This is a genomic window from Sulfurospirillum sp. 1612 (genome assembly GCF_036556685.1).
Taxonomy (GTDB): Bacteria; Campylobacterota; Campylobacteria; order Campylobacterales; family Sulfurospirillaceae; genus JAADIZ01.
On the sequence record NZ_CP140614.1, the window covers coordinates 1,267,394 to 1,325,064 of the forward strand.

Below are 57,671 nucleotides of genomic sequence, written 5' to 3' on the forward strand. Positions count from 1 at the left end.
ACAATAATATATATTATAATATACTTAGTATTTATATAAAACTATTCTTATTTATAAAATAGACTGTATTTTGAGTAGCCACTTTTATATCTAAATTTCCCTATGGCAACCACAATGATTTGTCAACCTTAATTCCTACGCAGAATGAAGAATTTCTTCCATGCCCAATAACGACACTTCGTGCATGAATCGTTTCAGGTGCATCAAACTCCCAAGTAAAAGTTACATCTGCTGGCATTGCTGATTGCTGTGTTTGAGTGAAGAAATCTACTTTGATTCTCTGGGTCTCTATCGTTTGCAATTGCAACAAGATGCACTGTTACCACATATTCAACAGTTTTATATTTGACAACTGTTTCTATAAACTCCATCATATTACGAATTTGAAAGAAGATTCTGACATAAGGATCTTGAGTTTATCATCTATATACTTTAGATTATACAAAGGTCTGGCTTTTACATGGCTTTGCTTTAAAATTTTTTTGAAGTGCACTCCGATGATGTCATGATGATAAAATGGCATTTTGATTAAACCTCTGAAAATTTGTTGCTTTTTCTCGCGAGTTTAAGATACAATTTTATATATCTAAAAACAATGAAAGACAATAAGGAGAGCACATGATCAGTTCACTACTGTCTCTTGCATTAGCATTAGGAGTGACCTATTATGTTTTTCTTTTATCAGAGCAACAAAAAACGTTGATGAAGTTAAAAAGTAAGAAATGAGGCATTATGGAAGTGTTTAAAGCATCGATCTTTTTGCTTCTTGCAATCGGATTGTTTTATGCATCCATACAACCAAGAAAGCGTAAGAAACAAAGCAAGCCAAAGCATTAATAAAATAGTTTGAAAACTTGAAAAAAATAAAATAAACACTAAAAGGAGTTAATGATGTCAATAGGAAGTATCGTCGCTTTAAGTATATTGGGTATTATTATAGGTGGTTTATATTTTTTTGAGAAGATGTTGCTGCGTGTTTCAATCACGAATCCAAAAAATAGCAACAATCAACACAACTCTAAAAAAGCATGTTAGCAATCATTACAGGTATTGTATTTGCCGGCGTTGCTTATTATCTTACTGAAAAAGATAATAAAGATGGCGACTTATACCAACTACTTCACAAATAATTAGAGACAGTATAGCACCTATTATTTCATTGTTTCATACACACAACACTGGTTTTGAAGCTCTGCTATGACGATATCGAGCAACTCATAATTTGCGATGCAATGCAATATTCTACCTTCTCTTTTTTGTTTTACCAGCTCTAAATTTGTGAGTTTGGAGATATGATGAGAGAGTGTCGATCCGGGGATTTTTAACGCTTCTTGTATTTCACCGACACTCAATCCGTCTTGACCTGCCTTTACTAAAAGCCTGAAAATTCTCAATCGCGTAAGATTTCCTAATTGTGCCAAGCATTTTACTAATCTTTCTTCTTCCATGATTTATCCATATTTTAGTTTTGTAGAATTATATCAAAAATAGAGATTAACCAAAAAACCACAACCAATTGCCATCGTAAAGACCGAGGCAATAAAAAATATCATGATAGGTGCTTTGAAAATCTTCTTGAGCATGATCATCTCTGGTAAACTCGCTCCGGCACCGGCTACTGTCAAGGTCAAAATAGAGCCCATCCCCACTCCTTTGGCTAACAAAGCAGGTGCAAGCCCAACCATTGATGCCGCTCGAATATAAAGAGGAATCCCCACTAATGCCGAAAGGGGAATAGCAAAGGGGTTGTCAGCTCCTGCATATTTTGCCAATAAATCATGAGGGACAAAACCATGCACAAAGGCGCCGATACCAATACCAATAGCAAGGTATGGCGAAAAGCTTAGAAATTGCCTCCATGTTTTACCCAATAGTGCGGTGTTAAATATTTTATGCATGTTACTGATTTTCCTTGTCGCAGCGGGGCCATCACAGCACTCATTTGTAGATGCAAAAATCCTGAAATTTGAAACGCGTTGAAGTTTTTGAGATGTTGCATTGAGATGACAAGTAGCAGTAGCACAAGAAGTTGGCTTATATTCTGGTTCAAAAATCTCTGTTTTAATATATTTTTCAAAGCCAAACTTCTCCAAGGTATAACCTGCAAATATTGAAGCAAAAAATGAAATCAAACCATAGACAATAGTCACATTGAGACCAAAAGCACTCCAAAATACTGCCACGATAATCGGATTCAACAAAGGTGATGTAAATAAAAATGTCATGATAGGACCAAATGACGCTTTTGCCTTCAATAGTCCTAAAGTCATAGGAATTGTTGAACAGCTACAAAAAGGTGTAATAGAACCCAATACTGCAGATATTATATACCCTCCTTTGCTTGATGATAATAGCGTCTGTACTTTTGTCGGGTTGATAAAGACATTAATAACTTCTACTAAAAAACTAACGCCGATAAACAAGACGGTCAATTCAAGAAAATTATAAATAAAAAAACTCGCTGATTCTTTAAAAAGAGACAGTGTATCTATATTCATATTATTCCTTTAAAATTATATTTCTAGAATTATAGAAATAATTAGCTTAAAATAATATTATATTTCTGGAATTATAGAATAATATAAACTGCTCAATACTCATCTATTCAATGTTTCAATTTCATATCATGATATAAAATTGGGGTATTTTTCTATCTTTTTATTTTTTGCAAGCGCCTATTTTCATATTTTTTCGATTTTTCTCCAAAAACTTTGCCCCCAACCCTTTTACTTGGATGATATCATCGACTTTTTTAAAACAGTGTTTTTCTCGGTAAGAGACGATAGCTTTTGCTTTTGAGATACCAACACCATTGAGTGTTGTCAGCTCTTTAATATTGGCATTATTGATGTCAACCGCACCAAAAACAAAACTTGCAACCATAACCAGTAAAGCTAAAAACTTCATCTTTATCCCCTTTTTTAAATTTCCTATATTCTATCAAAAAAAGTGCAAAAAATAAACTTCCACCTCAAAATCCTAGCACTACTGGGCGAGGAGTTGATACGATTTGACACGATCTTTAAAATGATAGGTCACATTGACGATCAAGACTTCATCAACATCATAAAACGCAGCAAGTTTGGCGAGTTTTTCTTGGCATTCTTTTGCTGTTCCTAATACCATCGCTTGCTTGGATTCTTCATAATATTGTCTATCAACATCTGATAAATTTTTGATAATTTTCACGAGTTCTTCGGGACTTTTTAGTGGTTCTCGCTTATACTGCGTCGCCGCTTGCAATTTCCAATACAGATGTGAACTTGCTATAAATTCTGCCTCTTCTTTGGAGTCTGCGACGATACACGCCACCGCAATCATCGCCTTGGGTGCTTCAAATGAAGTAGAAGGGATAAAGGATTTTTTGTACTCTTTGATGATTTCAGGAGTGCGTTCATGATTGCCTATAAAAAGTGCCAAAACAAATCCAGCACCCAAGACGCCTGCGAGTTGAGAGCTTCCCTCACTAGAGCCTAGCAGATACACCGGTGGGGCGTTGAGGCCTGTTGGTGTCAGCGCAACATCAAAAAATGGGTGATTTTTGTCTAAGTTTTGATTTAAATATCCAATCAAATCATACGCCTTTTGCGAATAATCAATCTCACGATTTCCGCCTAAGGCACGTGATGTCATAAAATCACTTCCCGGAGCGCGCCCTATTCCCACATCGATTCTACCGGGATGGAGTGCTTCTAGCATATTGAAAGTCTCCGCCACTTTAAACGCGCTGTAATGGTTCAGCATCACGCCCCCGCTTCCGATTCTCATATTCTGTGTCGCGGTAGCAACGGAGTTTATCATGATTTCAGGAGCACAAGAGGCATAGCCTGTGGTATTGTGATGTTCTGCTAACCAATAACGATGATACCCTAAAGTGTCGCATATCTTGGCTAATTCTATCGTATCGAGCAACCCAAATCGATCGGCTTTGCCATCATGTACTGGCGATTGGTCGAGTACGCTTAGTTTTAATTTTTTCATGTTATATTCCCTTTTTAGCATCACCTTTGAGCCTATGATTTTTCATCAAACAATTGCCTCATGATAAGTTTCCCCAAGATGAGTGAAATCGCAATATTTACAAAAATCAAAGTCAAATCTCTATCATCAAAGTAAGAAAAAATATCATTGGGTGTGGTTGATTGATAAATGTGTAAAAAAATAAAAAGATGATCGATACAAAAGTACAATGCCCACGTTATGATATTGTAAACGATAAATTTCATAATCACTCTTTGTTTGGATATTTGATGACAGTTGCTATTATAACAAGAGATTTTAAACAATAGGAAAACTGGTGCAAAGATGATGAAATAAAGAGGTACGGATACTCTCACATCGGTACACGTACCTCTATCATGATACTTATTTAAAGTATTTTTTAGAGTTCTATATTTTCAACAATTTTCAATCCAAAACCGCCGATACCGACAAAATCTTTATTTTTTGACATGGAAAGCAGTCTGATATTTTTGATTCCTAATTTATTGAGAATCTGTGCTCCAATACCGTATTCTCGAATCTCTTTGCTGTGTGAATTTTCATCATCTATGAAGACCAACAATCCACCGTGTTCTTTCAGATAAGCAATGGCGTTGAGCATACTGTGTAATTTAGTGGTATTAGCAAACAGTTCATCATCCCTAAGGATATTATGGAACTTGACCGCCATCGTTTCTTGTGGTTCACCAAACTGATAGGCGGTGTGATGGTTGCCTTCATGATCTACCATATCGACTTTTCTTGTATCAACATCCAAAAATTTGGTAGTAGAAGAAGCGACTTCACGCACCAATGATTCGCTTTTCATACGATATTCAACAATATCTGAGATATACACCATATTGATATCATTTTCTTTGCAAAAAATATCCAAATCTGGCCTTCTTGCCATCGTGCCATCATCTTTCATGACTTCACAAATCACCGCGACTTCATGTAAGCCTGCCAAACGACATAAATCCACAGAGCCTTCAGTATGTCCGGTTCTCACCAAAGTACCACCTTTTCGCGCAATCAATGGGAAGATGTGTCCTGGTCTTACTAAATCGTCCGGATTACTAAGATTATCTGCTAATACTTTAATGGTCATATCTCGCTCATACGCGGATATCCCTGTCGTACAATCTTTTGCATCTACCGTCACGGTAAAGGCTGTTTCGTGCTGTGAATTGTTGTTGAGTACCATGGGTGCTAACTCTAATTTATCCGAAATTTTCTTTGAAAGAGCCACACAAATCAAACCTTTGGCGTGTGAAGCCATAAAATTGACCATCTGAGGGGTAGAAAAAGTCCCCGCATAAACCAAATCTCCTTCATTTTCTCGATCTTCATCATCTACCATCAAAACCATTTTGCCTTGTTTGATGTCCTCTATCGCTCTTTTTACTCTCTCTTCTGACATGTAAAAGTTCCTGCCTATATTTAAATTTTTAAAATTGTACCATAATCCCTTGACAATTTAAATAAAATTGATTATAATTCCACCTCACAAATTGAGTGAAACCTACTTCATCTCAGGAGTAGTTGAAAATGTCGCGGGATAGAGCAGTTTGGTAGCTCGTCGGGCTCATAACCCGAAGGTCGGCGGTTCAAATCCGTCTCCCGCAACCAATTCTTAATATAAATATTGGGGATTCGCCAAGCGGTAAGGCATCACGTTTTGGTCGTGACATTCACAGGTTCGAATCCTGTATCCCCATCCACCTTCTTTTAAAATTATCTCATACGATTTCATCCCTTTAAAATATAGAAAGTTCTGTTTTTGTCGTAAACAGTTCGAGCGCTTTTGTCCCTGCCAAAGAATTACCTCGTGCATTTAAACGTGGTGACCAAACACATAATGACATGAGATTGGGAACGATCGCCACAATACCACCACCCACACCACTTTTACCAGGTAGTCCTACTTTGAAGGCAAAATCACCCGAAGCATCATAATGTCCGCACGTCAGCATCAACGAGCTCAGCTTTTTGGCTTGTGATGCACTAATATAGCGCTTTTGTGTTATCGGGTCAACACCATGATTGGCAAGAAACAGCATCGCGCGACTCAACTCATGTGCACTCATCGAGATGGAACATTGTTGAAAATAGACAGCCATAACATCTGCAATATCATTTTGAATATTACCGAAACTCTTCATCATGTTAATCAAAGACATATTACGATAACCATACGCCGCTTCTGAATCTGCGACTTCTTTATCATGAGATAGTGCCCTATTGTCGCTCACATTGCGGATAAAATCCACAATTCTTTCAAATGTCTTATCATGATACCCGCTCACCAACATATCCGTCACAACGATCGCACCGGCATTAATGAAGGGATTTCTTGGTATCCCCTTTTCGTATTCAAGCTGCACAAGAGAGTTAAATGGATTGCCAGAGGGCTCAATACCGACTCTTTCATGAAGTGTTTTTTCATACAAATCCAGCGCCAAGGTAAAGGTAAAAACTTTCGAGATACTTTGGATCGAAAATTTTGTATCCACATCCCCGACACCAAAAGTCGTGCCATCAAAAAGCTGCAAGCTCATCGCAAATTGGTTGGGGTTCACACGCCCAAGTGCCGGAATATAATCAGCTACTTTTCCTTGCTCCAAATAAGGCTTGATTTCCTCTTGTATTTCTTTTAATATTGCTTCATAATCCATCATGATGCTCCACTTAAAGTATTTGATAATTGTAACAAAATATTACATTTTTTCTGTTATAGTCTGTGATAGAGCAAATCAAACATGAAACTCAGTAAAATATTATTTTTCTTGGAGTATCATCAATCATGCACGGTAAAAATAGAATCAAAAGATTGTCTTCGATATTGCTAGCCCTTAGCAAAGGAAATGCCCTTTCTACCCTAAACCTTGCAAATAGGTATGGTGTTTCAACAAAAGTGATACGAACCGATTTTAGCTCTTATATTTTACCGCTCTTTTCAGATTCTAAGATTTACTACGATCATACCACGCAATCTTATCATGCAAAAAAGAACTTTTTACATGAGACGCTTCTAAGCGCAGAAGAACTCGCTATCATCGCCATACTCAAATATAAAGCCCGGGATAAATATAGCGATGAAAATCTATATGAGAAAACTACGCTCCTATTTGAAAAATTTGAAAAAACACTGGACAATAAACTCTATCAAAAATCTGCCGTTGAAAAAATCGACAACTTCAAAGAAGAGATCACGCGCATCAAAAATGCTATCAGCTCCAGGCGTATTATCACTTGTACTTACAACAACAAAACAAGAGAGATATATCCGCTCAAGATTTTAAATTTTGAAGGATACTGGTACTTGGTTATTTACGAACCAAAGGATACAAAAATCAAAACATTTCACCTCAATAGTATCAAAAATATTGAAATCCATGATACGCAATATGTATTTGACTTTGATCAGATCAAAAGCTTTGAGAATGCCATCAATGCCTTTCATGTGCTCAACCAAGAGCCATTGTTTATAGAGCTGTATGTAGATGCCAAAGTGGCAAAATATTTTCTAAGAAAACCGTTGTCTCCATCGCAAAGAATATTAAATGAGTGTGAAGATGGTGCTCTTGAGCTTGAAATCATGGTGAGTGACTTCAGAGAGATCATCCCAACAATACAGCGATATATACCTCATATTAAAGTCATCGAACCCGAAGCACTAAGGAGCCAAATCAATAAAAATATACAACAATACATAGATGACCAAACTAGGTAACTAGCTCGTAGTATAATTTTGTAAATGAAACATCAAAAAGGGAGAATATGAGATATTTTGAACTGATATGCACCGCATACATGAAAAAAGAGCTGGCTTTTGAGAGAAGTTTTGAACAAATCTCAAAGTATATAAGCTTTTCGATGGCACAAAGTGATTTGGCAGATTTTCATAAAAAAGATGGATATAAATATTATGTTTTCGGTGGATTCTTGCCGATAGAAAAAGACAAAATATATAAAACGGGAAATACTTACAAATTTACCCTTCGATCCCTTGACGAACATTTTATCGATACGCTTGCCAAGGCACTCAGAGCCAATATAAACAATAGTGACTTTCTAGTCGTCCAAACCACCAAAAAAATAATAAAGCAGTTTTTCATATCAGAACTTTACAGCGCCACTCCCGTCATCGTCACAACTGAAAATGGAAAATTTTGGACGATGCAAGAAAATGGCAACATCCTACAACTCCAAAAACAACTCCATGACAACCTGGAGAAAAAATACAACAGCTTCTTTAAAGAAAAACTACAAGTAGAACAAAATTTTATCCAACTGCTTGAGATCAAAAATAGAGTACCCCAAAATATCCGCATCGAAAAAGACAGCCATAAAATCATCTTTTTTGGGAACAAATTTAAAATAATCCCCAATGAAGATGAAGTTTCTCAAAAGTTAGCGTTTACAGCACTTGCATGTGGACTTGGGGAGAAAAATAGTTATGGAGGTGGGTTTTTGTTGGGGAGGGGAATGCGATTATGATTAAAGAGATTGTGGAGTTTATGGATGCTAATGAGGGGATTGAGGATTATTTTATTCAAAACGAAGTAAGTAACTCTTATCTTCATTATTATATAAAAATTCAAAACAATATGGTATGTAAAGATTTATTGGATATTGATAATTTAGATAATGAATTAAAAGAAACTTTAAAGTACATGACATATTATCAAAAAGGAATGCATAATAAATATCTTGATAAAAACAAAGGTTTGGGAGGAAGTTCTCCATATATTTTGACAGTAAAAATTCTTTTTAATAAGTTAAATGAGAATGAAACTGTTAAGACAAATCTCAACAATAAAGCAAATAGAATTAAAATTCAATATGAGAGTGCTTTAGCCTATTTAGATAATGATGAAGAGAAAAATAAATTGATAGATATTCAAAAATATCTTGAAAAAAATCTTGAAAAATCATTACTTTCACAAGAGCATATTATAAATGAGCTAAAACAAAAATATGATAATCTAAAAAAGAATAAAAAAGAAGTTTCCATAGAAATAAGAGTTTATATCGATGTTGGATTAAATAAAGTTAAATCTTTTTATGAGAAGTTTGTAGAAAAAAGGGCATTTTTAGATACAAAAAAGGCAGGGCTTTATAAAGGTAACTGCGCTATTTGTAATCAAGTATCAGATGAATTATCTTTACCATATGTGTTATCTACATTGGGCGATGATTGTGGTATGAAACTTACAATGCCTCTTCAATTAACAAATCATATCTGTAAGACTTGTACTCTAAAACTTCATAAATTTAAAGTTATGACAGATAATCAACAACTCACAAAACCATTTCCACTTTTTATTGATAAAAAAAATCTTTTTGGAGAGCAAAAAAGTATACTCAAAGACAATGAAAAAAAGAAAAGTTATAGAGAAATTATTAAATCTATTTATTATACAAATCCCAAAGATTTAAAGAATTTTTATCTTTTAAATTACTATTCAAAAAGTGATAATGGCTGGAAATTACAAATCAAAGATTTAGACTATATAGAAAATTTTCAATACATGACATCTATAAAAATTAAAAATTTTTTAGACATCAAAAATAGTTATAAACTTAATGATTTTTATGACAGAGAATTAAGTGTATTTCAATTGGAAAAGATATTTAATGAACTTGTTTTTGATAAAAAATTACAAAATAATTATTTTAATGATTACAAAGAATTGAAAATTACCTATTGGAAAATTGATTCTAGTAATTCAAATAATATGCTTAAAAATTACCTTATTAAGTATCGACAAAATTTTTATGATTTTATTTATAAATCTCATCAAAGTGCTTTCGCTTTGATAGATTTTAGAGAGATGTTGCTAGATATTATTGTAGATGATATTCGACATGATGATAAAAATAAAGAGGGATATTCTATATATGAAAATGAAATCAAAGAGAAGCTAAATTTATTATTTAGTTTAAAAAAACAAGAGGAGAAGAAAGTGGATAATGGTGAATTTATAGAATTAAAAAAGAAAATGAAAAACTCTTTAGGGTATTGGCGAGATGTAAAAGATGAAGAGGGTAATTTGATTTTAAAGGCTGATAAAAAACCTAAAAAAGAGTTTGTTTTTGGTGTTGATTTTATTGAAAATAATGATAATTTTTTTGCTTTTTTATGTGGACAGTTGGCAAGGTTCTTAATAGAAAAAAGTAAAGCTAAAAAAGAGAATAAATCTCATGCTGATTTTTCAGGATTTACGGAGTGGCAGAAAAGTAAATTACTCAAAGAGTATATGTGGGAAACGCATCGTAAATATGCACATGAATTAAAGTTTGATAAAAAATATGATAATGCCATGAGTATAGTTATGACTTATAGAGATGATTTAGAGATGGAGAGTGTCATGGAATACATGATAGCGGGCTATTTTTCCGACAATCAAATCAAATACCAAAATAATACAACAGAGGAGAGTGAAGATGAGTAGTACAGAATTTAAAAACAGAGTGTATGGATGTGTAGTGGTAAAAGCGATTAATGCAAATTATAATGCAGATTTCAGTGGGTTGCCTAGAAGATTGAAAAGTGATGGTAGTTTTTATGCTACGGACAAATCTTTTAAGTGGTTGGTTAGAAACTATATTAAGAAAAATTATAGTCATGAAAAAGTGCTTTTTACAAAAGTTTTTGATGATAAATTAAACACAATGAAATTAAAAGAGGCTTTTGAAAGTTTGAGTGATGAGAAAATCAATAAAGACAATATGAAAGATACTCTTTTTCCAAAACTTTTAAATTTTATCGATATAAGACTTTTTGGTGCAGTATTCTCTCCAGAAGGAAAAAAAGACAATAATATATCAATACATGGCAATGTTCAAATTAATCATGCAACAGATTTGTATAAAAAAGGGCGTGTGTATACTGATGAAATATTAGCACCATTTACAGCAATCGGTAGTATGAGCAAAGCTACAGAGGCTCACTATATCCACAACTTTTCAGTCAATCCAAAAAATTTATCAAGTTGGAAAAATATTTTTAAGAAAGATGCAGAAACTTCAAAACAGGAAACTTTGCTTGATGATGATGTGAAAAATGATACATTCAAGCTTTTATCACAAAATGATATTGCAATCCTAAAAAACTCGTTTAATAATGCTGCAACATTTTATGATTCTCACTCAAAAGCTGGTGTAGAAAATGAGCTCTCAATTTATGTAACATTAAAAGAAACATCAACCTTAACCTTGCCAAGTTTAGCTCAATTTATAGCATTTGAAAAAGGAAAAGAGAACGAAAATAATTCATTTGATATAACTAAACTTATCAATTATTTATCTAAATATGAGGAGCAAATAAAGTCTATAGATATTTATTACATCGATGAGCTTTTAAATGTTATAAATAGTAGTAATGAATTATCAGCTATCATACATAAACATGATTTATTAGAAGTCTTAGAAGTGAATGAAAATGAAAAAACTTATTAGTTTTACAATCAAAGCAGAATTTGGATTTTTTAAAAAGCCAGATATAAACGATAAAATTTTTATCTCTTACAATATGATTCATAAGCCCTCACTTTTAGGAATATTAGGTGCAATCATGGGTTATGATGGTTATGCTCAAAGTAAAGATAAAGCACAACTCCCAGAATATTATCAAAAGTTAAAAGATATAAGAGTGGCTATTGCCCCAAGCTCAGAAAATGGTGGAATTTTTAAAAAAGAGTTTATTTTATTTAACAATACCACCAATGGACAAACAGCAAATATTACAGAACAAACGCTAGTGAATCCCGCTTATAGAATTTATCTTGAACTTGATGATGCAAATGAAGAGCATACTAAATTAATAGATAGTTTGAAAAATCATAGAGCAGTTTATCTTCCATATATGGGCAAAAATGAATTTTCTTTGTGGTGGGATAATTTTCATGAACATGGAAGATGTAACGAGCTTCAAGAAAAAGAAAAATTTGAAATAAAAACGATAATTGTAAAAGATGAAAATTTTGTGCTAAAAAACAGTGGATATAAAGAGCGAACTACAAATTATTTTTATCTTTTTGAGAGATTGCCTATTGGATTTGATAAGCAACTCAAGCAATATAGTTATCAAGATTTTTTATACACGAATGCAGTATTTAAATCAAATGAATTTGGAAAATTATGCCTTATTAATCTTTATGAATGTGATGAGGGTGTGATATGTCTATTTTAAAATTTAGTGAGTTAGATATCAAGCTAACAATAGATGATAAATATAAAGCACACAAAAGATGTATCGACAACAAAGTCATTAATGATAAAAATGTATGTGTTAAATTTGCAAAAGAGAGCCTCAAAGAACATATAGACTTGGTTTATGACTATTTTTTATTCTTAGTAGAGCAAAATGGTTTAGAAAATTATCTTGATAAACTTTTTGAACAGAGTATTAATCTCTTGGAAGATATAAAAGAGAAAATAGAGTTTGGTGATTTTGTAAAATATCTATTTGCAAAGGCTATCTATTGGCATGATATGGGGAAAATAAATCCTAATTTTCAAGTCGATAAGATGGGTAATGATAAATTTAAAAATATTGAACTATCAGAGAGTAGTAATCATTCGCCATTAGGGGCTTATCTGTTTATAAATCACTCTTTAGAAGAACTTTATGGTAAAAACTGGGATGAAGATGAGATAGAGATAATTGAAAGCATTGTCTATCTCTTTGGATATTTTATCTCTAAGCATCATGGCTCTCTTTATAAAAGTAGTGATTTTGAGTTCAGCGATGATTTAGAAGAGTTTTTAAAACTATTTGACATTGATAAAAATCTCATAAAAGTACACAAAGATGAAAAGAGAGTCTTTTCAAATATTTTTGATTATATTGAAGATAATAAAGATACGCTATTTTTGTTGTCAAAATCTCTCTTCTCACTCCTCATCATATCGGACTACTACGCCACAGCTCAATTTATGAATTATGGCAATCAAAAAGAACTTGCGTATAAAGATTTTGGCTTAATAGATGCATTGTTTCGTGAAAAAGTTTATACGGAATTTTATACTGATAAACTTGATGAAAATAATAAAAAGATAACATTTAATCAAGATTTAAAAGATATTACAGATATAGAAATTGGTTTTAATAAATTGGAAGAAAAATCAAATATAAATCTAAATATTTTAAGAAATAAACTTTTTTTAGAAGTGAGAGAAAACCTAAGAGCAGAACTCAAAAAAGAGAAGAAACAAAACCTCTTTTACATCGAAGCTCCGACAGGTGCAGGAAAAACGAACCTTTCTGTCATGAGTGCCGTTGAGATTTTAAAAGAAGATGAGTCTATCAATAAGATATTTTATGTATTTCCATTTACTACACTTATCACCCAAACTTATGAGGCTATAAAAAATGTTTTAAATTTGGATAACTCACAGATGGTACAACTTCATTCAAAGGCAAAATACAACCAAAAAGAGGAAAGTAAAAAAGATGGTGTTTATGGTGATGAAAAAACAAACTTTTTAGATAATCAGTTTATGAATTATCCTATAACACTCTTAAGTCATGTGAAGTTTTTCAATGTTTTAACAGGTGTTTCAAAAGATGATAACTATATCTTCCATCGTTTGGCTAATTCTATTGTAATTATAGATGAGATACAGACTTATAATCCTAATCTTTGGTCAAGTATAGTTTATTTGCTTGATAGTTTTGCAGATAAATTTAATATGAAGTTTATTGTCATGAGTGCTACTTTACCAAAGATAGGCGATATTTTAAATGAGCCAAATCATAAGTTTATAAAGTTAGTCACCCATAAAAAAGAGTATTTTTCAAATCCTAATTTTGGAGAGAGAGTTAAAATTTTTACAGAAGATAAAAAGATAAAAGAACCAAAAGATATTTATAAAAGGCTCCTTGAAGAGAGTAAAAATTATCAAAAACTAGAGAGTAATAAAACAGACAAAGTAAGAACTATCATAGAGTTTATTACCAAAAAAGGTGCTGATGAGTTTTATCAACATGCGAAAGACCACAACAAGCTTTTTGATGAGATATTTATCTTAAGTGGTACAATTTTAGAGCCTAGACGAAAAGAGATTATAAACTTTCTTAAAAACACTAATGATAAAAACATTTTGTTAGTGACGACACAAGTGGTAGAAGCTGGTGTGGATATAGATATGGATATAGGCTTTAAAGAAAAATCCCTCATAGATAGTGATGAACAGTTGGCAGGGCGTATCAATCGCAATAGTTCCAAAGAGGGAAATAAACTGTTTTTGTTTGAGATGACAAACGCAAAGGCGAAATTTGTTTACAAAGGCGATAAGAGATTAAATATATCAGTAGATGAAAATGTATTGGAAACTAAGGATTTTGACGCTTATTACAATCAAGTGATTGCGAAGATAAAAACATCAAACGACACGCCGTTTATCGAGGGATTAAAGAGCTATGTTGATCATATTAAAAATCTTAGATTTTCTGAATCTCATGTAAAAATTATAGATATGGAATCGCTGTCTGTTTTTGTACCGCATTGTGACGAAGCGGTTGAGATATGGGAAGAGTATGTCCAAACAATTAAAAATCAAGATGAAGATTATACTTCAAGACAAATAAAGCTACAAAATTTAGCTTCTAAAATATCTCAATATACTTTTTCTTTGGCTGATTATAAAAATAGCGGAATTAACTACTTAAAGAATTATGGAGAAGAAAAATATGGATATTTATATCTAAAAGAATGGGATACAGACTGTGACGGTAAAAAGCTTTATAGTTACAAAGACGGTTTGGATACAAGTGTGTTAAGAGGTGAATTTGTATCGATGATCATATGAAAATTTTCTATAAATTAAAATACATGATATAATACTAATAGATTAATATATAAGGATTAAAAGATGACTACTTATGGTGTAACAACAATCCAAAATAAACCATCCCTATTAAAGGAGATGGATGTAGCCCAAATCATAGATAAAAGAGCTCACAAAAGTGTAGGATATTTTATATCTGCAAAATATGAAAAATTTATCAGATCAGCGATTGAAGAAATAGAAAAAGCAAATAAAATAGAGAAGCTAAAAAAATTAAGAGCTCATCATGATTTAGAATTTTTAGAGCTTGGAGTTGATGATGGACTATAAAAAAGGAGATATTGTCACTATAAATTTCAATCCTAAAAAAGGTGATGAGGTGGGCAAGACAAGACCTGCTTTGATTATCTCAGGAGATGAAGAGAATAAAATTTTAGATACTATCATCGTTATGCCTTTATCTACCCAGCTTTTAAATGATGTGGAACCTTTTAGATTAAGAATTATTAAAAGAGATGGCTTAAGGGAAGATTCGGATCTACTCGTAAATCATATAAGAACTATTTCAAAGAAAAGAGTTGGTATCAAAATAGCTGCTATTAGTGAAGAAGAGTACCAAAGTGTGATAACAAATCTATGCAAAAACTTTCAATGAATATCACCGGAACGCTTATTAACTACTATTTCCATTGCAAAACGCAATGCTGGCTTCACGCCAATCGCTTAAATCTTGAAGACAATAGCGAAGATGTGCGCATCGGCAAAGTCTTACATGAGATCAATGAAGAAAAGAGCAAAAAAACTGAAATCAAGATCGATAACATCAAGATAGACAAAATCACAAAAGACTACTTGAGTGAGTTCAAAAAATCCGATTCCGATCCTGAAGCGGTAAAGTGGCAAGTGTTACTCTATCTGTATAAACTGAAGCAAAAAGGCGTGATACGCAAAGGCAAAGTCGAATATCATGAAAAAAATCACAATACAAAAACAGAGATATTTGAGTTAGATGAGCAAAATGAACAAGCGCTCCTCGATGTCCTTGCTCAGATCAATACACTCATCGACCTCCCAGCTCCGCCCACACCACAGTTCGAAAATAAATGTAAAAAATGTGCTTATTATGAATACTGTTATATCTAAGGAAAACTATGGCAAAAAATCACACTAGATACATATTTTCTATGGGAGAGCTTAGACGCAAAGATAATTCCATAGCTTTTAGCAATGAAAAAGGGCATTTTTATATCCCAATCGAAGACACACGAGAGCTCTATTGTCTCAATGAAGTGAGTTTTAATACCAAGTTTTTAGACTTTATCTCGCGCGCGGGCATTGCCTTGCATCTGTTTAATTATCATGGAAATTATAGCGGTACTTTTTACCCAAAAGATTCGCTCATCAGCGGGGATTTGACCATAAAACAGTCCTATGCATATATGGAAGATCGTTTTGCAGTCGCTAAAAATATCGTACAAGCAATCGCAAACAACATACATGAGACACTTTATCACTACTATCGTCATGATAAAAAAGAGCTCAAACCTTATCTGGATTGGCTCAAAAGAGATGTCACAAGATTTCTCGCAAAAGAACTTAGCATAGAGCAAACCATGTTTGTAGAAGGACAAATTTGGATGAGATTTTATGACAGTTTCAAGTATTTTTTGCCAGAAGACTTCATCATGAACAAACGCGTCAAAAGACCACCAGACAATCCAATCAATGCGCTCATAAGCTTTGGCAATACCCTACTCTATACGAAGACCATATCGCAAATCTACAATACACATCTCAACCAAGCCATCAGCTTTTTGCACTCTCCAAGAGAAGGACGCTTTAGCCTGAGTTTAGATCTCAGTGAAGCTTTTAAGCCTATCATTGTATTTAAAACGATTTTTGATCTCGTCGGGAGAAAGCAGCTCCAAGTCACGAAGCATTTTGACAAAAGCCTAAACTATGCCCTACTCAATGAAGATGGAAAAAAGATTTTTATCAATGCTTTTGAAGAGAGACTCAATGAAACATTTATACATCCCAAGCTCAGACGAAAAGTCTCATACAAGCACTGCATCAAACTTGATGGCTACAAGCTGATAAAACACATCTTAGAAGGACGAGATTTTATGCCATTCCTACTTAGAGACAAACAATGAAAAGCGCAAATACACATTACAATTATGTATTTTTGTTTTATGATATCGCAGATGAGTTCAGTGAAGTCGGAAAATATCGAGTAGCAAAAGTATTTAAAATATGTAAAAAATATCTGAAGCATCACCAAAAGTCGATATTTCGTGGCAATATTACCTCCGCAAATCAAATCAAACTACAAAATGAACTCAAAAAAGTCATTGACCATAAGATGGATTTTATCACGATTATCAAAGTTTTAAATAGCGGAAGTTTTGCAGAAGAAACAATAGGTTTGGATCCAAAACAAAGCGAATCTATGTTTATTTGAACTATAATTTTCCAACCGTTTTTGAAGTATGCCATCATAGATGTGCTAAAATACGGTATTAAAATGTGTTATTTAGCTTATCATTGTCAATTCATATTTGTGATTGGAAAAAATCACAATGTCCACTGTATTTAGGAAGTTTTGATTTAGAATAAAAATGTTAGAATGCGCAAACGATTTACTCGAACCGAAACATATGATGTATTTAAATCTGAAACAGCTTTTGCATCAAGAGGAAGTTGCCCTCTCGAACCGAAACATATGATGTATTTAAATTTTACTGCGCCTTGGGTTAATGGTACTGTTATTGAGCTCGAACCGAAACATATGATGTATTTAAATTTTTTGCTTTGATCTCTATTCCTTTTTATTATTTCCTCGAACCGAAACATATGATGTATTTAAATATTCTTAAATCACGTATTTTTGTTTCTTCTACTCCTCGAACCGAAACATATGATGTATTTAAATTAAATCTTCTTATACTTCTTTTCCATCAAATAACGTCTCGAACCGAAACATATGATGTATTTAAATAGCAACTTGTGAAAGCTCTCCAACATTTGTCAAAACTCGAACCGAAACATATGATGTATTTAAATAATAAAGTCAGCTCACAATCTAACCCAGACCAGGAACTCGAACCGAAACATATGATGTATTTAAATCCGTCTAAAGATCCACAAGTACCGCATGTAATATTTCTCGAACCGAAACATATGATGTATTTAAATTCATCAAGAAAATTTGTATAGTATAGATGCGGTATCTCGAACCGAAACATATGATGTATTTAAATGTTGATTTTTAATTGCTTCAGCAGCATCTGCACTACTCGAACCGAAACATATGATGTATTTAAATAAATGCCCTACAATGATTTTTTTATATATATTTGAGCTCGAACCGAAACATATGATGTATTTAAATTTACTTAACATGTAAACTCTTGTTATACTATTATCCTCGAACCGAAACATATGATGTATTTAAATTTTTATATATGCAGCACCTTTTATCTATTTAATGAGCTCGAACCGAAACATATGATGTATTTAAATTATGTCTGTTATTTTCAGCACTCCCACATTATTGAACTCGAACCGAAACATATGATGTATTTAAATAACATTGAAGGGAACATCACGATATCACAAGTTAACTCGAACCGAAACATATGATGTATTTAAATCTTTTTGAAGCTCTGCCACACGAGTAAATTTATCTCTCGAACCGAAACATATGATGTATTTAAATATTCTTTTGCATAGTCGATGTGTTTTTGCAACATCTCGAACCGAAACATATGATGTATTTAAATCAAAAATTTAATTCTTGTAGTGAAAGTGTACATAACTCGAACCGAAACATATGATGTATTTAAATCATCAAAAGTGATAGATTATAGCGAAAAAGAAATAGCTCGAACCGAAACATATGATGTATTTAAATGCCATTGGAGATTTGCTTAAGTGGCTAGGCTTCACTCGAACCGAAACATATGATGTATTTAAATATTTTTGAGAGATAAAAAAGTTTTACAATCAAATAACTCGAACCGAAACATATGATGTATTTAAATCTTAATCCTGAAAGTGTAATTGTAGGCACTTCTTCTCGAACCGAAACATATGATGTATTTAAATGAAGATTAACCTCTAACGGTGCCACCCTGCAAAGGCTCGAACCGAAACATATGATGTATTTAAATAATTTTCTGCCTCTGTCCCAGTTTGGAAGCGTTATGCTCGAACCGAAACATATGATGTATTTAAATGGGCGCCGATAGCCACGGGGACAGCGAAGTCGATACCTCGAACCGAAACATATGATGTATTTAAATGGATTAGCTGATTTAGTTTCTACACTAATAAAACCTCTCGAACCGAAACATATGATGTATTTAAATATCGAGGACGGATACGCAACATTGACATTGGCAACTCGAACCGAAACATATGATGTATTTAAATCCACGTCTAATATCCCACCCCTGAGACTGCATCCGTCTCGAACCGAAACATATGATGTATTTAAATTTAAGTTTTTGAGATTTAGATTCATTGGCGCGTACGCTCGAACCGAAACATATGATGTATTTAAATAACTATAATACTGAATTCGAAAGAAGAACGGTAGTGCTCGAACCGAAACATATGATGTATTTAAATTGGAGAAATTCCGAGAATGTACATGCTGCAAATTCAACTCGAACCGAAACATATGATGTATTTAAATTTTTCATAATCGATGTTTGATAGTACTCGAATATAACTCGAACCGAAACATATGATGTATTTAAATTGTTATTCTCCTATATCATCGATGTCTGCTGCGCCTCTCGAACCGAAACATATGATGTATTTAAATAGTCCATTCAACCGTTTCTTGCACGGAGCAGTATCTCGAACCGAAACATATGATGTATTTAAATTCTTCGCAACGACAATGGCGACAATTCCCGATACTGCTCGAACCGAAACATATGATGTATTTAAATACGCTAAAGTTGTATGTGCTTTTTTCTCCAGTTTCGCTCGAACCGAAACATATGATGTATTTAAATAGTCTTATTTTCCCCCCGATTTGACACCAGACCAAACTCGAACCGAAACATATGATGTATTTAAATATAGAATGTTGAATGCAATGACTACCGATATGGCACCTCGAACCGAAACATATGATGTATTTAAATAGGACATCAGCAACCGAAACAGCAATATAACCAACCCTCGAACCGAAACATATGATGTATTTAAATCGTTTTCTTTTCCGTATGTTCTATACTCCACTATACTCGAACCGAAACATATGATGTATTTAAATTCAGCTTTGTGGTATAATACTTTTTGGTTTTAAACTCTCGAACCGAAACATATGATGTATTTAAATTTTTGAACAATACCAAAATGTTTCAAATCAAGAGCTCGAACCGAAACATATGATGTATTTAAATAGAGCAAACAACACTGAGGTGGTAGAACAAGAAGATACTCGAACCGAAACATATGATGTATTTAAATGAAAACTTTTTTGGGAAATATTGTTGTGCTTCATCAACTCGAACCGAAACATATGATGTATTTAAATTCGGGGATAGAGTTTCTATCGCCCTCCTCTGCAAAAGGCTCGAACCGAAACATATGATGTATTTAAATATGGCCAATGTGCTTCTGTTTGTTCTTACGGTTATCTCGAACCGAAACATATGATGTATTTAAATATTATCACAGACCCCCCTTATGGGATGGACTTAACTCTCGAACCGAAACATATGATGTATTTAAATGTTGCCTTTAGTGACTAACAATTAAATTTAAGAGCTCGAACCGAAACATATGATGTATTTAAATTTAATTATTACACTTTTGAATCTTATGACGAGGTAACTCGAACCGAAACATATGATGTATTTAAATTCTCTTATGGATGTTAAAATGCCTTTTGGAGTTACTCTCGAACCGAAACATATGATGTATTTAAATTCTGATATATTAGTTAATGTTCCAGCTGGGCATGCTCGAACCGAAACATATGATGTATTTAAATCCTATTCAGCGCCTTCAAAATTGGCTACCTGGTTTCCTCGAACCGAAACATATGATGTATTTAAATTTGACATAAATATTTTGAGCTCTGGCGTCCGTGCCTACTCGAACCGAAACATATGATGTATTTAAATCTTTTAGCCATAATGTTATAATTACAAATAGAGTGACTCGAACCGAAACATATGATGTATTTAAATCAACTTGCGACATATTAGTTTTTTCTATATTGTTAACTCGAACCGAAACATATGATGTATTTAAATTGATTTTAAATTCTAGGCGATAAAATTATACGCAGCTCGAACCGAAACATATGATGTATTTAAATCGATGGACGTCGTGACGGGCTCCTTTAAGAACTTCTCGAACCGAAACATATGATGTATTTAAATAATCGATAAGCCTTTAAAAGTATTAGACGGAAATTCTCGAACCGAAACATATGATGTATTTAAATTCTACACCCAACCATAAACCGAAGTTATTTACAGCACTCGAACCGAAACATATGATGTATTTAAATATGAAGCCGCACTCTATATATGTATGTGTAGACGCTCGAACCGAAACATATGATGTATTTAAATTATGTAGAATAGTTGCCCTCTCTTGGGACATCTGCTCGAACCGAAACATATGATGTATTTAAATATTATTAGTAGGTGTAACGGATAGAATACATAAAACTCGAACCGAAACATATGATGTATTTAAATTTTGTTTCTGTTATATACTCTCTGTCTTTTAGCATCTCGAACCGAAACATATGATGTATTTAAATACATCAGCAAAAGAAAAAGAAATTATAAGAGTTAACTCGAACCGAAACATATGATGTATTTAAATCCTAGTGCTTATCTTTTTAATCAACCAGATGCAGACTCGAACCGAAACATATGATGTATTTAAATTACACTTGACATTGTATCTCAAGCTGTTTTCTGATGCTCGAACCGAAACATATGATGTATTTAAATAACAACATATACAGACATGGCGGTAGCGGTTAAGCTCGAACCGAAACATATGATGTATTTAAATTAGTCAATATCATACTCTTGTGCAAAAATTATCTCTCTCGAACCGAAACATATGATGTATTTAAATGGCTAAAGTTTCGGAGCAACACAAAAACGTAGCGGCTCGAACCGAAACATATGATGTATTTAAATCACCATAGGTTATAGTGTTACACACCATAGGTTTTCTCGAACCGAAACATATGATGTATTTAAATCCGTCTAAAGATCCACATGTACCGCATGTAATATCTCGAACCGAAACATATGATGTATTTAAATGCAGCTACCCACTCACCAAACTGATTTTTATATTCTCGAACCGAAACATATGATGTATTTAAATTAATATGGTCGTCGAGTAGGAAACAATTCCCACCCCTCGAACCGAAACATATGATGTATTTAAATAAGCTTATTTATAGCTATTTAAATGCCCTACAAGACTCGAACCGAAACATATGATGTATTTAAATGGCTCAGGATTTGTGACAGTAGGCGGAACACAAACTCGAACCGAAACATATGATGTATTTAAATTGTTACAAAAGATCCTTCGGGTGCTGTAACAAATACTCGAACCGAAACATATGATGTATTTAAATGCTACAACTGCCGCATCTGCTGATTTATCTTTTTTACTCGAACCGAAACATATGATGTATTTAAATTACAAATCAATATCTAAAGTTTCTTTAGCCATAGCTCGAACCGAAACATATGATGTATTTAAATACTCTGGCCTGCAAAAAGTCTATACCTCGAACAATCTCGAACCGAAACATATGATGTATTTAAATTTTTAAATCCTAACAATGTATATACTCGGTGTGGCTCGAACCGAAACATATGATGTATTTAAATGTATGTATTAAATCATCATCTATTTTCTCACTCTCTCGAACCGAAACATATGATGTATTTAAATAGTAAAGAAGAAACACCCCTATTTTTTAACCTTTTCTCGAACCGAAACATATGATGTATTTAAATTAGATAGGAAGTGTTTTCGCTTTAGATTTTCTAAACTCGAACCGAAACATATGATGTATTTAAATATTTAAGCTATTTACTTATCGATTTTGGATTCGACTCGAACCGAAACATATGATGTATTTAAATATTATAATAATAACAGCAGTAAGACCAAACTTTTTACTCGAACCGAAACATATGATGTATTTAAATCAAAAGTAGTGGGTGCAAATGGCGATGTAGTCCGCAGCTCGAACCGAAACATATGATGTATTTAAATTCTGTGGGGAATGGTTAAAAAATGATTTGTTAAAACTCTCGAACCGAAACATATGATGTATTTAAATAAAAGTATGTATAACGATATTAAGCAAAAAAAAAGGCTCGAACCGAAACATATGATGTATTTAAATTTTTAAATCCTAACAATGTATATACTCGGTGTGGCTCGAACCGAAACATATGATGTATTTAAATTTAATAGAATTTGTTGCATTAATTTCTTGTGTTACTCGAACCGAAACATATGATGTATTTAAATCAATATTTGTGGATAGCTTTATTTTGTGTTAATGTCTCGAACCGAAACATATGATGTATTTAAATTTAGCAAGTTTGTCGTTATTTATTAATTTATTGTCTCGAACCGAAACATATGATGTATTTAAATTCTTTTACTCTTTTTATTTATTTTTTCATAATCCCTCGAACCGAAACATATGATGTATTTAAATTCATTTATATTGAATTTTAAATACATAGAATCAGCTCGAACCGAAACATATGATGTATTTAAATCAGTACTGGAAAGATACGGAACATTTTTCACACTAGCTCGAACCGAAACATATGATGTATTTAAATGAGACTTTTTCTAAATCAACTATATACATCTTCACTCGAACCGAAACATATGATGTATTTAAATTTATTATTAATATTACTAATCGGAGCTGAAGTATTCCTCGAACCGAAACATATGATGTATTTAAATACTACGGGTATTAGTGCAAAATTTTCTGATGGTAACTCGAACCGAAACATATGATGTATTTAAATATCCTTCTGCTATTTTAAGCGGTGATGGTTCTAAACTCGAACCGAAACATATGATGTATTTAAATTCGAATCCCAAATCGATAAGCAAATAGCTTAACTGTCTCGAACCGAAACATATGATGTATTTAAATACTTCTTGAAGGGGGATGAGTTTATCGACCCCTTCTCTCGAACCGAAACATATGATGTATTTAAATAGAAACACCGTATCCATTTTATTGAGAAGAGTCAATACTCGAACCGAAACATATGATGTATTTAAATGTCAAAGTCTCATCATTTGATGATAATTCAACTCTTCTCGAACCGAAACATATGATGTATTTAAATACTGTGAGCGGCAAAAAGATAATATCTCAAAATGATACTCGAACCGAAACATATGATGTATTTAAATCGGGGGATGGCTTTGACGTTCCTTACGAGGTGTAACTCGAACCGAAACATATGATGTATTTAAATGACCATCGCAATTTTTTGGATAAACTCTTCCGAACCCTCGAACCGAAACATATGATGTATTTAAATATCCCTAATATACCTTTTAGTTATAGAGCTACATGCTCGAACCGAAACATATGATGTATTTAAATTATATAAAAGGCTTGTCATTTTCAAGAATTAATCTCTCGAACCGAAACATATGATGTATTTAAATATATTACAGAAAAGTTAAAAAGAGTGTAACAAATAACTCGAACCGAAACATATGATGTATTTAAATTTTGCACGGCTTTATTCGAATTTTTAGGACTCATAGCTCAAACCGAAACATATGATGTATTTAAATTACCAATCAACTCCGACCGCAGTCATTCTTCTTTTACTCGAACCGAAACATATGATGTATTTCAGTCAAATATTTAACTTTTAATTTTTACATCATGATACATTACTTACATAAAGTAACGTAAGGTGTAATTAAGTAGATAGGGTATATAATTCTCACTAAATTAACTTTAAAGGTAACGCATGAATGATTTCACCTATTACAATCCAACAAAAATAGAATTTGGCAAGGGCAAAGAAAACAATATTGGTGCTTATATCAAAGCATCAGGGATTCAAAAAATACTTCTAGTTTACGGTGGAGGTAGTATCAAAAAAACAGGTCTTTATGAGAGAATCATCACCTCTTTAAAAAAGAGTAATATAGAATTTGAAGAACTCTCAGGAGTAGTAAGCAATCCATTGTTAAGCAAAGTAAATGAAGGGATTGCACTCGCAAAAAATCACGGTATCCAAGCTGTCTTAGGTGTCGGTGGTGGTTCTGTGGCAGATAGTGCCAAATCAATCGCAGCGGGCGCTAAATATGATGGTGATGTCTGGGACTTTTTCATCAACAAAGCTAAAATAGCCGATGCATTGCCCGTATTTACGGTCATGACACTCTCAGCAACAGCCAGTGAGATGAATGGCAATGCAGTCATCATCAATGATGAAACCAAACAAAAATACTCTATCGCTTCAGTATTGGTCAATCCAAAGATATCCATCATCAATCCAGAGCTCATGGCCACCGTCAGCCAAGATTATCTCGCATATTCGGCGGTCGATATCATCGCACATTCTATCGAAGTTTATTTCACCGCGACAGTACATCCACATTTTAATTCAAGAATTGTCGAATCCATCATCAAAACCGTCATGGAAACAACAGAAATATTGATAAAAAATCCAGCAGATTATGACGCACGAGCTGAATTTGCATGGACAGCGATACAAGCACTCAATGGCCTCACTCCAGCAGGTACCGGTGGTGGAAGCTTTCCAAATCATATGATTGAGCATGCCCTATCAGCACTCTACAATGTCCCTCATGGTGCTGGATTGGCAGTGGTAATCCCCGCATGGATGAAATGGTACAAAGCAAACAACATCGCCCAATTTCAACGCTTTGCCAAAGAAATCTTCAACACGCAAGATGCTGATGAAGGCATCATAAAACTTGAAAATTGGTTTGCAAAAATTGGAGCACCCGTCACTTTGGCACAACTTAATATCCCAAGAGAAGGAATCACAGCACTTGCCACCAACGCCAATGCTCTAGCAAGCGTTTGGGGTTTGGGTGATTTTTATACCCAAGAAGTTATCGCTGAAATATTAAAAAAAGCCTGATATTTCATCTCACAAAGGTATCATACTCATCAGGAGAAATTTTATATTTTTCCTGATTTTCTCTTCTTTAGTACTAGTATTTATAAAATATTAATCAATAAATCACTTTATTGTACAATCTCACAAAAAATCGGCCGATTTTTATGCTACAATCTTATACATGAAAAAAAATATTATTTTCTTACTTTTGCTAATCATGCATCTTTTTGCTGACGCTCCTTTGACACCTCTTAGTATACAACTTGATTGGAAATACCAATTTCAACATGCTGGTATCATTATGGCAAAAGAAAGGGGATATTATAAAGACGTCGGACTCGATATCACCATCAAAGAATACAAAAAAGGCATCAATATAACCGAGGATATTCTATCGGGAAAATCGACATTTGGACTCATCAATACCTCATTGATTTATGACAATGATGGCAACCTTCAACCCGCCGTGCTTTTGGCCACATACTTACAAAAATCACCCTTGGTATTTATCACACAGCCGACACTTACCAAACCATCAATGCTTCGCAATAAAAAGATCATGATTACCGCATACGAGGCAGAAAATAGCTCACTCTCACTCCTGCTCAATCATTTTTCTATACCCTACACCTATCTACCGCACTCTTACAATATCAATGCATTTAAAAATAAAAAAGTAGATGCCATCAGCGCTTTTGTCTCAAATGAGCTTTATGATCTAAAAAAAGAGAAAATACCCTACAATATCATTGATCCTGCAGACTATGGATTTGTCACCAATGCGATGAATCTCTTCACCTCAGATACCTTTGCAAAACAGCATCCAAAATTGGTAGAGAAGTTTTTGATGGCGACGAAACAAGGGTGGGAATACGCACTAGAACATCCAAAGAAAACCGCAATGATTATACATGAGAAGTATCGTCCATCTGCAGATATCAAAAAACTCACGTATGAAGCGACAGTGATAAAAAATTTAATGCTTACAGATCTTTTCGATATTGGTGAGACCAATAAAGATCTCATGCGTAGAATTTACAAGCAACTGGTAAGAAGTGGAAAACTAAAACCAGGGCAAGAGGCTAAAATTTTGACTTTTGATGATATTTTGAATACCATCAACAATCAACCCATCATATTTAATAAAAAAGAGCAACAATTTCTCGCAAAAAAAGGCGTCATAAAGGTCTGTGGAAATCCCGATATTATGCCCTTTGAAGGTATCATCAACGGCAAACATACCGGTATTATTGGAGATATGATAACCTTAATCAAAGACAAGACCAATATGAATATTGTCCTCTATCCCACCAAAGACTGGGGCGCATGTCTTAATGCAATCAAAGAAAAAAAATGTGATTTTGCCGCCTCCATTACCAATACAAAACAAAGAAGAAAATATATCAATTTTACCGATAATTACCTCCATTTTCCTATTGTCATTGCTACAAAAAATGACAAACCTTTTATCGAAGATATCGATAAAATCAAAGAAAAAAAACTCGGTGTTACCAAAGATTTGGCCATCATAGAAATTCTCAAACAAAGAACCAACAATACTATCAATCTCGTAGAAGTCGAAAATGATATGGATGGCCTAAAAAAAGTCGAAAATGGAACGCTCTATGGATATATCAACGACCTCACTGTCATCGCACCAAAGATACAACAACACTTCGCAGGCTCACTCAGAATTTCAGGTAGATTAAAAGAAAATGATGACATTAGCATCGGTGTACGAAATGATGAGCCCATATTAAGAGATATCTTTCAAAAAACACTCACCCATATTACTCCAGCAGAAAAACAGAAAATCTTCAATCGATGGATTTCAGTACAACAAGTAGTCAGCACCGACAAACGTCTCATCGTAGAGATTCTCACCGCTTCACTACTCATATTTGCAGGACTTTTTCTCTATCTGATGCAATTAAAAAAACACAACAGAGAACTGTTGCATATCGCAAGAATCGATGAGCTAACACAAATAGCAAATCGACTCAAAATTGACGAAATTTTAAATCAACAACAAGAACTCATCGATCGATATGGCCTCCAATGCTCTTTTGCAATTTTTGATGTCGATGATTTTAAAAAGGTCAATGACACCTATGGGCATCTTGCCGGAGATAAAATACTCCAAGACATCTCACACCTCATAAGTACCTCTATCCGAAGTACCGATACGATTGGAAGATGGGGAGGAGAAGAGTTTATGTTGATATGTCCCAATACGGCCGTCAATGATATTTACAACTTGGTACAAGAGATACAAAAGGATATCAAACAAACGATTATTTGTGGAGAAAGGCACATCACTTTAAGCGTGGGCGTAAGATTTTTAATCCAAGGAAGACCTATAGATATCGCACTAAAATTAACAGATGATGCCCTCTATAAGGCCAAAAATAGTGGTAAAAATCGTGCTGAGATGATGGACATCCAAGATATATTAAATGGAAAAGAAACATGATTTTAGATATAATTCAAAAAATTTTTAGAAGGAATACTATGAGTTTAAAACAATACGATTTTTCACAAGAAGAATTAGCAAAATGCCAATGGGCCGTCATTACTACAAAAAACGGCGATATGAATATCAAGCTTTATGCCAATGAAGCACCTAATACTGTGGCAAATTTTGCGACATTAGCACGAGATGGGTTTTATAATGGTTTGAATTTTCACAGAGTGATCCCAGGATTTGTTGCCCAAGGAGGTTGCCCAAATAAAACAGGTACCGGCGGTCCGGGATGGAATATCGCGTGTGAATGTGATCAAAATACCAGTAAACACGAAAAAGGCAAACTCTCTATGGCTCATGCTGGTCCCAATACCGGTGGTAGTCAATTTTTTATCTGCTATGATAATTTACCACATCTTGATGGTTTGCACACCATATTCGGTGGTATCGAAGCCGATGATGATGCCAGCATGAAAGTATTAGATAGTATCAAACAAGGGGATGATATCTTAAAAGTCGAGATTAAAGACGCCCTATAAACCGCTAAAAAGAGTGATTATTTCACTCTTTTTCTCGTCGCCATCTTCATATAAAACCACAACAATCCCAACAATACCGCAATAATCAATGGTGCAATCCAAGGATGTGCTGAGATATAGGTGCTCGCTTTTACCAGTGTTTCACCCGCTTTATAACTCGCTATTCCGATAATCAAACTCCACAGTAGTGCGGATATGGCATTGAGGATGTTAAATTTCATCGCGGGATATTTCGTGAAGCCAATCACAATAGGAATCAAGGTTTTAATACCATAGATAAATTTTTGTATAAAGATAATCTTATCACCATATTTTTTCATAAGCACATGGCTGAGTGCCAATTTTCTCCTATGTTTTTTGAGATAAGGCATCATTTGTGCTTTATTGTATCTGCTGACATACAATAGTATTGAGTCTCCCAAAGCATTGCTGACAAATGCCACTAAGATTGACGTAGTCAAATCCATATGTCCACCATAAGAGAGAACACCAGCAGCTATCAACGCGACCATACCGCCTCCTAGAGAGTATAAAAACAGGACAATATAACCGTAAGTCGATAGAGAATGAAGTATATCTTGCAAAGTGTTCCTTTTATAATAAATTTAAAGCAGCTCGAAATTCTCTGATAGCAAACGAGTCTTCTTTGATAGGCATCATGACAATATCTGAAGCTTTCATACCATTGCCATAATATTCCACGTCTTGGCTGCTATCATGACGAATAACCGCCCCTTTGAGCGATAGGCCGATAAATAATCCTTTGGCTTTTCGATAGGAGAAAATTTCTGCGCTGAGGTCTATTTTACTATTTTTCTCAAAACTTTGGCTCAATGGACCTGCTGAGATCGAAGCATCTGCTCCCATGGTCATACTATTTTCAAGCAATGAATTTGCACTACTTTGTGTATTAAAAATCAACAATATCGAGTTCATCTCAAATCCAAATTGCCATCCCAGACTTCCACTTTCTAGTGTTACGAAAAATGGATTTCCCCAGCTACCGTCACTTTTTTTAATCACCGCAACGCCATGTCCAAATTCTCCACCTAAAAAAAATCCAATTTTTTTAGCATCAGGGAATACAACTACCGCACGAGCCTTAGTTAGTACCGTGCTAGGTATCATATCACTACTGCGTGCCATCTCTTTTATAATATTGGCAGAATCCAATAGCTGCTCTCGTGGTCCTGCCACCGCAAGTGTCGCACATAAAGCACTAAATATTAATACTAACAGATATTTTTTCATTTTATCCCCCTTTCGTATATCCATAAAAAACTCCTTCCAAACTCATCAATTTATCATGAGTCCCCTCTTCTGCAATGACACCATTATCTAATACATAGATATAGTCTGCTTTGCGAATGGTACTCAAGCGATGCGCGATGATGATAGTCGTCTTCTCTTGTAAAAAATCACTCAAATCATCAAACAACTTACTCTCAGTATGGACATCAAGTGCCGAAGTTGATTCATCTAAAATCACAATATTAGCATCTTGAATAATCATCCGTGCAATCGAGAGTCTTTGTCTTTGCCCTCCTGAGAGTTTGATTCCATTGCGCCCCACATGGGTATCAAGCTTTTCATCCAAGCCTTCAATGAAATCTTTCAATTGGGCAATTTCTAGCGCATTATACAACTTTTCATCACTTATTTCCACACCAAAAGTCAGGTTTTCTCGAATTGTATTATTGAACAATTGAGGATTTTGCAAGACCAGATAGACATGATCTCTCACAACATCCAAACCAATCTCTTTGATAGAGCGTCCATCGTACAATATATCACCCTCTTCAAAAGCATACAAGCCGACCAAAAGATTTGCCAGCGTCGTTTTACCACTGCCACTAGCACCTACAATAGCAACATTGCTACCTTTTTCTATCGTCATATTGATATGATTGAGTATTTTTTTGGAATTATGATATGCGAAGCTAAGATCCCGCACTTCAATCTTGTTGGTATGCGCTCCCTTAAAGGGGTCAAAATGATGCTCATATAGAGGTTCACATTTTAGTGCAAAAATCGTATTGATACGCTCCAGTGCTTTTTGGGCATTGTGATAAGTGTATTGGATGTTGAGAATATCTTGTATCGGTGTCATCATGACCCACAAATAACCAAAGATTCCAAACATCAAACCAATACTCAAATCCGAATACGCCACCACCAAAATACTCGTCGCACGAAATACTTCAAATCCTGATAAAAAAACTAAAAACGAGAGACGACTCGCCCCATCACTTTTATAAGTAAATTCGATGGATTTCTCTTTAATCTCTTTGGCGTTGTGAATCACGCGTGAAAAAAAGTTTTTATCTTGGTTTGCCGCTCGAATTTGGACAAAAAGCTCCAAAGTCTCACTCAAGGCCTCTTGAAAGATTTCAAAACTCAAATTTTGCTTTTTCTTTAAGACCGAAACCTTTTTGGCAATCTTCGTCGTCAAAACAACCACGACAGGATTGAGTATCAAGATAAAAAGTGCCAGCTGCCAATAGATCATGAGCAAGACAACACCCACGCCAATCATCGTCAAAATAGAGATAATCAAACGACTCACAAAACTGCCCAGAAAGTTTTCAATCGTCTCGATATCCACAACCATCAATGAAGCACTTTTGCCTGAACCAAAATACTCTAACTCATTGATGGCGACTTTACTGAGATGATTTAATAAATCCTGCCTAATTTTGAACGAGATATTTTTTGATACGATTGTAAAAAGCTTGGTTTGAAAAAAGTTAAAAACAAAAAAGAAAGCTCGAAGCACAATCACCAAACTTAGCATCATGAGCACATACACATAAGCCGGTGACGTGTGACCAAAAATCTTGTCAATCGTATGTACGACGACACCAGGCTTGTGAAGTAGCACTTCATCAACTAAAACAGGCATGATAAGTGGGGTGGGAGTGCTAACAAGAACAGCCAAAAGAGCTAATATATTAGCATATATCAACTCTTTCTTATACTTTTTAGCTTCTGTTAAAAAGGTTTTAAAACTATACATTTAGATGCAATAGAAGGATATGGCTATCTAGCAAAATCCACCGAACGAACCTCTCGAATGACATTGACTTTTATTTCGCCAGGATATTGTACACGCTCTTCAATCTCTTTGGCAATTTCTTTAGCCAACAAGACCGCTTCATCATCATTGATTAATTTGGCATTAGCAATCACGCGGATCTCTCGCCCTGCATTAATCGCATAAGCATGCTTGATACCATCTTTGCTTGTGGCAATCTCTTCGATATCTTGCACTCTTTTCAAAAATGCCTCAAGGACTTCACGTCTCGCACCCGGCCTTGCAGCCGAAAGCGTATCAGCAGCACATACCGCTGCTGATTCTACAGAGAGTGGTTCTTCATGTCCATGATGAGCATAAATGGCATTGATAACAACAGGATGCTCTTTATATCTTTTACAAATATCTGCACCCAAATCGACATGACTTCCTGGAAAATCATGCGTCAAAGCTTTTCCAATATCATGTAATATTCCCGCACGACGTGCTAGGATTTCATCACCACCGGTTTCTGCGGCTATGATACCCGCAAGATGTGCCACCTCCAAAGAGTGTCCGAGTGCATTTTGTCCATAACTCGCACGGAATTTTAATCTTCCGATTAATTTAATGATTTCAGGATGAACACGACTCAAACCTAAATCCATCACGATGTTTTGTCCCTCTTCGATCAAGCCTTGGTCAAAGTCTTCTTTCACTTTTTCATAAATCGCTTCAATACGTGCAGGCTGAATTCTGCCATCTTCGACTAACAGTTCTATCACTTTGGTAGCCACAGCACGTCTGTAGAGGTTAAAACTACTTAAAATAATCGCATTAGGTGTATCATCGATGATAATATCTACGCCCAATAGCATTTCAAGCGTTTTAATATTGCGTCCTTCTTTACCAATAATACGCCCTTTGAGTTCATCATTTTTGATATTCACGACATTGATAAGACGCTCTGCTGCAAATTCCCCAGCAAAACGACTCGTTGCTTGTGCCAAGATATAGTCTGCTTTTCTTTTGCCGTCTTGTTTGGCTTCTTCTTCATATTTTCGTACAATATGTGCAATCTCATCACGAGATTGTTCTTCCACTTTTTTAAGGACAATTTCTTTGGCCTCTTCTTGTGTTAAGCCCGATGATTTTTCCAAAACCAATAAGGCTTCTTTGACTTTTGAAGCATACTCTTCTTTTAAGCTAGCTCCTTCAGCATAGAGCTCTTTGGCCTCTTTTTGTAGATTGCCCAATTCACTTTTATCTTTATTTATCTTCTTCAACTCTTCTTTATAATGATCTTCTTTTTTATCAAGTTCTAGCATTTTCTCTGAGAGATCTTTTTTGAACGAGATGAGTTTATCTTCATACTGCTCGCGTGCTTCAAGTTCCGCTTCGCGAACTTTTATTTTGCTATTTTTCAATACCAATTCTGCTTCGTGTTCAATCGCTTTTGCTTTTGCTTTTGCCTGCTCTACTCGCACCTCATGATTGGCCGCTTCCATTTTTTTGGAGATTAAAAATCCAAAGCCTGCACCGATTAAAGCACTGGCTCCAACTACTGTTGATTCTAATATCATTTTTCCCTCTTCTTAATTGTATTATAAGGGGTAATATAAATATCTGCTTGTATGTCGTGTTTTTCGCTTACTGTTGATGTAGTATGACAATCCACTAACTCTACAAATGCTATGTGTGGCGTGTAAGGTAATGACTCAAAAAATCTGTCATACATACCTTTTCCAAACCCAACGCGTCTAAATGCTCCGTCTACCCCAAGCACCGGAACAATTGCTAAATCAATTTTTTTACATTTCGCAAAAGAATTATTTGGCTCTTTTATATTAAATTTTTTACCTTTTAAAGGCAATCTAAATTTTACCATTTTAAAACTGACACCTTCCATAAATGGTACATAAATATTACAATCAGGTCGGCATCTAGCGCGATATAGTAACTTTCTGACATCAACTTCTCGCTTGAGGGGCCAATAAAAAAGGATATTTTTGGCGTGAATCTCATCGATTAATTGTAGCAACTTTTTTTGCACCAATGCGTTTCTTTTCAAAAGATTTTGACGCGATATTTTTTGGAGTTTTCCCTTGCAATGCGTTCTAAAATCCTGCTTTGTATCAAATGTTAGTTTTTCCATTATCTTCACTTTAAGGAGCTTTTTTCTATAATATTATCCTTATTTTTATAAAAAAGGTTTTTAATATGAGAAAATATTTGTATGTTTTATTGATTTTGCTACCCTTTCTGTTTTCTGCTTGTTCAAGTGACAAAAAAGAAACAGATGCCTCAAAGCAAAATACGACACAACAAGAAACAAAAACACAAAATAATCCCAATGAAATATTATTAAAAGATATCAATGGACAAACTATCACCGTCACGAAAACAGACAAAGGATTTTTATTTTCTAATGCAAAAGATAAAGTGGTCTTGTTAGCATTTTTTGCTACGTGGTGTCCTCCTTGTAAAGCGGAAATCCCACATCTTGTCGATTTACAAGAAAAATACAAAGGAAAACTCGAAATAATTGGAGTGTTGCTTGAAAAAAATAAAGATATTGACGAAATCAAAAATTTCATCAACTATCACGCCATCAACTACACGGTCACAAATGGTGATGGCAATTATAAAATGACAGACTTGGTTGGCGGAGTCAAAAACATCCCTTTTATGATTATGTATGACAAACATGGCGATTATGCGACTCATTATCTCGGTGTCATTCCTGAAGAGATGATAGATTCTGATATTGAAAACACCCTAAAACAATGATAGGTTTCATTAAAAAAGGGCTCGGCAAAACCCTACATGCCATTCATGAGATATTGCCTGAAAAAGTTGAGAAGATAGATAAATCCACCTTGGAAGATATTTTGTTGGAATCTGATGTTCCTTATGAACTGGTCGAGGAGATTATATACTACTTGCCTCCGCAAGAAAAAATTGAAGAAAAAGACCTCAAAAGAGTCTTGAAATCCTATTTTATTTATGACGAGCCAACAGCAGAGATCATCAAAACACAACCTTTTGTAGATCTTATCATTGGCGTCAATGGTGCGGGAAAAACAACGACAATTGCCAAACTCGCCAATCATTATAAACAAGAAGGCAAAAGTGTTATGTTAGGCGCATCTGATACCTTCAGAGCTGCTGCGATAGAACAATTGAGTCGATGGGCAACCAAACTCAACATCCCTATCATCGCCACAAAACAAGGTCATGATCCCTCCGCAGTCGCCTATGATGCAATCCGCTCTGCCATCGCCAAAAAAATCGATCATGTGATTATTGATACCGCCGGTAGATTACACAATCAAACCAATCTCTCCAATGAATTGAAAAAGATTGTGCGTATTTGTGATAAAGCCAAAGAGGGCGCACCCCAACGCAAAATTTTGATTTTAGATGGTACCCAAGGCAATTCTGCCATCAATCAAGCCAAAGCCTTTCATGATCTCGTCAATGTTGATGCAATCATCATCACAAAATTAGACGGCACGGCCAAAGGAGGCGCCCTGTTTGCTATCGCCAAAGAGTTGCAATTACCAATCCTTTATATTGGTGTTGGCGAAGGAGAAAATGATTTGATTCCTTTTGATGCAGATGAATATGTAGAGACCATATTAGATTCTATATTTGTGCGTAACCATGGCAAAAACTAAATCTTTATTTGAGTGTCAAGCGTGTGGACATCAAACTTCAAAATGGATGGGAAAATGTCCAAATTGCGGCGCTTGGGACCAATTTCTTGAATTAAATGCAAAACAGATAGAAGCACTCAAAGAGATGGGTTCAAGCAGCAGTATGGGCAACCATACAAACACTTATGTAGGGGCTTTGCCTATCACAGAAATCGAACATGAAATTGTCGATAGAGAATCTTCAGGAAGTGAAGAGCTTGACTTGGTACTCGGTGGGGGTATCGTCAATGGTAGCTTAATTTTAGTAGGAGGAAGCCCTGGTGTAGGAAAGTCCACACTACTGCTTAAAATCGCTGGGAATATCGCCAAAGAGCATAAAAAAGTCCTCTATGTCAGCGCTGAGGAATCCACCAGCCAAATCAAGCTCCGCTCAGATCGTCTTGGCAGTAATGAAGATGACCTCTTTCTTCTATCAGAAATCCGACTTGATATCATTTTTGATGAATTAAAAAAACAAGATTTCAAACTTCTCATTATCGATTCAATCCAGACTATTTATAGTGACAAACTCACAGCAGCGCCGGGTAGTGTCTCCCAAGTACGCGAAATTACCTTTGATTTGATGCGCTATGCAAAAGAGAGTAATACGGCGATTTTCATCATTGGACACATCACCAAAGAAGGCTCCATAGCAGGCCCTCGCGTACTCGAACACATGGTTGATACAGTTTTATATTTTGAAGGAGACTCTTCAAAAGAGTTACGACTGTTAAGAGGTTTTAAAAACCGTTTTGGTCCGACTAGTGAAGTCGGTATCTTTGAGATGACCAAACAAGGACTTCTCAGTGCCAAAGATATTTCCAAGAAATTTTTCACACGAGGAAATCCACAATCAGGATCTGCGACCACAGTCGTCATGGAGGGTTCTCGTCCTATTATTTTGGAGGTGCAAGCTTTGGTGAGCGAAAGTGGCTATTCCAATCCAAAAAGAAGTGCGACGGGATATGAGTTAAACCGCTTGACGATGCTTTTAGCACTGCTAGAGAGGAAGCTCGATTTGCCCTTTAATCAATACGATGTCTTTATAAATATTGCCGGAGGTATAAAGATAAATGAAACAGCTGCCGATTTAGCTATCATAGCGGCCATCATCAGCAGTTATCGAGACCGTCCCATCAGCAAAGACACCATCTTTTTAGGTGAAGTTAGTTTGATAGGAGATATCCGTGATGTGTTTAGTATGGATGTGAGGCTCAAAGAAGCCAAATCTCAACATTTCAAAAAGGCCATCGTGCCATCATTACCGATGAGCGAAGTCTCCGGATTGAAGTGCTATAACATCGATGAAGTCCCAAAACTCATAGAATGGATGTGAGTGAAAATCAAGACAGATTTATCAGTTTTTTGATAAAATCATTCTGTTTTTGAATATTAAAAATAAAAAGGAACCCAAATGGCAAAAGAAAAAGCAGTAGATCAAGATACAGAAGTCCAAAAGAAATCCGGTGGTAATTTAGTCCTCATCATCGTCATCGTACTACTTCTTTTATTGCTCATAGGCGGGGGATTGCTCACATATTTTCTACTGAGTGGTAGTGATGAAAATACTGCAGCTAATACACAAAATACTATGCAACAATCAAAACAAATGAGAACAAACCCAAAACGCTCTACAAACTATATGACCGTCGGTCCTATGTATCCAATGAGCGCCTTTGTTGTCAATCTACTGAGTGAAAATGGAAGTCGATTTTTGAAAACTACCATCGATTTGGAGATGGATAAATCAGAATTATCAGCAGAACTCGATAAGAAAAAGCCATTAATCCGTGATATTATTATACGGGTACTCTCATCAAAAACATTTGAAGAAGTCAGCACGATGAAAGGCAAAGATAAACTCAAAGATGAGATTGTCAATAAAATCAACGATGTCCTTGCTGATGGACATATTAAAAATATTTTCTTTACTGATTTTGTCGTTCAATGATTGGCATCGATTGTGTTAATATTGACAGAATCAAAAAATTTCAAGAGCGTTTTGGAAATAAGGCTCTTGAAAAATTTTTAGATCATGATGAGATTAAATTCGCCAAATCAATCGAGACAATTGCTGGCTTTTGGGCTGCTAAAGAAGCAATTTCCAAGGCCTTGGGCGTCGGCATTTCTAAAGAGTGCGGTTTTTTTGATATCAAACTCTACAAAAACGAAAAAAACAAGCCATCATTTTTGCTCTCACGACGTTTAATCCAAACCTACGCCATCACAGATGTCGATCTCTCTATCACTCATGATAAAGGCTTTGCCATAGCCGTAGCCATCATACAAAGTGAACAACAACAAGAAAAAAAGCTTGCTTTTTAAATGCTTGTTACTTTCGAAAACACACCATCTTGAAGCGCTCACCCATAAAGGCGGGGTCTATGAGTGTTTTGACTTTGTTGATCTCTTGTTTGTAGATCTTCTCATCACCTTTTTCTTGTAAAATTTCCAATAATTCACTCAAGCCAAAAGATATCAAAGCCGCCGCTTGTGAGAGGTAGTGTTCCAGTTTCGCCCCACTTTTTTCATAGGCTTTTATCAAATAATCAAAATTGACATCATAAGTCAAATCACTGTTTCCAAAACATTCAAAATAGAGTAAATCCTCTTTTGAGTCTGGGACAAAAGAGGTGAGAGCAAAAAAGGGATAAACGTGATGATTTTTATAAACGCGAAGCGAAAAATCTTCTCTTGCAAATCGATCACCATAATCAAACGTCACAAATTCATAGCGTTTGGCTGCGGCAAACATATCAGCAGCAAAGGCTTCATAACCCGTTGCAATTTCACCTTTTGTAATGTTGTATCGCTGGGATAATATTCGTGTCTTCTCATCCATCGGGACGAACGTCAAAACGCCCTCTTCATACGCAAGCATCGTCCCCTCTTTCACGACTTCGCAGGCAAATGCATCAAAGATTTCATTAGCAACAAAAAAGGCATCCTCACAGTGTAGTGATTTTAAATCTTTGACATGATGTAATGTTATCTTTGCGCCAAAAGAGTCCTCAAAATAGGCGCGCTGTGCTTTTTGATTCTCACTAAAAGGCTCCACAATGACAAATTCTAAACTCTCGAGCAGTTCTGGCTTTAGTGTGTAGATAAATTGGATAATATCTGCCAAAAGATAACCCTTGTGTGCCCCGATTTCTACGACGCTACAATGCGCACTTAAATGCCCACTCTCAATCGTCGCCATCAATCGTTTAGCAATACAACCCCCAAAAAACATACTGCTACTCACAGCGGTAAAGAAATCACCCCTTTTGCCAATCTCAATATGGGATCTATAATAGCCCTCTTCACCATAGAGCCACTCTTGCATATAAGCGCTAAATTTCACCGTTCATCTTTGCATAAAGATCTAAGAGTGCCAATTGAATCTCTGTATCAAATATCTTGGCATCAATCTCCATCGTCTTTTTAGTGTTTTCTAGAGTTTGGACATCGTAAATCGTCTTTTCTCCGGCTTTATAAGAGTCTTGCGTAGAGGCAAGCAATGAATCATAGAGTTTCACATCTTCATGGGCTAAAGTGATTTTTTGTTGCAGTAGTTTGATGTTATGAATGGCCAAATTATAATTCTCTTTTTCATCTCGTTTCGTATCCGCGAGTTTGAGTTTGGATTTGAGATAATCCAATCGAGCCAGTTCGATGGTACGTCCACGATTGGCATCAAAAAGTGGCATGCTAAGCGTCAAGCCCAATGTACGGTACTCATTCTTTCCATAATCTCGTACATGATAATAACCGGCATTGAATGAAATCGTCGGTAAATAGCTCGATATAGTCATCTTTTTGAGATAGTCATTGCGCATAATATCACTGTCTTTTTCTTTAATATTCAAAGATTTTTGCAAAAATTTTGATTGATCCACAAGTGTAAATCGTGGTAATACGACATCATGATAATCCACATCACTATAAGCTTTCAATGTCTTTATCATACTGTATTGACTTGATTTTAGATCCATCAATGCACGATCGAGTGCTGTTTTGGTCAAGATGGCTTGATTAAGATAACTGCTGTCTAAAAAGCCACTATCATATTGCTCTTTTTTCCTCAAAATATCGATTTTCGCATTGTCAATCAAATACTTCTCTTTTTCTATTTGCAATGCAATCTTTTTGATATTGTACAAAGCAGACAAGACGGTTTTGATTTGGCTTTGTTCGCTATTTTTTGTCATGATGCGCAGATAATTGCGGTTTGCCTTGGCATATTCAATCGCATAATAGATACCACCACTTTTAAAAATCGGTTGATTCATTGTCACCGATAGTGTGTTTTGATCCTCTTTAGTGTTCGTCACATCACTATTGTTATGGCTCAAATTCCCCGTGATGGCATTAATCCAACTGTATTGCAAATTATCGCTATTGAGCTCGTTTTGCTGTTTTTCAGTCTTAAGAATATCTTGTTTGATTTTAGACAATAAGTAACTATTATCTTGGGCAAAAAGACCCGTTGTGAGTATCAATCCCAGACTAAGAGAGCTTATCAAACGCACGAATCATCCTTTTAAAACCCTCATCTACCTCTTCTTTACTGATAGTAATCGGAGGGAGTAATCGAAGCGTATTTTTACCTGCTTTTAGCACGAGTAACCCCTCATCAAATGCCGATTGAATCGCATGAGAGAGTATTTCAGCACTATGACATCGCAAACCTCGCATCAGGCCCAATCCTACTGAATCTACAAAAAGATTAGGATATTTTTGGGCAATTTCTGATAAGTTTTTTTCAAAATACATCAACATTTCATCTAATTTGCCACTATTTTTGTAACCTTCTAAAATTTCTAAGACTTCAAGTCCGGCTCGGGTACTCAGATAATTTCCACCAAAAGTACTGCCATGATCACCAGGTTCAAAAATATCTTTGTGTTTTGTCATCACCGCGCCAATAGGAACACCTCCGGCTAAGCCCTTGGCTAAGGTAATGATATCTGGCTCAATTTCATAAAGATTTGTCGCTAAAAATTCACCACTTCGATAGATACCTGTTTGCACTTCATCAACAATCAGCAACAAACCTTTTTCTTTCAAAAAAGCGGCGAGTTTTTGAATCTCTTTTTTATCAAAAGGCTGTACACCCCCCTCGCCTTGCACCAATTCTATCATGACCGCCACGGTCTCATCATCAATGACATCGTAAATTTTCTGGATATTTTCATTGAATGAAAACCCTTCGGGATAGGGACTAAAATAAGGTTTGTGGAAACTTGTCTGTCCGGTAGCCTTGACCGTTGTAATCGTTCTTCCGTGAAATGAATTTTCTAAAGTAATAATTTTATATTTTTTATTTTTAAACATTTTTTCGCCATATTCTCGGGCAATCTTTATAGCACCTTCATTGGCCTCAGCACCAGAATTACCAAAAAATACAGCCATATCAAAACCACTTAATGTTACGATTTTTTTCGCTAACTTCGCTTGTGGTTCTATCAAATAAAGATTAGAAATATGAGTGATATTTTTCACTTGTTCGCAAATGGCATCTGCTACTCTTGCATTGCCATGCCCTACACTCACTACTCCAATCCCGGAAGTAAAATCGATATAATCCTTCCCCTTATCGTCATAAAGTGTTGCATTAATACCTTGTTTAAAATTTACATAATTTCTAGCATAAGTGTGCAATACAAAATCTTTGTCCATTTTTTCAAACATATCTGTTTCCTTTGAAATCTATAATAGAATTTTTAAGAATTATACCCAAAATTCTATTTGAGTTGTGGTAAATGCCACCCTTTATTATAAGCTATTAATCTTAACAGCAATGCTAAAATGAACACTATTGTTAATGAAAAGATATTAACATAATGGATAAGATTCAATCCATAAATAACAAATCCCACCAAAATAGAGACCGTGCCATAGAGTTCACTTGTCAATACAAAAGGGATTTTATTGAGTAACATATCCCGCATGACACCACCGCCGGTTGCCGTAATAACGCTCAATAGTGCAATTCCAAAGATATTAAAATCAGCATGAATGCCAACCAATGATCCAGAAATAGAAAACGAAATCAATCCAATAGAATCGCTCAAGATAAAATATTTACTTTTTTCAATTTGGTTTTTTTTATGAAGTTTCAATGCTATGCTCAAAGCAAGCACAATCAAAACAATAGTAAGAGGATAATAATTCACAAATACAAACGGCACTTTTGATGCAATCACATCCCGAATGACGCCACCACCGAGTGCAGTCAAAAAAGCGGCGATAAAAATACCCAGCAAATCAAGTCGATCACGAGTCGCAACATAAAAGCCACTCAGCGCGAAGGAAATCATCCCTATAAAATCAGCAAAATCTAGCAAAAATGTGTTGGTTATCATGATGGCATTTTACTATATTATTTATTAACACATTATTATGGGGATTTTTATGCAAAAAGGCAAGAGAAGCGTATGAGATGATACTTTTTTGTATCACCTCATATATCGTTTAGAAACTGATGTTGTTATAATCAGCGTTGATTAATTTTTTGGCTACCAATGGTGGTTTTGCAATGGTGATACCTGGGAGTAAAACCGATGCATCTTTACCTGCATTTGGGAGATATAAAGGACATAGTGCCACATGAGCACCTGCTTTAATCAAACCTTTTAGCGCCATTTTTGGGGAGACTGCTTTAGCACCGCCAGGTCGTTTGACCAGCGCACTCTTTTCCCCTTTTACGGCCAAAGCACCAGCAGGTCCACATAAAGTGATAGTAACCTCTTTTTGATGCTTTTTCAATGTCATTGTCGCCAAAACCATACCCATCATTTGGGTTTGAGCATCGGGAGATGTCATGATAATATTTAAACCTTTGAGGTTTTGAGCATTTAACAGTGCTGGAATCGCCAAAGCGACAACAACAAAACTTTTCATCAACAATTGTTTCATAGTGACTCCTTATATAATAATTCACTATTATAACAAATATATTCTTAAATAATTAAATAGCCACGATTTTATCATTTTATAGTTTTTGCACTAACTGGGCAACAGCGTGATATGGGTGATTTCTGCACTCGCTCCCAAACGCATCGGAGGACCCCAAAAACCCGTCCCTTTGTTCACATAAATCTGCAACCTTTCATCATGCTGATGCAATCCACTGATATAAGGCTGTGCCAATGCTACCAAATATTTAAAAGGATAAATCTGTCCGCCATGCGTGTGACCACTGAGCATCAAATCAACCCCTTTTTTGACTTCAGAAATATATTTTGGTTGGTGTGCTAAAAGCACTGTTGGTGCTTGTTTTACATTTTGAAGTGCTTTGTTTAAATCAGGCTCATGATGCCCCACGCGATAACCAAAAAGGTCATAAACACCTGCTAGATTAAACCCTGCTCCTCTCGCTCCTATATAAATATTTTCATTTTCTAAAACCTTGATGCCAAGAGATCTCACCGCACTTAATATCTCAGAAACACCATGAAAATATTCATGATTTCCCACGATATAATAGGTGCCAAATCGCGATTTTAACTTTGTCAGCTCCAGCAAAACTGTTTTTGAAAATGAGACTTTGGTATCCAGTAAGTCTCCTGTGATGACGACTAAATCCGCATCAATTTTATTGACGTTATTGACGATATTCTTCACAAAATGCCCATCAATCAACCCACCGATATGCAAATCACTGATTTGGGCTATTGTATAGGGTTGTTTAAGATTTTTGATCTTAATATCTACTTGCTCTGTCGTGATTACTTTCGCATTATACATCGCACGGGCACTCAAACCACTGGCTAAAAATACCGAAGAGAGATCCAATGATTTTTTAAAAAAACTCCTTCTTGAATCTGAAAGTGGCACGCGTGACAAGAGCAATCTAGACCCATCATAAATCACCGTAGTACAAAACATCAAAAACAATACCCCAATAGGCAAAGACAACAAAAAGTAAAGCCAACTGGGAATACTGACAAAATAACGCGCGATGATATAACCAAAAATTCCAAGTAAATTGAACAACAAAAAGAGCTTTAAATAGCGCTTTGTACTATTTTTAAAATCCAATTTACAAATCAGGCGCCTATAAATATAAATATTCAATAAAACAAATACTGCCAAAAAAATTACAACAAAAAATTTCATTTTAGACCTTTAGACGTGATTATATCTCATTTGTATTAATAATTTTTTTTAAACCGCATATTATCTACATGACATTTAATTATTCTATATATTATATTTATATTAATTAAAATAGATAATTATAGTTTTTATTATATAGAAAGTACGATAGCGCTAATCTTTTATCAAGAAAATGAAAGTTGGAGTACCTATGTTAAATATTTTGATTTTGCTCATAGCGTTATCGCTATTGTTGGCATTGATTCGGTTTTTAAAAGGTCCGACCCTCGTAGATCGTGTGGTGGCTTTTGATTCTATGAGTGTCATCACCGCCGCAATGCTGGTGGTTTTGTCCTTTTATTTCAAGAAAAGTTTGTACCTAGACGTTGCCTTTGTTTTTGGTTTGATTGGCTTTGTGGGTACGGTAGTCTTTGCTAAATTTTTAGATAAGGAGATTTGATGCTTAGTATTATAGGTTATATCCTCGGCTCTCTTGGCGTCATTTTGTTTTTTATTAGTGGTATTGGATTACTTCGCATGCCAGATACCTTAACGAGAATGCAAGCAGCAACAAAAGCATCGACCTTGGGTTCTCTTTTAGTTATTTTGTGTATTGCTTGTTTGATGCCGCAATGGGCATTTAAACTGATAGTTCTTGCGATATTTATCATGATAACCAATCCCATATCCTCTTCCCTACTCGCACGTACTACTTATAGAAGATTTTACAAGGACCTCTACAACACCAGTGGTGTTGATGCCCTAAAAGGAGAAGAAAAATGATAGGAATATTGATTACTTTTGTATTTTTATCCATTATTTCAGTTGCTTTGTATGCAATTTTAAGCCAAGATATCACGCAATCTGTGATGTTGTTTATGGCGGTAGGTTTGGGTTGTGTTGTGTTATTTTTCATCTTTCAAGCACCCGATGTCGCACTCACAGAAGCGGTTATTGGAACCGGTCTTAGTACCGCAGTATTATTGCTTGGCATCAGGCATACTTCTACCAATGAACAAGAAGGTGAATCATGAATATCAAAAAAGAGTTTAAACTCAAACATATCGTGCTCTCCTTGCTCTCTTCTGCTTTGATGCTCTCCATTGTTGGATTATTGATGCACATCAAACCCAATAGCCACAAAAGTGTCGGAGAAATCATCTTATCACTAAACCTTCAAACCGCCACAGCAAACGCCGTCACTTCAGTCGTGACCTTTTTTAGGGGTGTGGATACATTAGGAGAAGTCACGGTACTTTTCTTGGCGACTACGGGTATTGCTTTGATGCTCTCTTCTTCGCAAAGAGTTCATGAAAAAGTACTCACACAACATAATTTTATATTGAGTACGGGCAGTAAGTTACTACTCAATGTCATCGTATTATTTGGCGTCTATGTCATCATCCACGGACATCTCAGTCCCGGAGGTGGATTTCAAGGCGGGGTGATCATAGCCACAGCATTTTTGTTGCTATTTCTTGCCAATCCAAACATGCACCTCAAACACTCCATCCTCACTTTTGGTGAATCTATCAGTGGGGTGGCCTATGTTTTAGTGGCACTGTATTCACTGTTTAAAATCAATATCCTTTTGGGAAATTTTCTTCCCCATCCAATCGATCAGATAGGCACCCTCTTTAGTGGTGGTATTATCCCTATCATTTACATCATCGTCGGGATTAAAGTCGGCAGTGAGATGAGTGTGATTGTCGAATATTTCATAAAAGAAGAAACACAATACGAGGTGCCACATGCTTGATTTTTTTAATTCAAATGAAACGATTCATTTCATTATCACCATAGGGTCTATGGCCTTGTTTGCGATTGGTTTGTATGGTGTTTTCACACAAAAAAACTTGGTCAAAGTGCTCATATCCTTTGACATCATGGAGAGCGCACTTTTTATCTTTTTCATCGGGTTGCACTATGATTTTGGAAAAGTAGCTCCGATTGTCGATGGCAATCTCAAAACCTTTACCAATATGGTCGACCCCGTACCCCAAGCGATGATTCTTACGACCATCGTCATCGGTTTGGCCATTTTAGCGCTTGGATTATCATTTGGTATTCAGTACTTTAGATTAACCGGTATCAATGATATATCAAAAATGAATGAATTGAGGGATTAACATGAGTTTAGGTTATTATTTTTTATTACCGGTAATTTTTTCATTTCTTGTTCCATTTTTCAAGAAATTTGGATCTTTTAGCCTGAGGAGCAGTGCCATTGTCTTGCATGTGATACTCTTTGTTCAAACACTGTTTTACATGAAGACAACACTACCGCAAATATCACAATTTTCTGTGGCTCCTCCTATCGGTATCGCTTTTATTTTAGATAATTTTTCGCTTTTATTTTTACTCATCTTTACCTTTTCAGGTGTGATTGTGTCCCTTTATATGTTTTCATATTTCAAGACACATGAAAGTAAAAATGAGACCCGATTTTATGTCTTTTTCAATATGCTCATAGCCGGAAGTATCGGTTTGATACTGAGCTGTGATATTTTTAATGTTTACATTTTCTTTGAGATCACGGGTATCAGCTCTTATGCCCTAGCTGCTTACAATAAAGACAAAAAAGGCTTGGAAGGTGGCATCAAATACCTCATCATTGGCTCCATTGCTTCAGTATTTATCGTGTTTGCCATCATGCTGATTTATCTACAAATCGGTACGGTAAATATCGGCTTGATTGCACAAAGATACACAGAAATCAATCCACAGATTGCCATGCTCATTGCCTTGATGCTTTTTATTGGTTTTGGAACCAAAGCTGAACTTTTTCCGATGAACTTTTGGGCTCCGGATATCTATCAGGGAAGTAGTTCTCATGTCAATGCGCTTTTTAGTTCTGTGGTAGCCAAAGCTTATATGTTTGTCTTTTTCCATCTCTTTTATCTGTTGGGATTGAACAGCAAATATACGATTTTTGTCATGGCTATCGGAGCGGTGACCTTTTTCATATCCGAATTCACAGCACTCAATCAAAAAGATATCAAAAGACTCTTAGCCTATTCAACACTAGGACAAATTGGTATTTTATTTTTTGCATTGGCATCACATTCGAGTGAGACGATATCTGGAGCCTTGTTTCAGCTCACCAGTCACTCCCTATCAAAATTGATGATATTTTTAGCATTGGGAATTATCATAAGCAAATTAAAAAATTCAAAAATCACAATAGTCGGTGATTTTAAATCATCATTTTTAGCTTTGATTCTGATTATTGGATTTTTATCAATTCTAGGCATCCCACCATTTAGTGGTTTTGTGGGCAAGATACTCATCCTTAAAGGTTTCGCGCTAGCACATAATTATATTGCCATTGCCTTCATCCTACTTGTCTCTTTGGTTGAAGCGGTCTATTTTTTCCGATTGATTGCGTTGATGTTAGATAAAAAAAGAACGAAAACAACCGTGCCGATTGGATTTTTAAATTATGCCATCTTGTCATTTTGCGCTTTTCTCATCATCCTTTTTGGGATAGCGCCTTCGTTATTAATCCATTATACAGATTTAGCCACCCATGCACTCTTGCATGCGGGTAGCTACTTACATTATGCACTAGGAGTGGGGCTATGAATCCTATATTTTTACTCTTAAATTTACTTCCAATACTGTTTTTATACCAATTAGGTGGCGATTTTCATATGAGCGTGCCACTCAGCCAAGAGTTTACACTCAGCTTGGTACAAACCCATATAGGTACCTTTTTTGCATATTTAAGTTTGGGTTCTTTTCTTTTGGTCACCATTGCTCAAAAAACAAAACATTTATCTTGGAGTTATTATGTGCTTCAATTTGTGCTTTCAATCGCGATGTTCGTCATCGTCTTTGCTGGTGATTTTATCACCTTTTTTATTGGCTGGGAAGTGATGACATGGAGTAGTTATTTTCTCATATCAAAATCCTTGAATGCCGATATGAAATCATTGCAAAAATACATACTCTTCTCTCTGGGCTCTGCATTTTTCTTGATTGCCGGTATGGTCATCACTTACGCCTTTACCAACACTTTTGATTTTGCAACCATAGCAAGCACATTTCAATTTATCCCTTTTTCTATCAAAGTCACCCTTGTCGTGCTTTTTTCACTGAGCTTTTTTATCAAAGCAGGTGTTATTGGCTTGCATTATTGGGTTGTCGATACGTATTCAAAAGCGCCGGATTTATTTAGTGCTATTTTATCAGCGGTCATGTCCAAGATGGGAATTTATGGGTTGTTTTTGATTTATGGCAATATCGTAGGATTTTATGAATTAAAAGAGATGTTTGGAAGTGTACTTCATGGCAGTAGCTTTGGTTATGTTCTGGCTTGGATTGGGGTCATCACCTCTATCATCGCAACATTCAAAGCCATCACACAAGATGAGGTCAAAAGACTCTTGGCTTACTCTTCCATCGCACAACTGGGCTATATCGTCGCGGTGATTGGATTGGGGACCTCATTTGGTGTCGCGGGGGCCTTGTATCACACGGTAATACATACTATTATCAAATTGTTACTCTTCATCAATGTTGCCGCTATTGTAGCACAAAGTGGAAAAAATAAATTTAGCGAATTGGGTGGATTGATTTATAAAACTCCCCTCTCCTTTGTGATGCTACTAATCGGTATCATTTCACTAGCAGGAATGCCACCACTGGGTGGATTTGCTTCCAAATTTATGATGTATAATGCATTAATCGACACAAAATTTGCGCTCGTTTTAGTCGCCATGTTATTCTCCGGAGCCGCATCATTTTTGTATTGCTACAAATTGGTTTACGGTATTTATCTCGGACATCCCAATTCTAAAAATTTAGAAAAACAAAAAGAAGTGCCTCTGACGTATCTTATCCCACAAATCATCTTGGCACTCGCACTAATCGGACTGGGTGCCTTTCCTGGAGCTTTTGTTACTGTCATCAATCCGATATTAAAAGAGTTATTACTAGCCCCAATCCCATACAGTGGTCTGGGTGTGATGCAAAGTGTGGTAGGAAACTTCAACGGCTTCTTTGTTATCAGTGCTTTTGTCATCATTTTTTTAGTTATCTTACTCTTGATGTTTCGCATCAAATCAAAAGCAAAAAACAATCTCAACCGCTTTGATATCAGCTATTGTGGTGAGGTGCCGGATAAAAATACATCCTTGCATTACGGATATGGGATGGGCAGTGAGTTGCATCGCATCAAATTTGTCAATGCCATACTCAAAAGAAGCACCTCTAATTTTTATGAGTCCTTAGCCCAACAGACAAAAAAAGCATCCCAACTCACTAGTAGGATGTATTATGGTAATATCCACAATACGGCCATCATCATCTTACTATTTTTTAGTGCATTATATTTTATAGGAGTCAACTCATGATTTTACAAATATTAGAACTTATCGTGATCGCCTATGTGGTCGGCTTTATATATTTTGGTACCTATAGGAATATTACCGCAAGAATACAAGGTAGATACGGTCCGACCATTTATCAATCTTTCTTTGACAGTATCAAACTTTTTTCAAAAAAAAGCTCGGCTTCGTTTGGCTGGATGTTTTATCTCGGACCTATTATCATGGCAACAGGAGCGGTAATGACATTGATGTTTATACCTCTTTTTAATGATAGTGATTTTCTCAGAAGTGTCACCGTACAGGGAAATCTATTTTTACTCTTGTATTTGATGGTACTGGGACCTTTGGGAAATGCACTGGCTGTTGGCACCGGAGGCAATCCGTTTGGTGTGATGGGCGTAACTCGAGGTTTGAGCCGTCTTTTTGGCTTGGAGTTGCCTTTTTATATCGCCATCGTGGGACTGATTATTGCTTCAAATAGTGCTGATATTGTGCATATCATGGATTTGCAAAAAATCAATGGCTTAAATATTTGGAATCATCCATTTTTATTTATAGCTGCGATGATTTCGATGGTCGGTTTTTTTGGAGAGTCTCCTTTTGATATACCAGGAGCCCCCCAAGAGGTCTATTCAGGGCCAAGAACAGAATTTAGCGGCAAGTTTCTAGCGCTACTCATGAGTCAAGGTTCCTTATTTGCATTCGCAAAATTGGTACTGGTTACTGACCTATTTTTAGGAGGTGCCGATTCTCTTGGAATGTTACTACTCAAAACATTTGCGATTTTTATAACGCTCATATTTATCGGTATCGTATATGGGAGATATAAAGTCTCACAAGCGGTTGATTTTTTGATGAAGATACCTACACTAATCGGGCTAATAGGCCTTGTTAGAATCATTTGGTTTGGATAAAGGAGATAAGATGGAAATAGGATTTCATGGTCATGAATTTGATAAAGCAGAGAGAAACACCCAAACATTGATAGAAAAAACCATCAATTGGTTCCGAAGTAAGAGTATTTTTGTTGTAGCCTATGGTACGGGTTGTGGTGCGATTGAAATGCCACCCACTTTTACCAGCCGATATGATGCAGAACGTGGTGGTGTCGTCGGTGTTGCCACGCCAAGACAAGCCGATGTGATTATCGTATCGGGTTACCTTGCTTATAAAACACTCCGAAGGGTCATCCGAACCTATGAACAAATGCAAAGTCCTAAATATGTTATTGGTTTAGGCAGTTGTGCCATCAATGGCGGGATGTACTGGGATTCGTATAACACGATTAAAAAATTAGATGATTATATCCCTGTTGATATGCTTGTCAATGGTTGTATGCCTCGCCCTGAAGCACTTTTGGAGGGATTTGCCAAATTGCAAGAGCGCATCAGAAACGGCGAACAAGGGGGCTGGGAAAAATATGAAAAAAATCTTGAATTTTATAAAAAAAATCAGAAAAAAGTACTCGGTGAGAATATTGACCCCTCCTATGAAGCAGACTGGTATATGTTGAAACAAGGGGCAACGCTATGAGTGATATCTTGACAAAATTGCAAGGTCTTTCTATGGAGGTCACTCAAAAAAATGAAAGACTTTATAAACTCATGGTGGATGCTCATGATATCATGAGCACTTTATTGAAACTCTTAAATGAATATGACTATATAACCCTTGATTCTATCAATTGCAGGGATGATTTAGAAGAAGGATATTTTACAATCACATATTGTCTCCTCAAAAAGACAAGAGATCACGTTCTCATGGTCCAAACCAGCATCAATAGAGAGAACGCTTCCTTGCCTACCTTACATAAAATTTGGCCACAAGCTGAGATATTGGAGCGAGAACTTCATGAATTTTTTGGCATCGATTTTCCCGGACACCCAACTCTCATCGATTTTGCATTGGAGGGGTGGAATCAACTGCCACCGCTTAGAAGAGATTTCGATACCTTGGAATTTGTCAATTCGCTTGATCCATTTCGTGGACAAAGAGATGATAATCTTGATGTCAAAGTAGAGATGAAAAAAAGACGTGAAGAGAAAAAGGCACAAAAATTAAAAGAAGCACAAGAAGCTGCTAAAAACGAAGAGGTACCCTCACATGAGTCTTGATAAACAAAAAATTATTACTATTTTTCATGGACCTCAACATCCTGGTATCACAGGAAATATGAGTGTTGAACTTGATTTAATTGGAGAAACCATACAAAGAGCACAAACCCATGTCGGCTATCTTCACAGAGGGTTTGAAAAATTGGTCGAGCGCCGCACTATCGTACAAGGCTTTACGATTGTCTGTCGTATCTGTGTTCCCGAACCCGATCCCAATGAAGAAAACTACGCACGAGCGGTAGAGGGATTGAGTGGACTAGAAATCAGTGATAAGGCCGCATGGATTAGAACCATGGTCTTAGAGATGGCAAGATTGGCTAACTTTTTCCTATGGATGGGAGGACAAGCTGGGTCAATCGGACTGGGTCTAATACCGCAATGGTCGGTCTGTGACAGAGACTATATGTTAGATTTATTTGAAGAATTAACCGGTGGTAGAGTCTATCATATGTATGCATTCCCCGGTGGTGTCAGAAGAGACTTGCCTGCGGGATTTCTAGAAAAACTAGAAGCGCTATTACGGTATTATGAAGAGCGAATCGAAGTTTATAATAATACATTTTTTGATAATGTCATGTTTAAAACTCGCGCCATCGGTGTGGGAATTGTCACCAAAGAAGACGTGCTAAAAAATGCCTATGTCGGTCAAGTCATGAGAGGCTGTGGCATCAAACGAGATGTGAGAAAAGATATGCCCTACTTGATGTATGACCAATTGGATTTTGATATACCAACACAAAGTGATGGTGATGTCTACGCACGGGCATTGGTACGTCGCGATGAAGCACTGCAATCTATCAAAATTTTGAGACAAATCATCCAACAAATGCCAAAAGAAGGCGAGATTTTACAAAAAATTCCAAAACATCGAAAATTTGTCTTACCCAAAGATGATATTTATGTACAAACCGAGACCTCACGAGGTGCCATGTCATATTATATGGCCGGAGATGGTACTGAAAAGATTCGAAGAATGCAAGTACGGGGTCCCTCTTTGATTCATGGGTTTACACTACTTGAAAAATTACTCGTCGGCTCAGAATTATCTGATGTCGCGATGACGATGAACTCGTTGGGCATTTGTCCTCCAGAGATTGAACGATAAGGAGAAAAAAATGGCAATTGATATTAAAGGGGTTTTATCACCACTTAGCGCGATTGGCACACTGTTTAAACACCCCAATACCCTCACCTATCCTGAAACAAAAAGAGAGATTCCAAAAGGATACAGAGGTTTTCATATTAATGATTTAGAGGCATGTATTGGTTGTGCAAACTGTCAAGATGTTTGTATGAATGAAGCCATTGATATGATTCATGATGACAATCCTCACAATCCCAAAAATACAAGTGGATGTATTCCAAGGATTGATTATGGACGATGTTGTTGGTGCTCACTGTGTACTGATGTTTGCCCGCCCCATTCGCTAAAACTCGACAATGAGTGTATCTATGCAGATGCTGATCCGGACAACTTTCTTTTTATGCCAAAGAACAAAAAGGATATATCATGAGACTCATTTTTTGGACCGTGTTTTTATTTATCATTTGGGTAGCACTCACGATGAGTTTCAGCAATCAAGAACTCATCACAGGGTTTGTGGTATCCTTCATCCTGGCTTTACTGTATGTTAGAAATTATAAAAGCCTAGATACCTTTAGATTTCAACCGATTATGTACCTCTCTTATCTGGTTGTTTTTCTCAAAAATCTTGTCTTATCCAACATTGATGTCGCAAGACGGGTTATTGACCCAAAGCTTCCTATCAATCCGGGTATTGTCGCGATTAAAACGGCACTGCAAGAGGATTATAAAAAACTCATCTTAGCCAATAGCATCACCCTCACACCCGGCACCATCACACTCGATGTCCAAGAAGATACTCTCTATATTCATTGGATTGATGTCCGTACTGCGGATATGAAAGAAGCCGGCGAAATCATCGCAGGAGATTTTGAGCACATTCTTCTCAAATAATACTGTCAAACACGCAGAGGCCTTAGTGCTTCTGCCCTTGTTCTTTATTCATGCGCTGTATCAATGAGAGACTCAGATTATTTTTAAAAATCTCACCATATTGGGTTTGCTGATCAATCATCACATAAGCTTGAAGTAAATCATGATCTAATTGTATCGCCCGTCTTAGTATTTGGAGGATTTCTGTCGCATCACTCGGATGCACATGAGCAGGGGCCTCTTTGCCATCGGTAAAATGTCGATGGATGCGTTCTACTAATTTTTTATTGCTTACTTCAATAATCACAGATTCTAACGGCGCTTTGAAAAAGATAACCCCATTTTTGATATTGATAGAAGTATAAATGGTATCCAAACCATAAACTTTTCTCGAAAAGGAGTCAAAAAAGTAGAGTTTTTTATTATAATTTTCATGAAAATTGTTATACATCAGATCTAAAATCAAAATCTTTTGCTCTTTTGTATAAAAATTACCAATGGGAGAAAAACAAAAAGAGAGTAAGGCTTTGATACTATACCATTCTACGGTCTGAAAAGAGTAAGAGAGCATCCGCTCCACTCTTTCTTGCTTAAAAACCTCAATTTCAGTGCTACTTTGTGTGCGATAGACTCGAGGGACGGTTGTATCCCGATACATAGGTCCTGGAAATTGTGAATGAATCACAAAGCGCTCTTTATCTTCATATTTGATGATATATTTCAATCCCCCCAAATATCCCTCATCGATGATTTTCACCTCTTCTTTGGGTACTTTTGTAAGCAAATCAAGAAAATCATCTCCTTGACAATCATCATCCCAGATGCTATTGGGATATCTAAAAAAGCTCGATATTCGTTCCAAAATCTCTTCATTGGGGCTTTTATGTGATAACTTATCAATCCAGGATGTCACGGTCCTTCTATCCTTGCCGACAATCACAGCAAACTTCGATATGCTAAGCTCTGACCTATTGTAAATATCGATAATTTTATCAATAACATTTTTTTTCATCGCACATACTCCATCATAAAAGTACTATGATTTATTTATTTGTATTATATTGTACAACTTTTGTACAAAAAATACAAATTATGACAATTATTGTAAATATGTCAAAATTATGTATTTCAAAATAGAAAACTGTACACGTCATTGCTTTTCTTTATGAGTATAATATAAATCTACAATTCAAAGAATCAAAAATAAGGAGAACTTATATGGGAAAAATTTATGATGACGTGTACCAGCACTCTATAAAAGACCCAGAGGACTTTTGGGCAGAGGCCGCTACAAAAGTTCACTGGTATCACCAATGGGATAAAGTTTTAGATGTCGTTGAGGGTCATTATAGATGGTTTGTCGGCGGATGTATGAACAGTTGCTACAATGCTCTGGATTTGCATATCCATAATGGAAGAGCCGATCAGCTTGCCCTTGTATTTGACTCTCCTGTCACCGATACGAAAAAGACCTATACTTATCGACAACTTAGAGATAGAGTGGCTAAGGTGGCAGGTATGCTTGTCAACAAAGGTGTCTACAAAGGCGACCGCGTCGTCATTTATATGCCGATGATTCCAGAAGCGGCCATCGCAATGTTGGCATGTGCTAGAATCGGAGCCATACACTCGGTTGTATTTGGCGGATTTGCCGCTCATGAGCTGGCTACCCGAATCGAAGATGCCAAACCTAAAGTTATCATGAGCGCGAGTTGTGGTATCGAAGTAAGTAAAATTATCAAATACAAACCCCTCCTAGATGAAGCCATCAAACAATCCAGCCACAAACCCAACGCCTGCCTTATCTGGCAAAGACCGCAAGAGCGTTGCAATCTTCTCCCCTGGAGAGATGTAGATTGGGCTGAAGAAGAAGAGAAAACCTCCCCAGTAGATTGTGTTCCTGTTGATGCTATTGATCCGCTTTATATCCTCTATACTTCAGGAACAACTGGCAAGCCAAAAGGTGTCATTCGTAGCAATGGTGGGCATTCGGTTGCACTAAAATGGTCTATGGATAATGTTTATAATGCAAAGCCTGGGGATGTTTTTTGGGCTGCTAGTGATGTGGGTTGGGTCGTCGGACACTCTTACATCGTCTATGCACCCCTCATGAATGGATGTACTACAATCATCTATGAAGGAAAACCGGTTAGAACTCCAAACCCTGGTGCTTTTTGGAGAGTTTGTGAAGAATACAAAGTCAATGTTCTCTTCTCAGCGCCAACCGCATTTAGAGCCATAAGGAAAGAAGACCCTGATGGTAAATGGGCTAAAAAATATGATTTAAAACATCTCAGAACGATTTTTATGGCAGGAGAGCGATGTGACTCTTCAACGCTTGAGTGGACTCAAAAAGTCACCGGCAAACCGGTAATCGATCACTGGTGGCAAACAGAGACAGGCTGGTCAATCGCGGCCAATCCAATAGGACTCGATCCGATGGAAGTCAAAGCCGGTTCTCCCACCAAAGCGATGCCAGGCTACAATCTTAAAGTGCTCGATGCCGATGGCAAAGAGTGCAAAGCAGGAAAACTCGGTAATCTTGTCATCAAATTACCACTGCCACCAAGTTGTCTCATGGGTATTTGGAATGATGATGTGCGTTATCAAAAATCCTATCTTGATTTTTACAAAGGATACTATCTCACGGGAGATTCAGGTTATATTGATAAAGATGGCTATGTCTGGGTCATGGGACGGATGGATGGCGTCATCAATGTCGCAGGACACCGACTCTCAACCGGAGAGATGGAAGAAGTCGTAGGAAAACATCCTGATGTGGCAGAGTGTGCTGTGATTGGAATCGATGATGAACTCAAAGGGGAAGTACCTATGGGCTTTGTCGTCTTAAAAGAAGGAATTGAGCGCGATCCTGAATCCCTGATAGATGGCGTCGTACAGCTCGTAAGAGAAGAGATTGGTGCGGTTGCCAGTTTTAAAATCGCGACCATTGTCAATAAATTGCCCAAAACAAGAAGTGGCAAAATTTTACGTGGCACCATGCGCAGTATGGCAGATGGCAAAGCGTGGAATATGCCCTCAACCATAGAAGACCAAAGTGTATTACCAGAGATAGAAGAAGCTATAAAAAAATTGGGCTATCCCAAAAAATAAACAATAAAAATTCTTCGCAAGGCGAAAGCTTTAGTGAGAGGAATTTTTTGTGGGCTGTGCCCGTAAAAAAGGAGAAAATAAATGAAGAGTGCAGGAAAAATATTTAGAGAAGAAATCGCAAAACAGAGCCCCTTACAGATACTAGGCGTCATCAATGCATATAGCGCAATCCAAGCTCAAAGAGTCGGTGCAAAAGCGCTGTATCTCTCCGGTGCCGGTGTTGCCAATGCAAGTTATGGCTTACCAGATCTTGGGATGACGGGTCTCGAAGATGTTTGCATTGATATTAGACGAATTACAACACGATGTGACCTCCCCTTGCTTGTGGATGCGGATACTGGATTTGGTGGTGCTTTTAATATCGCAAGAACCATCAAAGAGATGACAAGAGCGGGCGCGGCAGCTTGCCATATCGAAGATCAAGTAGCCCAAAAGCGCTGTGGACACAGACCTAACAAAGCTTTAGTCACCACAGAAGAGATGTGCGACAGATTAAAAGCCGCTGTTGATGCCAAAATAGACCCAGATTTTGTGGTCATGGCACGTACTGATTCACATGCGAGCGAAGGACAAAGTGCCGCACTAGATCGTGCTAGTGCTTATGTTGAAGCCGGTGCTGATATGATTTTTGCTGAGGCAATTCATTCATTAAAAGAGTATGAAGAATTTGTCAATGAAATCAAGGTACCGGTTTTGGCTAATCTGACAGAATTTGGGGCGACTCCATTTTTCACCGTTGATGAATTAGCCAGTGTCGGAATCTCTATGATTTTATATCCACTTTCTGGATTTCGTGCGATGAACAAGGCAGCCCTTGATGTCTTTAAAACCATCATAGACGAAGGGACACAAAGCTCTGTGATTGACATCATGCAAACCAGAATGGAACTTTATGACATGTTGGACTATCACGCTTATGAAGAAAAATTAGATCAATTATTTAGTAAGGATAAAAAATGAGTGATAAAAAAACGGGCGGTTTGGCCGGTGTGATAGCAGGTGAGAGTGCTATTTGTACGGTCGGGCAAGGCAGTGGATTAAATTACAGAGGTTATAGCATTGAAGATTTAGCAGCGCATGCTACCTTTGAAGAGGTAGCTTATCTTCTTCAATATGGGGAACTCCCAAATCTCGCAACATTAAATACTTACAAAAAGAAGCTGATTGCCGCAAGAAGTTTACCAGAAAAATTAAAAACCATTTTAGAAAACATTCCCAAAACGGCTCATCCGATGGATGTCATGAGAACGGGTTGCTCCGCATTAGGAACATTAGAGCCTGAGGATGATTTTACAACCGAACAAGATCGTGTGATTGTCAGATTATTGGGAATTTTTCCTTCTATATTGCTCTATTGGCACCATTTCCACAACGCAGGAGTGAGAATTGACACACACAGTGAGCA

Annotated in this window: 55 protein-coding genes, 2 tRNA genes, 1 pseudogene and 1 CRISPR repeat array (1 of these 59 cut by a window edge); of the genes and pseudogenes, 38 read left to right on the forward strand and 20 right to left on the reverse strand. The window is 36.0% G+C overall.

Annotation, left to right across the window (positions count from 1 at the left end; genetic code table 11):
- Positions 1-203: 203 nt before the first annotated feature.
- Positions 204-401: pseudogene (locus SFB89_RS11945) on the reverse strand (hypothetical protein); the annotation flags it as partial.
- Between the two features lie 490 nt (positions 402-891).
- On the opposite strand from SFB89_RS11945, the gene SFB89_RS06330 reads away from it, so the two are divergent.
- Entirely contained in the window at positions 892-1,035 is a 144-nt protein-coding gene (locus SFB89_RS06330) for a hypothetical protein (RefSeq protein WP_331773844.1), read from the forward strand.
- Between the two features lie 116 nt (positions 1,036-1,151).
- Here the strand turns inward: SFB89_RS06330 and SFB89_RS06335 are convergent, their stop codons facing one another.
- The 6 genes from SFB89_RS06335 to SFB89_RS06360 all read right to left on the reverse strand — a co-directional run bounded on the left by SFB89_RS06335 (position 1,152) and on the right by SFB89_RS06360 (position 5,404).
- On the reverse strand, positions 1,152-1,448 hold the full coding sequence (locus SFB89_RS06335) for an ArsR/SmtB family transcription factor (RefSeq protein ID WP_331773845.1): 297 nt from the start codon (positions 1,446-1,448) through the stop codon (positions 1,152-1,154).
- A gap of 33 nt (positions 1,449-1,481) precedes the next feature.
- Positions 1,482-2,498, reverse strand: coding sequence for a permease (locus SFB89_RS06340; RefSeq protein ID WP_331773846.1), 1,017 nt, complete (start codon positions 2,496-2,498; stop codon positions 1,482-1,484).
- A gap of 160 nt (positions 2,499-2,658) precedes the next feature.
- Positions 2,659-2,907, reverse strand: a complete 249-nt coding sequence (locus SFB89_RS06345; RefSeq protein WP_331773847.1) for a ComEA family DNA-binding protein — start codon at positions 2,905-2,907, stop codon at positions 2,659-2,661.
- A 78-nt stretch (positions 2,908-2,985) separates the two neighbouring features.
- Complete coding sequence (locus SFB89_RS06350; RefSeq protein ID WP_331773848.1) at positions 2,986-3,981, reverse strand: LLM class flavin-dependent oxidoreductase; 996 nt, start codon at positions 3,979-3,981, stop codon at positions 2,986-2,988.
- A gap of 32 nt (positions 3,982-4,013) precedes the next feature.
- Entirely contained in the window at positions 4,014-4,226 is a 213-nt protein-coding gene (locus SFB89_RS06355) for a hypothetical protein (RefSeq protein ID WP_331773849.1), read from the reverse strand.
- Between the two features lie 155 nt (positions 4,227-4,381).
- On the reverse strand, positions 4,382-5,404 hold the full coding sequence (locus SFB89_RS06360; protein WP_331773850.1) for a bifunctional 3,4-dihydroxy-2-butanone 4-phosphate synthase/GTP cyclohydrolase II: 1,023 nt from the start codon (positions 5,402-5,404) through the stop codon (positions 4,382-4,384).
- Positions 5,405-5,536: 132 nt separating this feature from the next.
- Here SFB89_RS06360 and SFB89_RS06365 point away from each other — a divergent pair.
- Positions 5,537-5,613 (forward strand) — tRNA-Met (locus tag SFB89_RS06365).
- Positions 5,614-5,630: 17 nt separating this feature from the next.
- Positions 5,631-5,705 (forward strand) — tRNA-Gln (locus tag SFB89_RS06370).
- 36 nt (positions 5,706-5,741) lie between these two features.
- Here SFB89_RS06370 and SFB89_RS06375 read toward each other — a convergent pair.
- Positions 5,742-6,659 (reverse strand): glutaminase, encoded by a 918-nt coding sequence (locus tag SFB89_RS06375; protein WP_331776062.1) that lies wholly within the window; start codon positions 6,657-6,659, stop codon positions 5,742-5,744.
- 128 nt (positions 6,660-6,787) lie between these two features.
- Here SFB89_RS06375 and SFB89_RS06380 point away from each other — a divergent pair, with 128 nt between their 5' ends.
- The 14 genes from SFB89_RS06380 to SFB89_RS06445 all read left to right on the forward strand — a co-directional run bounded on the left by SFB89_RS06380 (position 6,788) and on the right by SFB89_RS06445 (position 28,952).
- Entirely contained in the window at positions 6,788-7,717 is a 930-nt protein-coding gene (locus SFB89_RS06380) for a helix-turn-helix transcriptional regulator (protein ID WP_331773851.1), read from the forward strand.
- Positions 7,718-7,764: 47 nt separating this feature from the next.
- Positions 7,765-8,484, forward strand: a complete 720-nt coding sequence (gene cas6 / locus SFB89_RS06385; protein WP_331773852.1) for a CRISPR-associated endoribonuclease Cas6 — start codon at positions 7,765-7,767, stop codon at positions 8,482-8,484.
- On the forward strand, positions 8,481-10,442 hold the full coding sequence (locus SFB89_RS06390) for a hypothetical protein (RefSeq protein ID WP_331773853.1): 1,962 nt from the start codon (positions 8,481-8,483) through the stop codon (positions 10,440-10,442). The genes cas6 and SFB89_RS06390 overlap by 4 nt, the downstream gene beginning before the upstream one ends.
- A complete protein-coding gene (locus SFB89_RS06395; RefSeq protein WP_331773854.1) occupies positions 10,435-11,448 on the forward strand; it encodes a type I CRISPR-associated protein Cas7 in 1,014 nt (337 codons plus the stop codon). The genes SFB89_RS06390 and SFB89_RS06395 overlap by 8 nt, the downstream gene beginning before the upstream one ends.
- Positions 11,432-12,181, forward strand: a complete 750-nt coding sequence (gene cas5b, locus SFB89_RS06400; RefSeq protein ID WP_331773855.1) for a type I-B CRISPR-associated protein Cas5b — start codon at positions 11,432-11,434, stop codon at positions 12,179-12,181. Before SFB89_RS06395 ends, cas5b begins: the two co-directional genes overlap by 17 nt.
- Positions 12,169-14,802, forward strand: a complete 2,634-nt coding sequence (gene cas3 / locus SFB89_RS06405; RefSeq protein ID WP_331773856.1) for a CRISPR-associated helicase Cas3' — start codon at positions 12,169-12,171, stop codon at positions 14,800-14,802. The genes cas5b and cas3 overlap by 13 nt, the downstream gene beginning before the upstream one ends.
- 63 nt (positions 14,803-14,865) lie before the next feature.
- Positions 14,866-15,111, forward strand: a complete 246-nt coding sequence (locus SFB89_RS06410; RefSeq protein WP_331773857.1) for a hypothetical protein — start codon at positions 14,866-14,868, stop codon at positions 15,109-15,111.
- Positions 15,101-15,436 carry a type II toxin-antitoxin system PemK/MazF family toxin gene (locus tag SFB89_RS06415; protein WP_331773858.1) on the forward strand — a complete coding sequence of 112 codons (336 nt, stop codon included), beginning with the start codon at positions 15,101-15,103 and terminating at the stop codon, positions 15,434-15,436. Before SFB89_RS06410 ends, SFB89_RS06415 begins: the two co-directional genes overlap by 11 nt.
- A complete protein-coding gene (locus SFB89_RS06420) occupies positions 15,418-15,924 on the forward strand; it encodes a CRISPR-associated protein Cas4 (protein ID WP_331773859.1) in 507 nt (168 codons plus the stop codon). Before SFB89_RS06415 ends, SFB89_RS06420 begins: the two co-directional genes overlap by 19 nt.
- An 8-nt stretch (positions 15,925-15,932) precedes the next feature.
- A complete protein-coding gene (cas1b, locus tag SFB89_RS06425) occupies positions 15,933-16,937 on the forward strand; it encodes a type I-B CRISPR-associated endonuclease Cas1b (RefSeq protein WP_331773860.1) in 1,005 nt (334 codons plus the stop codon).
- Positions 16,934-17,245: a CRISPR-associated endonuclease Cas2 gene (gene cas2 / locus SFB89_RS06430; RefSeq protein ID WP_331773861.1), complete on the forward strand. Its 312-nt coding sequence runs from the start codon at positions 16,934-16,936 to the stop codon at positions 17,243-17,245. The genes cas1b and cas2 overlap by 4 nt, the downstream gene beginning before the upstream one ends.
- Before the next feature lie 181 nt (positions 17,246-17,426).
- Positions 17,427-24,708: a CRISPR direct-repeat array (repeat unit 30 nt; unit sequence CTCGAACCGAAACATATGATGTATTTAAAT).
- 116 nt (positions 24,709-24,824) lie between these two features.
- Positions 24,825-25,970 (forward strand): iron-containing alcohol dehydrogenase, encoded by a 1,146-nt coding sequence (locus SFB89_RS06435; RefSeq protein ID WP_331773862.1) that lies wholly within the window; start codon positions 24,825-24,827, stop codon positions 25,968-25,970.
- A 196-nt stretch (positions 25,971-26,166) separates the two neighbouring features.
- Positions 26,167-28,422, forward strand: a complete 2,256-nt coding sequence (locus tag SFB89_RS06440) for a diguanylate cyclase (RefSeq protein WP_331776063.1) — start codon at positions 26,167-26,169, stop codon at positions 28,420-28,422.
- Positions 28,423-28,460: 38 nt separating this feature from the next.
- Positions 28,461-28,952, forward strand: a complete 492-nt coding sequence (locus SFB89_RS06445) for a peptidylprolyl isomerase (RefSeq protein WP_331773863.1) — start codon at positions 28,461-28,463, stop codon at positions 28,950-28,952.
- Positions 28,953-28,969: 17 nt separating this feature from the next.
- On the opposite strand, the gene SFB89_RS06450 is transcribed toward SFB89_RS06445, so the two are convergent.
- Genes SFB89_RS06450 through SFB89_RS06470 form a run of 5 tightly spaced genes read right to left on the reverse strand, consistent with a single transcriptional unit; the run spans position 28,970 to position 34,120 of the window.
- Positions 28,970-29,536, reverse strand: a complete 567-nt coding sequence (locus SFB89_RS06450; protein WP_331773864.1) for a DedA family protein — start codon at positions 29,534-29,536, stop codon at positions 28,970-28,972.
- 10 nt (positions 29,537-29,546) lie between these two features.
- Entirely contained in the window at positions 29,547-30,203 is a 657-nt protein-coding gene (locus tag SFB89_RS06455; protein ID WP_331773865.1) for a lipid-binding SYLF domain-containing protein, read from the reverse strand.
- 1 nt (position 30,204) lies between these two features.
- A complete protein-coding gene (locus tag SFB89_RS06460; RefSeq protein ID WP_331773866.1) occupies positions 30,205-31,968 on the reverse strand; it encodes an ABC transporter ATP-binding protein in 1,764 nt (587 codons plus the stop codon).
- A gap of 23 nt (positions 31,969-31,991) precedes the next feature.
- The gene (gene rny / locus SFB89_RS06465) at positions 31,992-33,545 is read right to left on the reverse strand and encodes a ribonuclease Y (RefSeq protein WP_331776064.1); all 1,554 of its coding nucleotides are present in this window, start codon (positions 33,543-33,545) and stop codon (positions 31,992-31,994) included.
- On the reverse strand, positions 33,545-34,120 hold the full coding sequence (locus tag SFB89_RS06470; protein WP_331773867.1) for a 5-formyltetrahydrofolate cyclo-ligase: 576 nt from the start codon (positions 34,118-34,120) through the stop codon (positions 33,545-33,547). The genes rny and SFB89_RS06470 overlap by 1 nt, the downstream gene beginning before the upstream one ends.
- A 65-nt stretch (positions 34,121-34,185) precedes the next feature.
- Here SFB89_RS06470 and SFB89_RS06475 point away from each other — a divergent pair, with 65 nt between their 5' ends.
- The 5 genes from SFB89_RS06475 (at position 34,186) to acpS (ending at position 37,988) form a co-directional block, all read left to right on the forward strand.
- Positions 34,186-34,755, forward strand: coding sequence for a TlpA family protein disulfide reductase (locus SFB89_RS06475; protein ID WP_331773868.1), 570 nt, complete (start codon positions 34,186-34,188; stop codon positions 34,753-34,755).
- Positions 34,752-35,645, forward strand: coding sequence for a signal recognition particle-docking protein FtsY (gene ftsY, locus SFB89_RS06480; protein WP_331773869.1), 894 nt, complete (start codon positions 34,752-34,754; stop codon positions 35,643-35,645). The genes SFB89_RS06475 and ftsY overlap by 4 nt, the downstream gene beginning before the upstream one ends.
- Positions 35,632-36,999 carry a DNA repair protein RadA gene (gene radA / locus SFB89_RS06485; RefSeq protein ID WP_331773870.1) on the forward strand — a complete coding sequence of 456 codons (1,368 nt, stop codon included), beginning with the start codon at positions 35,632-35,634 and terminating at the stop codon, positions 36,997-36,999. Before ftsY ends, radA begins: the two co-directional genes overlap by 14 nt.
- A 78-nt stretch (positions 37,000-37,077) precedes the next feature.
- On the forward strand, positions 37,078-37,614 hold the full coding sequence (gene fliL / locus SFB89_RS06490) for a flagellar basal body-associated protein FliL (RefSeq protein WP_331773871.1): 537 nt from the start codon (positions 37,078-37,080) through the stop codon (positions 37,612-37,614).
- Entirely contained in the window at positions 37,611-37,988 is a 378-nt protein-coding gene (acpS, locus tag SFB89_RS06495; protein ID WP_331773872.1) for a holo-ACP synthase, read from the forward strand. Before fliL ends, acpS begins: the two co-directional genes overlap by 4 nt.
- A gap of 7 nt (positions 37,989-37,995) precedes the next feature.
- Here the strand turns inward: acpS and SFB89_RS06500 are convergent, their stop codons facing one another.
- From SFB89_RS06500 to SFB89_RS06525, 6 genes are all read right to left on the reverse strand, one after another.
- Positions 37,996-39,009, reverse strand: a complete 1,014-nt coding sequence (locus SFB89_RS06500; protein ID WP_331773873.1) for an SAM-dependent methyltransferase — start codon at positions 39,007-39,009, stop codon at positions 37,996-37,998.
- Positions 38,999-40,177 carry a TolC family protein gene (locus SFB89_RS06505; RefSeq protein WP_331773874.1) on the reverse strand — a complete coding sequence of 393 codons (1,179 nt, stop codon included), beginning with the start codon at positions 40,175-40,177 and terminating at the stop codon, positions 38,999-39,001. The genes SFB89_RS06500 and SFB89_RS06505 overlap by 11 nt, the downstream gene beginning before the upstream one ends.
- Positions 40,155-41,339 (reverse strand): aspartate aminotransferase family protein, encoded by a 1,185-nt coding sequence (locus SFB89_RS06510; RefSeq protein ID WP_331773875.1) that lies wholly within the window; start codon positions 41,337-41,339, stop codon positions 40,155-40,157. Before SFB89_RS06510 ends, SFB89_RS06505 begins: the two co-directional genes overlap by 23 nt.
- A gap of 53 nt (positions 41,340-41,392) precedes the next feature.
- Positions 41,393-42,013: a trimeric intracellular cation channel family protein gene (locus SFB89_RS06515; RefSeq protein ID WP_331773876.1), complete on the reverse strand. Its 621-nt coding sequence runs from the start codon at positions 42,011-42,013 to the stop codon at positions 41,393-41,395.
- A gap of 109 nt (positions 42,014-42,122) precedes the next feature.
- A complete protein-coding gene (locus tag SFB89_RS06520; RefSeq protein ID WP_331773877.1) occupies positions 42,123-42,566 on the reverse strand; it encodes a hypothetical protein in 444 nt (147 codons plus the stop codon).
- A gap of 90 nt (positions 42,567-42,656) precedes the next feature.
- Positions 42,657-43,646 carry a metallophosphoesterase gene (locus tag SFB89_RS06525; protein ID WP_331773878.1) on the reverse strand — a complete coding sequence of 330 codons (990 nt, stop codon included), beginning with the start codon at positions 43,644-43,646 and terminating at the stop codon, positions 42,657-42,659.
- 313 nt (positions 43,647-43,959) lie between these two features.
- Between SFB89_RS06525 and SFB89_RS06530 the strand changes: the two genes are divergently transcribed.
- From SFB89_RS06530 to SFB89_RS06590, 13 genes are read left to right on the forward strand one after another with little or no spacing between them, the layout of a single operon-like run.
- Entirely contained in the window at positions 43,960-44,208 is a 249-nt protein-coding gene (locus tag SFB89_RS06530) for a monovalent cation/H+ antiporter complex subunit F (protein ID WP_331773879.1), read from the forward strand.
- Complete coding sequence (gene mnhG, locus SFB89_RS06535) at positions 44,208-44,531, forward strand: monovalent cation/H(+) antiporter subunit G (RefSeq protein ID WP_331773880.1); 324 nt, start codon at positions 44,208-44,210, stop codon at positions 44,529-44,531. The genes SFB89_RS06530 and mnhG overlap by 1 nt, the downstream gene beginning before the upstream one ends.
- Entirely contained in the window at positions 44,528-44,782 is a 255-nt protein-coding gene (locus SFB89_RS06540; RefSeq protein ID WP_331773881.1) for a Na(+)/H(+) antiporter subunit B, read from the forward strand. The genes mnhG and SFB89_RS06540 overlap by 4 nt, the downstream gene beginning before the upstream one ends.
- Complete coding sequence (locus tag SFB89_RS06545) at positions 44,779-45,507, forward strand: MnhB domain-containing protein (protein ID WP_331773882.1); 729 nt, start codon at positions 44,779-44,781, stop codon at positions 45,505-45,507. Before SFB89_RS06540 ends, SFB89_RS06545 begins: the two co-directional genes overlap by 4 nt.
- Positions 45,500-45,877: a sodium:proton antiporter gene (locus SFB89_RS06550; protein WP_331773883.1), complete on the forward strand. Its 378-nt coding sequence runs from the start codon at positions 45,500-45,502 to the stop codon at positions 45,875-45,877. The genes SFB89_RS06545 and SFB89_RS06550 overlap by 8 nt, the downstream gene beginning before the upstream one ends.
- Before the next feature lies 1 nt (position 45,878).
- Positions 45,879-47,333 carry a complex I subunit 5 family protein gene (locus SFB89_RS06555; protein WP_331773884.1) on the forward strand — a complete coding sequence of 485 codons (1,455 nt, stop codon included), beginning with the start codon at positions 45,879-45,881 and terminating at the stop codon, positions 47,331-47,333.
- Positions 47,330-49,105: a proton-conducting transporter transmembrane domain-containing protein gene (locus tag SFB89_RS06560; RefSeq protein WP_331773885.1), complete on the forward strand. Its 1,776-nt coding sequence runs from the start codon at positions 47,330-47,332 to the stop codon at positions 49,103-49,105. The genes SFB89_RS06555 and SFB89_RS06560 overlap by 4 nt, the downstream gene beginning before the upstream one ends.
- On the forward strand, positions 49,102-49,995 hold the full coding sequence (locus tag SFB89_RS06565) for a respiratory chain complex I subunit 1 family protein (RefSeq protein WP_331773886.1): 894 nt from the start codon (positions 49,102-49,104) through the stop codon (positions 49,993-49,995). Before SFB89_RS06560 ends, SFB89_RS06565 begins: the two co-directional genes overlap by 4 nt.
- Positions 49,996-50,005: 10 nt before the next feature.
- Positions 50,006-50,614 carry an NADH-quinone oxidoreductase subunit B gene (locus tag SFB89_RS06570; protein WP_331773887.1) on the forward strand — a complete coding sequence of 203 codons (609 nt, stop codon included), beginning with the start codon at positions 50,006-50,008 and terminating at the stop codon, positions 50,612-50,614.
- The gene (locus SFB89_RS06575; RefSeq protein ID WP_331773888.1) at positions 50,611-51,195 is read left to right on the forward strand and encodes an NADH-quinone oxidoreductase subunit C; all 585 of its coding nucleotides are present in this window, start codon (positions 50,611-50,613) and stop codon (positions 51,193-51,195) included. Before SFB89_RS06570 ends, SFB89_RS06575 begins: the two co-directional genes overlap by 4 nt.
- Entirely contained in the window at positions 51,185-52,300 is a 1,116-nt protein-coding gene (locus SFB89_RS06580; protein ID WP_331773889.1) for an NADH-quinone oxidoreductase subunit D, read from the forward strand. Before SFB89_RS06575 ends, SFB89_RS06580 begins: the two co-directional genes overlap by 11 nt.
- A 10-nt stretch (positions 52,301-52,310) precedes the next feature.
- On the forward strand, positions 52,311-52,709 hold the full coding sequence (locus tag SFB89_RS06585; protein ID WP_331773890.1) for a hypothetical protein: 399 nt from the start codon (positions 52,311-52,313) through the stop codon (positions 52,707-52,709).
- Entirely contained in the window at positions 52,706-53,173 is a 468-nt protein-coding gene (locus SFB89_RS06590) for a Na+/H+ antiporter subunit E (protein ID WP_331773891.1), read from the forward strand. The genes SFB89_RS06585 and SFB89_RS06590 overlap by 4 nt, the downstream gene beginning before the upstream one ends.
- 22 nt (positions 53,174-53,195) lie before the next feature.
- Here the strand turns inward: SFB89_RS06590 and SFB89_RS06595 are convergent, their stop codons facing one another.
- Complete coding sequence (locus tag SFB89_RS06595) at positions 53,196-54,164, reverse strand: hypothetical protein (protein WP_331773892.1); 969 nt, start codon at positions 54,162-54,164, stop codon at positions 53,196-53,198.
- Positions 54,165-54,370: 206 nt separating this feature from the next.
- On the opposite strand from SFB89_RS06595, the gene SFB89_RS06600 reads away from it, so the two are divergent.
- The 3 genes from SFB89_RS06600 to SFB89_RS06610 form a co-directional block, all read left to right on the forward strand.
- On the forward strand, positions 54,371-56,266 hold the full coding sequence (locus SFB89_RS06600) for a propionyl-CoA synthetase (protein ID WP_331773893.1): 1,896 nt from the start codon (positions 54,371-54,373) through the stop codon (positions 56,264-56,266).
- An 81-nt stretch (positions 56,267-56,347) separates the two neighbouring features.
- Positions 56,348-57,226 (forward strand): methylisocitrate lyase, encoded by an 879-nt coding sequence (gene prpB, locus SFB89_RS06605; RefSeq protein ID WP_331773894.1) that lies wholly within the window; start codon positions 56,348-56,350, stop codon positions 57,224-57,226.
- Positions 57,223-57,671, forward strand: partial view of a citrate/2-methylcitrate synthase gene (locus SFB89_RS06610; protein WP_331773895.1) — the 5' end (the start) only. The gene runs 667 nt beyond the window's last position; 449 of the gene's 1,116 nt are visible here — the first part of the coding sequence; the start codon lies at positions 57,223-57,225; its stop codon lies beyond the right edge, outside the window. The genes prpB and SFB89_RS06610 overlap by 4 nt, the downstream gene beginning before the upstream one ends.

Coding starts and splice junctions, on each gene's coding strand:
- SFB89_RS06330 (WP_331773844.1), top strand. CDS start 892: ATGTCAATAGGAAGTATCGTCGCTTTAAGTATATTGGGTATTATTATA.
- SFB89_RS06335 (WP_331773845.1), bottom strand. CDS start 1,448: ATGGAAGAAGAAAGATTAGTAAAATGCTTGGCACAATTAGGAAATCTT.
- SFB89_RS06340 (WP_331773846.1), bottom strand. CDS start 2,498: ATGAATATAGATACACTGTCTCTTTTTAAAGAATCAGCGAGTTTTTTT.
- SFB89_RS06345 (WP_331773847.1), bottom strand. CDS start 2,907: ATGAAGTTTTTAGCTTTACTGGTTATGGTTGCAAGTTTTGTTTTTGGT.
- SFB89_RS06350 (WP_331773848.1), bottom strand. CDS start 3,981: ATGAAAAAATTAAAACTAAGCGTACTCGACCAATCGCCAGTACATGAT.
- SFB89_RS06355 (WP_331773849.1), bottom strand. CDS start 4,226: ATGAAATTTATCGTTTACAATATCATAACGTGGGCATTGTACTTTTGT.
- SFB89_RS06360 (WP_331773850.1), bottom strand. CDS start 5,404: ATGTCAGAAGAGAGAGTAAAAAGAGCGATAGAGGACATCAAACAAGGC.
- SFB89_RS06375 (WP_331776062.1), bottom strand. CDS start 6,659: ATGGATTATGAAGCAATATTAAAAGAAATACAAGAGGAAATCAAGCCT.
- SFB89_RS06380 (WP_331773851.1), top strand. CDS start 6,788: ATGCACGGTAAAAATAGAATCAAAAGATTGTCTTCGATATTGCTAGCC.
- cas6 (WP_331773852.1), top strand. CDS start 7,765: ATGAGATATTTTGAACTGATATGCACCGCATACATGAAAAAAGAGCTG.
- SFB89_RS06390 (WP_331773853.1), top strand. CDS start 8,481: ATGATTAAAGAGATTGTGGAGTTTATGGATGCTAATGAGGGGATTGAG.
- SFB89_RS06395 (WP_331773854.1), top strand. CDS start 10,435: ATGAGTAGTACAGAATTTAAAAACAGAGTGTATGGATGTGTAGTGGTA.
- cas5b (WP_331773855.1), top strand. CDS start 11,432: ATGAAAAAACTTATTAGTTTTACAATCAAAGCAGAATTTGGATTTTTT.
- cas3 (WP_331773856.1), top strand. CDS start 12,169: ATGTCTATTTTAAAATTTAGTGAGTTAGATATCAAGCTAACAATAGAT.
- SFB89_RS06410 (WP_331773857.1), top strand. CDS start 14,866: ATGACTACTTATGGTGTAACAACAATCCAAAATAAACCATCCCTATTA.
- SFB89_RS06415 (WP_331773858.1), top strand. CDS start 15,101: ATGGACTATAAAAAAGGAGATATTGTCACTATAAATTTCAATCCTAAA.
- SFB89_RS06420 (WP_331773859.1), top strand. CDS start 15,418: ATGCAAAAACTTTCAATGAATATCACCGGAACGCTTATTAACTACTAT.
- cas1b (WP_331773860.1), top strand. CDS start 15,933: ATGGCAAAAAATCACACTAGATACATATTTTCTATGGGAGAGCTTAGA.
- cas2 (WP_331773861.1), top strand. CDS start 16,934: ATGAAAAGCGCAAATACACATTACAATTATGTATTTTTGTTTTATGAT.
- SFB89_RS06435 (WP_331773862.1), top strand. CDS start 24,825: ATGAATGATTTCACCTATTACAATCCAACAAAAATAGAATTTGGCAAG.
- SFB89_RS06440 (WP_331776063.1), top strand. CDS start 26,167: ATGCATCTTTTTGCTGACGCTCCTTTGACACCTCTTAGTATACAACTT.
- SFB89_RS06445 (WP_331773863.1), top strand. CDS start 28,461: ATGAGTTTAAAACAATACGATTTTTCACAAGAAGAATTAGCAAAATGC.
- SFB89_RS06455 (WP_331773865.1), bottom strand. CDS start 30,203: ATGAAAAAATATCTGTTAGTATTAATATTTAGTGCTTTATGTGCGACA.
- SFB89_RS06460 (WP_331773866.1), bottom strand. CDS start 31,968: ATGTATAGTTTTAAAACCTTTTTAACAGAAGCTAAAAAGTATAAGAAA.
- SFB89_RS06470 (WP_331773867.1), bottom strand. CDS start 34,120: ATGGAAAAACTAACATTTGATACAAAGCAGGATTTTAGAACGCATTGC.
- SFB89_RS06475 (WP_331773868.1), top strand. CDS start 34,186: ATGAGAAAATATTTGTATGTTTTATTGATTTTGCTACCCTTTCTGTTT.
- ftsY (WP_331773869.1), top strand. CDS start 34,752: ATGATAGGTTTCATTAAAAAAGGGCTCGGCAAAACCCTACATGCCATT.
- radA (WP_331773870.1), top strand. CDS start 35,632: ATGGCAAAAACTAAATCTTTATTTGAGTGTCAAGCGTGTGGACATCAA.
- fliL (WP_331773871.1), top strand. CDS start 37,078: ATGGCAAAAGAAAAAGCAGTAGATCAAGATACAGAAGTCCAAAAGAAA.
- acpS (WP_331773872.1), top strand. CDS start 37,611: ATGATTGGCATCGATTGTGTTAATATTGACAGAATCAAAAAATTTCAA.
- SFB89_RS06510 (WP_331773875.1), bottom strand. CDS start 41,339: ATGTTTGAAAAAATGGACAAAGATTTTGTATTGCACACTTATGCTAGA.
- SFB89_RS06515 (WP_331773876.1), bottom strand. CDS start 42,013: ATGATAACCAACACATTTTTGCTAGATTTTGCTGATTTTATAGGGATG.
- SFB89_RS06520 (WP_331773877.1), bottom strand. CDS start 42,566: ATGAAACAATTGTTGATGAAAAGTTTTGTTGTTGTCGCTTTGGCGATT.
- SFB89_RS06530 (WP_331773879.1), top strand. CDS start 43,960: ATGTTAAATATTTTGATTTTGCTCATAGCGTTATCGCTATTGTTGGCA.
- mnhG (WP_331773880.1), top strand. CDS start 44,208: ATGCTTAGTATTATAGGTTATATCCTCGGCTCTCTTGGCGTCATTTTG.
- SFB89_RS06540 (WP_331773881.1), top strand. CDS start 44,528: ATGATAGGAATATTGATTACTTTTGTATTTTTATCCATTATTTCAGTT.
- SFB89_RS06545 (WP_331773882.1), top strand. CDS start 44,779: ATGAATATCAAAAAAGAGTTTAAACTCAAACATATCGTGCTCTCCTTG.
- SFB89_RS06550 (WP_331773883.1), top strand. CDS start 45,500: ATGCTTGATTTTTTTAATTCAAATGAAACGATTCATTTCATTATCACC.
- SFB89_RS06555 (WP_331773884.1), top strand. CDS start 45,879: ATGAGTTTAGGTTATTATTTTTTATTACCGGTAATTTTTTCATTTCTT.
- SFB89_RS06560 (WP_331773885.1), top strand. CDS start 47,330: ATGAATCCTATATTTTTACTCTTAAATTTACTTCCAATACTGTTTTTA.
- SFB89_RS06565 (WP_331773886.1), top strand. CDS start 49,102: ATGATTTTACAAATATTAGAACTTATCGTGATCGCCTATGTGGTCGGC.
- SFB89_RS06570 (WP_331773887.1), top strand. CDS start 50,006: ATGGAAATAGGATTTCATGGTCATGAATTTGATAAAGCAGAGAGAAAC.
- SFB89_RS06575 (WP_331773888.1), top strand. CDS start 50,611: ATGAGTGATATCTTGACAAAATTGCAAGGTCTTTCTATGGAGGTCACT.
- SFB89_RS06580 (WP_331773889.1), top strand. CDS start 51,185: ATGAGTCTTGATAAACAAAAAATTATTACTATTTTTCATGGACCTCAA.
- SFB89_RS06585 (WP_331773890.1), top strand. CDS start 52,311: ATGGCAATTGATATTAAAGGGGTTTTATCACCACTTAGCGCGATTGGC.
- SFB89_RS06590 (WP_331773891.1), top strand. CDS start 52,706: ATGAGACTCATTTTTTGGACCGTGTTTTTATTTATCATTTGGGTAGCA.
- SFB89_RS06595 (WP_331773892.1), bottom strand. CDS start 54,164: ATGAAAAAAAATGTTATTGATAAAATTATCGATATTTACAATAGGTCA.
- SFB89_RS06600 (WP_331773893.1), top strand. CDS start 54,371: ATGGGAAAAATTTATGATGACGTGTACCAGCACTCTATAAAAGACCCA.
- prpB (WP_331773894.1), top strand. CDS start 56,348: ATGAAGAGTGCAGGAAAAATATTTAGAGAAGAAATCGCAAAACAGAGC.